The organism is Streptomyces sp. NPDC055254 (genome assembly GCF_053606025.1).
In genome coordinates this window covers 1-55,628 of sequence record NZ_JBSGQV010000041.1, presented here as the reverse complement: position 1 = coordinate 55,628, position 55,628 = coordinate 1, and the positions used below count along the sequence as shown (strand labels likewise).

54 protein-coding genes and 5 pseudogenes (1 of these 59 running past the window's edge) are annotated in these 55,628 nt (G+C 71.4%); 27 read left to right on the top strand and 32 right to left on the bottom strand.

What is annotated here, in order from left to right; all coding sequences use genetic code 11:
• From ACWFQ8_RS28250 to ACWFQ8_RS28225, 6 genes are all read right to left on the bottom strand, one after another.
• A protein-coding gene (locus tag ACWFQ8_RS28250) for a type VI secretion protein (protein ID WP_453789102.1) crosses the window boundary here: on the bottom strand, positions 1-1,147 show its 5' portion. Its footprint begins 407 nt before the window's first position; only the first 1,147 of its 1,554 coding nucleotides appear in the window; its start codon is at positions 1,145-1,147; the stop codon falls past the left edge of the window.
• 1 nt (position 1,148) lies between these two features.
• Positions 1,149-2,672 carry an SCO6880 family protein gene (locus ACWFQ8_RS28245; RefSeq protein ID WP_453789101.1) on the bottom strand — a complete coding sequence of 508 codons (1,524 nt, stop codon included), beginning with the start codon at positions 2,670-2,672 and terminating at the stop codon, positions 1,149-1,151.
• Positions 2,669-3,994 (bottom strand): hypothetical protein, encoded by a 1,326-nt coding sequence (locus ACWFQ8_RS28240; protein ID WP_453789100.1) that lies wholly within the window; start codon positions 3,992-3,994, stop codon positions 2,669-2,671. Before ACWFQ8_RS28240 ends, ACWFQ8_RS28245 begins: the two co-directional genes overlap by 4 nt.
• Before the next feature lie 490 nt (positions 3,995-4,484).
• A complete protein-coding gene (locus ACWFQ8_RS28235; protein ID WP_453789099.1) occupies positions 4,485-5,255 on the bottom strand; it encodes a hypothetical protein in 771 nt (256 codons plus the stop codon).
• Positions 5,252-5,560, bottom strand: coding sequence for a hypothetical protein (locus ACWFQ8_RS28230; RefSeq protein WP_453789098.1), 309 nt, complete (start codon positions 5,558-5,560; stop codon positions 5,252-5,254). The genes ACWFQ8_RS28235 and ACWFQ8_RS28230 overlap by 4 nt, the downstream gene beginning before the upstream one ends.
• A 12-nt stretch (positions 5,561-5,572) precedes the next feature.
• Positions 5,573-6,571, bottom strand: coding sequence for a hypothetical protein (locus tag ACWFQ8_RS28225; protein ID WP_453789097.1), 999 nt, complete (start codon positions 6,569-6,571; stop codon positions 5,573-5,575).
• A 306-nt stretch (positions 6,572-6,877) separates the two neighbouring features.
• Here ACWFQ8_RS28225 and ACWFQ8_RS28220 point away from each other — a divergent pair, with 306 nt between their 5' ends.
• The 4 genes from ACWFQ8_RS28220 to ACWFQ8_RS28205 all read left to right on the top strand — a co-directional run bounded on the left by ACWFQ8_RS28220 (position 6,878) and on the right by ACWFQ8_RS28205 (position 11,972).
• Positions 6,878-7,942, top strand: coding sequence for a C40 family peptidase (locus ACWFQ8_RS28220; RefSeq protein WP_453789096.1), 1,065 nt, complete (start codon positions 6,878-6,880; stop codon positions 7,940-7,942).
• 14 nt (positions 7,943-7,956) lie between these two features.
• Positions 7,957-8,565 carry a hypothetical protein gene (locus ACWFQ8_RS28215; protein ID WP_453789095.1) on the top strand — a complete coding sequence of 203 codons (609 nt, stop codon included), beginning with the start codon at positions 7,957-7,959 and terminating at the stop codon, positions 8,563-8,565.
• Between the two features lie 378 nt (positions 8,566-8,943).
• Positions 8,944-10,974: an ATP-binding cassette domain-containing protein gene (locus ACWFQ8_RS28210; protein ID WP_453789111.1), complete on the top strand. Its 2,031-nt coding sequence runs from the start codon at positions 8,944-8,946 to the stop codon at positions 10,972-10,974.
• A gap of 89 nt (positions 10,975-11,063) precedes the next feature.
• Positions 11,064-11,972, top strand: coding sequence for an NUDIX hydrolase (locus ACWFQ8_RS28205; RefSeq protein ID WP_453789094.1), 909 nt, complete (start codon positions 11,064-11,066; stop codon positions 11,970-11,972).
• A 219-nt stretch (positions 11,973-12,191) separates the two neighbouring features.
• Here the strand turns inward: ACWFQ8_RS28205 and ACWFQ8_RS28200 are convergent, their stop codons facing one another.
• The gene (locus tag ACWFQ8_RS28200; RefSeq protein ID WP_453789093.1) at positions 12,192-12,551 is read right to left on the bottom strand and encodes an ATP-binding protein; all 360 of its coding nucleotides are present in this window, start codon (positions 12,549-12,551) and stop codon (positions 12,192-12,194) included.
• A 406-nt stretch (positions 12,552-12,957) separates the two neighbouring features.
• Between ACWFQ8_RS28200 and ACWFQ8_RS28195 the strand changes: the two genes are divergently transcribed.
• Together ACWFQ8_RS28195 and ACWFQ8_RS28190 are read left to right on the top strand one after the other, a co-directional pair.
• A complete protein-coding gene (locus ACWFQ8_RS28195; protein WP_453789092.1) occupies positions 12,958-13,941 on the top strand; it encodes a TerC family protein in 984 nt (327 codons plus the stop codon).
• Positions 13,942-14,024: 83 nt separating this feature from the next.
• Positions 14,025-14,216, top strand: coding sequence for a hypothetical protein (locus ACWFQ8_RS28190; protein ID WP_453789091.1), 192 nt, complete (start codon positions 14,025-14,027; stop codon positions 14,214-14,216).
• 104 nt (positions 14,217-14,320) lie between these two features.
• Here ACWFQ8_RS28190 and ACWFQ8_RS28185 read toward each other — a convergent pair whose 3' ends face one another.
• From ACWFQ8_RS28185 to ACWFQ8_RS28175, 3 genes are all read right to left on the bottom strand, one after another.
• Positions 14,321-15,127 carry a phosphatase PAP2 family protein gene (locus ACWFQ8_RS28185; protein ID WP_453789110.1) on the bottom strand — a complete coding sequence of 269 codons (807 nt, stop codon included), beginning with the start codon at positions 15,125-15,127 and terminating at the stop codon, positions 14,321-14,323.
• Between the two features lie 136 nt (positions 15,128-15,263).
• Positions 15,264-16,217: a YihY/virulence factor BrkB family protein gene (locus ACWFQ8_RS28180; RefSeq protein ID WP_453789090.1), complete on the bottom strand. Its 954-nt coding sequence runs from the start codon at positions 16,215-16,217 to the stop codon at positions 15,264-15,266.
• The gene (locus ACWFQ8_RS28175; RefSeq protein ID WP_453789089.1) at positions 16,183-18,204 is read right to left on the bottom strand and encodes a diacylglycerol kinase family protein; all 2,022 of its coding nucleotides are present in this window, start codon (positions 18,202-18,204) and stop codon (positions 16,183-16,185) included. The genes ACWFQ8_RS28180 and ACWFQ8_RS28175 overlap by 35 nt, the downstream gene beginning before the upstream one ends.
• A 231-nt stretch (positions 18,205-18,435) precedes the next feature.
• Between ACWFQ8_RS28175 and ACWFQ8_RS28170 the strand changes: the two genes are divergently transcribed.
• On the top strand, positions 18,436-19,179 hold the full coding sequence (locus tag ACWFQ8_RS28170) for a restriction endonuclease (protein ID WP_453789088.1): 744 nt from the start codon (positions 18,436-18,438) through the stop codon (positions 19,177-19,179).
• A gap of 427 nt (positions 19,180-19,606) precedes the next feature.
• Here the strand turns inward: ACWFQ8_RS28170 and ACWFQ8_RS28165 are convergent, their stop codons facing one another.
• From ACWFQ8_RS28165 to ACWFQ8_RS28150, 4 genes are all read right to left on the bottom strand, one after another.
• On the bottom strand, positions 19,607-20,713 hold the full coding sequence (locus tag ACWFQ8_RS28165; RefSeq protein ID WP_453789087.1) for an AI-2E family transporter: 1,107 nt from the start codon (positions 20,711-20,713) through the stop codon (positions 19,607-19,609).
• A 115-nt stretch (positions 20,714-20,828) separates the two neighbouring features.
• On the bottom strand, positions 20,829-21,488 hold the full coding sequence (locus ACWFQ8_RS28160; protein WP_453789086.1) for a DUF2278 family protein: 660 nt from the start codon (positions 21,486-21,488) through the stop codon (positions 20,829-20,831).
• Positions 21,489-21,624: 136 nt separating this feature from the next.
• Positions 21,625-22,443, bottom strand: coding sequence for an MBL fold metallo-hydrolase (locus tag ACWFQ8_RS28155; protein ID WP_453789085.1), 819 nt, complete (start codon positions 22,441-22,443; stop codon positions 21,625-21,627).
• A gap of 158 nt (positions 22,444-22,601) precedes the next feature.
• Positions 22,602-23,564: an aldo/keto reductase gene (locus tag ACWFQ8_RS28150; RefSeq protein WP_453789084.1), complete on the bottom strand. Its 963-nt coding sequence runs from the start codon at positions 23,562-23,564 to the stop codon at positions 22,602-22,604.
• 65 nt (positions 23,565-23,629) lie between these two features.
• Between ACWFQ8_RS28150 and ACWFQ8_RS28145 the strand changes: the two genes are divergently transcribed.
• Entirely contained in the window at positions 23,630-23,812 is a 183-nt protein-coding gene (locus ACWFQ8_RS28145) for a hypothetical protein (protein ID WP_453789083.1), read from the top strand.
• 197 nt (positions 23,813-24,009) lie between these two features.
• Positions 24,010-25,566, top strand: coding sequence for a UDP-N-acetylmuramoyl-L-alanyl-D-glutamate--2,6-diaminopimelate ligase (locus tag ACWFQ8_RS28140; protein ID WP_453789082.1), 1,557 nt, complete (start codon positions 24,010-24,012; stop codon positions 25,564-25,566).
• 49 nt (positions 25,567-25,615) lie between these two features.
• Here the strand turns inward: ACWFQ8_RS28140 and ACWFQ8_RS28135 are convergent, their stop codons facing one another.
• The 4 genes from ACWFQ8_RS28135 to dhaK all read right to left on the bottom strand — a co-directional run bounded on the left by ACWFQ8_RS28135 (position 25,616) and on the right by dhaK (position 28,644).
• Positions 25,616-26,377, bottom strand: coding sequence for a carbonic anhydrase (locus ACWFQ8_RS28135; protein ID WP_453789081.1), 762 nt, complete (start codon positions 26,375-26,377; stop codon positions 25,616-25,618).
• A gap of 153 nt (positions 26,378-26,530) precedes the next feature.
• Positions 26,531-26,956 (bottom strand): PTS-dependent dihydroxyacetone kinase phosphotransferase subunit DhaM, encoded by a 426-nt coding sequence (locus tag ACWFQ8_RS28130; RefSeq protein ID WP_453789080.1) that lies wholly within the window; start codon positions 26,954-26,956, stop codon positions 26,531-26,533.
• A complete protein-coding gene (gene dhaL, locus ACWFQ8_RS28125) occupies positions 26,953-27,558 on the bottom strand; it encodes a dihydroxyacetone kinase subunit DhaL (RefSeq protein ID WP_453789079.1) in 606 nt (201 codons plus the stop codon). The genes ACWFQ8_RS28130 and dhaL overlap by 4 nt, the downstream gene beginning before the upstream one ends.
• Before the next feature lie 81 nt (positions 27,559-27,639).
• The gene (gene dhaK, locus ACWFQ8_RS28120) at positions 27,640-28,644 is read right to left on the bottom strand and encodes a dihydroxyacetone kinase subunit DhaK (protein ID WP_453789078.1); all 1,005 of its coding nucleotides are present in this window, start codon (positions 28,642-28,644) and stop codon (positions 27,640-27,642) included.
• Between the two features lie 270 nt (positions 28,645-28,914).
• Between dhaK and ACWFQ8_RS28115 the strand changes: the two genes are divergently transcribed.
• The 3 genes from ACWFQ8_RS28115 to ACWFQ8_RS28105 all read left to right on the top strand — a co-directional run bounded on the left by ACWFQ8_RS28115 (position 28,915) and on the right by ACWFQ8_RS28105 (position 33,179).
• Entirely contained in the window at positions 28,915-29,763 is an 849-nt protein-coding gene (locus ACWFQ8_RS28115) for an MIP/aquaporin family protein (protein ID WP_453789077.1), read from the top strand.
• A gap of 69 nt (positions 29,764-29,832) precedes the next feature.
• Complete coding sequence (gene glpK / locus ACWFQ8_RS28110; protein ID WP_453789076.1) at positions 29,833-31,350, top strand: glycerol kinase GlpK; 1,518 nt, start codon at positions 29,833-29,835, stop codon at positions 31,348-31,350.
• A 116-nt stretch (positions 31,351-31,466) separates the two neighbouring features.
• Entirely contained in the window at positions 31,467-33,179 is a 1,713-nt protein-coding gene (locus tag ACWFQ8_RS28105; protein WP_453789075.1) for a glycerol-3-phosphate dehydrogenase/oxidase, read from the top strand.
• Positions 33,180-33,267: 88 nt separating this feature from the next.
• On the opposite strand, the gene ACWFQ8_RS28100 is transcribed toward ACWFQ8_RS28105, so the two are convergent.
• The gene (locus ACWFQ8_RS28100; protein WP_453789074.1) at positions 33,268-34,101 is read right to left on the bottom strand and encodes a class I SAM-dependent methyltransferase; all 834 of its coding nucleotides are present in this window, start codon (positions 34,099-34,101) and stop codon (positions 33,268-33,270) included.
• A 262-nt stretch (positions 34,102-34,363) separates the two neighbouring features.
• Between ACWFQ8_RS28100 and ACWFQ8_RS28095 the strand changes: the two genes are divergently transcribed.
• Together ACWFQ8_RS28095 and thpR are read left to right on the top strand one after the other, a co-directional pair.
• Positions 34,364-34,999, top strand: a complete 636-nt coding sequence (locus ACWFQ8_RS28095) for an NAD(P)H oxidoreductase (protein WP_453789073.1) — start codon at positions 34,364-34,366, stop codon at positions 34,997-34,999.
• 328 nt (positions 35,000-35,327) lie between these two features.
• On the top strand, positions 35,328-35,951 hold the full coding sequence (gene thpR, locus ACWFQ8_RS28090) for an RNA 2',3'-cyclic phosphodiesterase (protein ID WP_453789072.1): 624 nt from the start codon (positions 35,328-35,330) through the stop codon (positions 35,949-35,951).
• 86 nt (positions 35,952-36,037) lie between these two features.
• Here the strand turns inward: thpR and ACWFQ8_RS28085 are convergent, their stop codons facing one another.
• Positions 36,038-37,036: an NADP-dependent oxidoreductase gene (locus tag ACWFQ8_RS28085; RefSeq protein WP_453789071.1), complete on the bottom strand. Its 999-nt coding sequence runs from the start codon at positions 37,034-37,036 to the stop codon at positions 36,038-36,040.
• A gap of 122 nt (positions 37,037-37,158) precedes the next feature.
• On the opposite strand from ACWFQ8_RS28085, the gene ACWFQ8_RS28080 reads away from it, so the two are divergent.
• Positions 37,159-38,034, top strand: coding sequence for a LysR family transcriptional regulator (locus tag ACWFQ8_RS28080; RefSeq protein ID WP_453789070.1), 876 nt, complete (start codon positions 37,159-37,161; stop codon positions 38,032-38,034).
• Between the two features lie 416 nt (positions 38,035-38,450).
• Here ACWFQ8_RS28080 and ACWFQ8_RS28075 read toward each other — a convergent pair whose 3' ends face one another.
• Together ACWFQ8_RS28075 and ACWFQ8_RS28070 are read right to left on the bottom strand one after the other, a co-directional pair.
• Positions 38,451-38,870, bottom strand: a complete 420-nt coding sequence (locus ACWFQ8_RS28075; RefSeq protein WP_453789069.1) for a hypothetical protein — start codon at positions 38,868-38,870, stop codon at positions 38,451-38,453.
• Between the two features lie 699 nt (positions 38,871-39,569).
• Positions 39,570-39,878 carry a hypothetical protein gene (locus ACWFQ8_RS28070; RefSeq protein ID WP_453789068.1) on the bottom strand — a complete coding sequence of 103 codons (309 nt, stop codon included), beginning with the start codon at positions 39,876-39,878 and terminating at the stop codon, positions 39,570-39,572.
• 658 nt (positions 39,879-40,536) lie between these two features.
• Between ACWFQ8_RS28070 and ACWFQ8_RS28065 the strand changes: the two genes are divergently transcribed.
• A complete protein-coding gene (locus tag ACWFQ8_RS28065; protein ID WP_453789067.1) occupies positions 40,537-40,704 on the top strand; it encodes a hypothetical protein in 168 nt (55 codons plus the stop codon).
• Positions 40,705-41,217: 513 nt separating this feature from the next.
• On the opposite strand, the gene ACWFQ8_RS28060 is transcribed toward ACWFQ8_RS28065, so the two are convergent.
• Entirely contained in the window at positions 41,218-41,556 is a 339-nt protein-coding gene (locus ACWFQ8_RS28060) for a DUF3027 domain-containing protein (RefSeq protein WP_453789066.1), read from the bottom strand.
• Positions 41,557-41,792: 236 nt separating this feature from the next.
• Here ACWFQ8_RS28060 and ACWFQ8_RS28055 point away from each other — a divergent pair, with 236 nt between their 5' ends.
• Entirely contained in the window at positions 41,793-42,314 is a 522-nt protein-coding gene (locus ACWFQ8_RS28055; protein ID WP_453789065.1) for a DUF6434 domain-containing protein, read from the top strand.
• A gap of 174 nt (positions 42,315-42,488) precedes the next feature.
• Here ACWFQ8_RS28055 and ACWFQ8_RS28050 read toward each other — a convergent pair.
• Together ACWFQ8_RS28050 and ACWFQ8_RS28045 are read right to left on the bottom strand one after the other, a co-directional pair.
• Positions 42,489-42,605, bottom strand: a pseudogene (locus ACWFQ8_RS28050) (IS5/IS1182 family transposase); the annotation flags it as partial.
• A gap of 88 nt (positions 42,606-42,693) precedes the next feature.
• Positions 42,694-43,290: a TetR/AcrR family transcriptional regulator gene (locus ACWFQ8_RS28045; protein ID WP_453789064.1), complete on the bottom strand. Its 597-nt coding sequence runs from the start codon at positions 43,288-43,290 to the stop codon at positions 42,694-42,696.
• 62 nt (positions 43,291-43,352) lie between these two features.
• On the opposite strand from ACWFQ8_RS28045, the gene ACWFQ8_RS28040 reads away from it, so the two are divergent.
• On the top strand, positions 43,353-44,210 hold the full coding sequence (locus ACWFQ8_RS28040) for an alpha/beta fold hydrolase (protein WP_453789063.1): 858 nt from the start codon (positions 43,353-43,355) through the stop codon (positions 44,208-44,210).
• A gap of 525 nt (positions 44,211-44,735) precedes the next feature.
• Here ACWFQ8_RS28040 and ACWFQ8_RS28035 read toward each other — a convergent pair.
• Complete coding sequence (locus ACWFQ8_RS28035; RefSeq protein WP_453789062.1) at positions 44,736-45,236, bottom strand: hypothetical protein; 501 nt, start codon at positions 45,234-45,236, stop codon at positions 44,736-44,738.
• Positions 45,237-45,585: 349 nt separating this feature from the next.
• Between ACWFQ8_RS28035 and ACWFQ8_RS28030 the strand changes: the two genes are divergently transcribed.
• The 4 genes from ACWFQ8_RS28030 to ACWFQ8_RS28015 all read left to right on the top strand — a co-directional run bounded on the left by ACWFQ8_RS28030 (position 45,586) and on the right by ACWFQ8_RS28015 (position 48,470).
• Positions 45,586-45,750: a hypothetical protein gene (locus tag ACWFQ8_RS28030; protein WP_453789061.1), complete on the top strand. Its 165-nt coding sequence runs from the start codon at positions 45,586-45,588 to the stop codon at positions 45,748-45,750.
• A gap of 159 nt (positions 45,751-45,909) precedes the next feature.
• Entirely contained in the window at positions 45,910-46,671 is a 762-nt protein-coding gene (locus tag ACWFQ8_RS28025; RefSeq protein ID WP_453789060.1) for an SDR family oxidoreductase, read from the top strand.
• A 188-nt stretch (positions 46,672-46,859) separates the two neighbouring features.
• Positions 46,860-47,738: a helix-turn-helix transcriptional regulator gene (locus ACWFQ8_RS28020; RefSeq protein ID WP_453789059.1), complete on the top strand. Its 879-nt coding sequence runs from the start codon at positions 46,860-46,862 to the stop codon at positions 47,736-47,738.
• A 201-nt stretch (positions 47,739-47,939) separates the two neighbouring features.
• A complete protein-coding gene (locus tag ACWFQ8_RS28015; RefSeq protein WP_453789109.1) occupies positions 47,940-48,470 on the top strand; it encodes a recombinase family protein in 531 nt (176 codons plus the stop codon).
• 585 nt (positions 48,471-49,055) lie between these two features.
• Here ACWFQ8_RS28015 and ACWFQ8_RS28010 read toward each other — a convergent pair.
• Positions 49,056-49,301: pseudogene (locus ACWFQ8_RS28010) on the bottom strand (DUF4158 domain-containing protein); the annotation flags it as partial.
• 282 nt (positions 49,302-49,583) lie between these two features.
• Here ACWFQ8_RS28010 and ACWFQ8_RS28005 point away from each other — a divergent pair.
• The 5 genes and pseudogenes from ACWFQ8_RS28005 to ACWFQ8_RS27985 form a co-directional block, all read left to right on the top strand.
• Complete coding sequence (locus tag ACWFQ8_RS28005) at positions 49,584-50,318, top strand: hypothetical protein (RefSeq protein WP_453789058.1); 735 nt, start codon at positions 49,584-49,586, stop codon at positions 50,316-50,318.
• 3 nt (positions 50,319-50,321) lie between these two features.
• The gene (locus ACWFQ8_RS28000; RefSeq protein ID WP_453789057.1) at positions 50,322-50,756 is read left to right on the top strand and encodes a phage holin family protein; all 435 of its coding nucleotides are present in this window, start codon (positions 50,322-50,324) and stop codon (positions 50,754-50,756) included.
• A complete protein-coding gene (locus ACWFQ8_RS27995) occupies positions 50,732-51,403 on the top strand; it encodes a DUF3618 domain-containing protein (protein ID WP_453789056.1) in 672 nt (223 codons plus the stop codon). Before ACWFQ8_RS28000 ends, ACWFQ8_RS27995 begins: the two co-directional genes overlap by 25 nt.
• A 264-nt stretch (positions 51,404-51,667) precedes the next feature.
• Positions 51,668-52,204, top strand: a complete 537-nt coding sequence (locus ACWFQ8_RS27990) for a nucleotidyltransferase domain-containing protein (protein ID WP_453789108.1) — start codon at positions 51,668-51,670, stop codon at positions 52,202-52,204.
• 36 nt (positions 52,205-52,240) lie between these two features.
• Positions 52,241-52,482: pseudogene (locus tag ACWFQ8_RS27985) on the top strand (helix-turn-helix domain-containing protein); the annotation flags it as partial.
• Positions 52,483-52,534: 52 nt separating this feature from the next.
• On the opposite strand, the gene ACWFQ8_RS27980 reads toward ACWFQ8_RS27985, so the two are convergent.
• The 5 genes and pseudogenes from ACWFQ8_RS27980 to ACWFQ8_RS27960 form a co-directional block, all read right to left on the bottom strand.
• Complete coding sequence (locus ACWFQ8_RS27980; RefSeq protein ID WP_453789055.1) at positions 52,535-52,759, bottom strand: helix-turn-helix domain-containing protein; 225 nt, start codon at positions 52,757-52,759, stop codon at positions 52,535-52,537.
• Complete coding sequence (locus ACWFQ8_RS27975) at positions 52,686-52,988, bottom strand: recombinase family protein (protein ID WP_453789054.1); 303 nt, start codon at positions 52,986-52,988, stop codon at positions 52,686-52,688. The genes ACWFQ8_RS27980 and ACWFQ8_RS27975 overlap by 74 nt, the downstream gene beginning before the upstream one ends.
• 243 nt (positions 52,989-53,231) lie before the next feature.
• Complete coding sequence (locus ACWFQ8_RS27970) at positions 53,232-54,671, bottom strand: protein kinase domain-containing protein (RefSeq protein WP_453789053.1); 1,440 nt, start codon at positions 54,669-54,671, stop codon at positions 53,232-53,234.
• Positions 54,672-55,040: 369 nt separating this feature from the next.
• A pseudogene (locus ACWFQ8_RS27965) lies at positions 55,041-55,202 on the bottom strand (helix-turn-helix domain-containing protein); the annotation flags it as partial.
• Between the two features lie 77 nt (positions 55,203-55,279).
• Positions 55,280-55,459: pseudogene (locus tag ACWFQ8_RS27960) on the bottom strand (recombinase family protein); the annotation flags it as partial.
• Positions 55,460-55,628 lie beyond the last annotated feature (169 nt).

The following is a 55,628-nucleotide window of genomic DNA, read 5'->3' as shown; positions in this document are numbered from 1 at the left end:
GTTCGTCCCGTACGACGATCCACGGCCGATGGCCCGGCCGGTCGATGGCCGACTGCGCCCAGGTCGACACGCAGGACAGCACCATCGCCACCGTCTCGTCCCCGTACTGCTGGAGCGCGGAAATGTCCACCGACTGGATGGGCGCGTCCCAGTCCAGGCCGATGGAGGTCGGCCCGTCGAAGAGCCCGCCCAGGTGGCCGGTGACCATCGCGCCGAGCGCGGAGCGCAAGGAGGCCATCTGCTCGCGGGCGCCCTGGACCTCGCCGTCGCGGACCCGCAGTTCCCCGGCCATGCGGACGCTCGGGTCGCGCAGCGCTTCGTAGACGAGCGGCAGGGTCGGGACGGCGAGGCGCGTCGTCCCGTACAGCTCGCCGGTCACCTCGCGCACGGAGACGTCGAGGGCCTCCTCCTCGCGCGGGTCGAGGGGGCGGCGCAGCTGGAGTTCGAGGAGGGCCTTGAGGAGGGTCAGGCGGCGGCGGTGGATCTCGGTGAGACGGGAGGTGAGCTCGGCCCCGTCGCGTACGGATTCCAGGCCGGCGCCCAGCGGTCCGGCGTCGAGCGGGTTGAGGCGGCCCGGCAGTCCCGGGCCCAGGCGGACCGGTTCGACGCCGAGGTGGCGGCACAGGGCCTGGTACTCGCCCTTCACGTCACCGGCGATCAGGGTGCGGTGGCCGAACGCCATCAGCCGGAAGCAGAGCGCCTTGACGTGCGCGGACTTCCCCGATCCCGGAATGCCGGTGACCATCACGTTGGGGTTGGTGCACAGGCCCTCTCCGACCCACACCGCCGGGTGGGCGCTGAACGCCTGCGTGGTGAGCGTGTTGCGCCCGATGTACGCCCCCACCGGCGGGAGCGAGGCCGCGTGCAGGAAGGGGTAGGCGCCGGCGGCGTTCGCCGTGTCGGCCCGTACCACCTCGCTGCGCGGCAGGGAGGCGGCGCGGCCCGCGTACGGCTGGGCCCAGCCGCGCCGCGGTGCCACCCGCATCACGGTGTCCGGGTCCTCCAGCAGCCGCGCGCGGCGCATGTCGCGGGCCGAGGGCCGGCGGGGCGCGGGGACGGCGCCGCCGGTGATCCCGGCGGCCTCGCCCAGGGAGAGGGCGGTGAGTTCGGTGTCGGCGGCGCTGCGGCGCGCGGAGAACGGGCGCACGTCAGAACCCCGCCCGGCGGTCGGGAAGTCCCTGCCCCAGCGGGAGGGCGCCGGCGGCGAAGCCGGTGTCCTGCGCGCCCCACATCCGGCGCACCTCCAGGCCGCAGGCCGCCGCGTCCGCCTGGAGTTCGGCGCAGGCGGTCTCCAGTTCCTCCGGGTCGGTGACGGTCACCGTCAGCACGGCGGTCATCCGCACCACTCCCTGGCCCGAGGCGCGGGCCGTGTCGTGGGCCCGGGCCACCGCCTCCTCGCGGCGCTCGTCCTCGCTCTCGTCCTGGCCGGTGCGGGACCGCAGATGGCGGGCGGAACTCCGCTTGGCCTTGTCCCGGGCCAGTTCCTGGCGGGCCCGGCGCGGCCCGACCGGCTCGTAGAGCAGGCTCATGCTGCGCCGGGCGTTCTCGCGGGGGCGCAGCAGCGGCTGCAGCACGGTGGCGTACACGTACGACTGGGGCCAGGTCCGCACCTGGTACGTCACGCTCCAGGCGCCGTCGTGCCGGTACGTGCCCCAGGCGCTCTCGGCGGCGGCGGGCCCGGCCAGATCGGGGTCCAGGCCGGGCGGCGTGCCCGCCCACCCGGGGGTGTGGGCCGCCGCGGCGCGGGCGGCGAGCATGTGCTGGGCGTCGGGGTCGTAGGCGGTGCGCACCGTGTGGGCGAGGGAGCGCGGCGGGAGCCACTCCACCACGTGCAGGCCGGCGGTCGACAAGGTGTGCTGCATGGCGTGCAGTTCGCGTACGAGGACGGCGGCCGCACCGATCTGCCCGCCACCGGCGCCCTTGACGGCGAGCCGGGCCCGGGCGGCGGAGAGGACCACGGTCAGGTAGGTCTCGCGGGTGGCGGTGGTGGGGCCGGCGCCGTCCATCAGCTCACCGAGCGCGGTGACGGCGGCGCCGGGCGCGTCGGGGGTGATGTGGCGGGCGGTCCAGGAGGCGAGGGCGGCCCCGTCGTCGGGCAGGCACCGCTGGTGCACGGAGATCCGGGTGAGGGCGGAGTCCTCCGTGCAGTAGGCCCGCAGGAACGCCGCCCAGGCGGAGACGCGGGCCGCCTGCTGGGCCGTGTCGACGAGGGCGAGCCCGGGGAAGGTGACGCGGGCGACGGCCGCGTACGTCGCGGCGACGGGGTCGTGGACGATGCCGAGGGCGCCGCCGAGGCCGTCGGGCGCGTCGAGGATCCGCAGGCGGGCGAGCACGCCCGGCAGGTCCATCGGCTGGCGGCCGGTGTCGGCGGCGCGGGGTGCGAAGGCGCCGGAGAGGAAGAGGTTGCGTCGGGTGGCCACGGAGATCTGGTGCCTTACTGCGAGAGCGATCCATTCGTCGGCGCTGAGCCCCGTGACCCGGCCGAAGGCGAGGGCGAGCAGGGCGACGGCCAGCGGTACGCAGACCAGCGCCGACCGCCAGCTGGCGAGGCTGACGGGTACGAGCGCGACCAGGCTGGCGGCGGCGACCATCGCGAAACCGGGCCCGGACAGGCGCCCCATGAACCCGGTCCGCTCGGACTGCCAGCCGCCGTAGGAGGCGGGCTGCGTCATGTCACTCCTCCTCGGGGTACGCCGTCCGTCGGGGCGGGGCGCGGATGCGGTACGGGCGGCCGGGGGCGCGGCCCGCGGTCGGGCCGCTCGCCGGGAGCGGCCGGGGAGCCGAGCTGCGGCGCGAGGTCGGGTGCGAGGTCGGGTGCGGCTGCCGGTACGGGCGCGGGCGCGAGGCGGCGGGCCGGGTTCGGCGTCCCCGCTGCGTGCGGGGCGTTCCCTCCGGGTGCCGCGAACGACCGGACGGGGGCCGGCCGCGCTGCGAACCGGCCGCTCGCCCGACCTCCGCCGTCGCCCTTCCCGGCCGGGTCCGGGCCCGCTGCGGCGGGCTCGGCCTCCTGCTCCAGCGCCCGGGTGTAGGCGCTGCCGCCGCCGACCGATCCGGCTCCGGCGAGCTCGGGCCGGTACCCGCCGGCCGGGGAGAACAGCCCGGTCACGCGGAAGGAACCGAAGCCGGAGCCGGAGCCGTTGGCCGCCGCGGCCGTGGTGAACGTCAGGAACCGGGTCAGCACCGGCCAGCAGAAGCAGGACAGGAGGAACGTGACCAACCCGACGAGCACGTTCTGCATGCCGACCCCGTCCTCGGACATCGCGGCGATACCGAGGAAGAAGCAGGTCACGATGGCGGGCTTCATGAGGATCAGCGCGATGAGCGCGTTGCGGGCCCTGGGCCACCAGTCGGCTGTCGCGTCGGACAGCTGCCCGGCGAGGACGATCGGCATGGCGGCGACCAGCAGCATGATGCCGGCCTGCCGGAGGAGGATCTCCACCCACAGCGCCCCGATGGCCACGATGGAAACGATCCCGACCACGATGACCACCCCGACCGCGGGGGCCGTGAACCCCTCCCCGCTGACCAGCACCCCGCCGCCGTCCCCCGCACCCCCCTCGGCGACCAGCCCGCCGAACAAGGACCCGAGCCGGGCCTCCATCGCCTCGGCGGCGGACTTGCCCCCACCGGCGCGCGCGGGGGCGCCGATGGCTTCGTTGACGATCCAGTCGGAGACCGCGTCGGACCACTTCAGCGCGGTCTGCGTGGCGATCGTGTACACGGAGGAGATGACGGCCCACTTGGCGAGCCCGACGAACGCGGTTGCGAGGGGCTCGCCGCGATGACTGACGGAGGCCTTGCCGAACTGCAGCAGCATGAGGAACACGGCGACGGTGACGGACAGCGTCACCATGACGGCGGTGACCTCCTCGACGCCGCTCTTCTCCAGGTCGACGGTGGACACCCGGTTGAACAACCGCGCGAACTCCCCGAGCAACCACACGACCCCCCGCCCGACGTACTGGGCGGCCTCTTCCAACGCATCGGCAGCCAACCGCGACAACTTGCCGCCGAGCCATCCCGGGCCGGTCGTACCCCGCAGCGGATATTCGTTCTCGCCGTGAAATCGGCAGACGAAAAATGAACGGCCATTCGCCATGCAATCAGTTACGTACTTGTTAGCCTTCCCGAAATACGTCGCATCCTCCCGGCTATGGGAAGCGCGCCAAGCTTCGAGGAGCCGTTGTTCCTCTTTACTCTGGGCGATGCAACCGTCTGCCGCAGCGCTGGACGGCTGCTGGCAGGTACCGGACTCGGGTACCTCACCGCGGCTGGGCAGGCGGCAAATAGTATCGTTGTCGATCTTACTGTAGAGACAGTAATTCTTCGTCTGAGTGTCGATACCGATCGTCTCGCCAGCCCACTTGGAAGGGACTGGCTCAGGCGGTCCGATGGCGCTGTGATATTCGGGCCTATCCGCTGCCGTTGCTGACGTACCTGCGAACAATGACCATAGGGCGGCCAGTAGCACCGCAGCGATAACCCTACTCCGCATGCCGGACCTGAACCCAGCCGTCGTCCCATGCGATGGGACTCTCGGCAACGTAGGCGACCGGGAAGGTTCTGAGGCCGTCGTACTGGTCAGTCAACTTCCACGTACCGTCCGCTTCACGGGCCAGGACAAGATCGTCAGCCTCACCCCGCAAAGGATGCTTGTCCGGCCCACCGTCCGGGCCCGTTGCATACCTGTCGTACGACATCCAGATTTGGACCACGCTGCCCGGCTCGCGCCCCGGCGCCGGAATCGACGCAGCTCGCACAGCATGGACAGCCGTCGTCAACGTGAGGCCTGGAGGCACTCCGCCGGACGGCGGCAACCCTAATCCCTCACGCAGCTTTCGAATCTCTGAAATCTGCTCGTCCACGTACCCGACTGCGCCTGGAGACGTGACGGCTTCGAGCTGCTGCCGAGCCTTGTAGTCGTCGAGCCATGCGTACTCCTCCCAGAAGTAAACCGCCCTTGGGATCGGTCCAATATCCGACGTAAAGGTGGACACCCCGTCCTTCTGGCCGGTCGGGGCCGGGAGGGTGATCTTCTTCGCCTTTTCCGGCGTCATCGGCTCGCCGTCCGGGACCGGCGCCGACGTCCCGCCGCCCGTCGGGACGACCACCGGCGGTCGGTCGTCGCTTCCCGCGCCGCCGAAGAGCGTCGCCCCGGCGAAGCCGAGGCCGACGCAGACGACCGCACCGGACAGCGCGGCAGCGACCAGTACGAGCCGGGCCCGGCGGGCGGCCGGCTCTCCCGTGCCCCTCACTTGGAGAGGTTGTAGACGCTCAGCACCAGCGAGGACGTCACACCGATTCCCCCCGCGCCGATGAGGCTCCACAGCACACCCTGCTTGCCCCGCGCGGCCAGCACCGCCCGCTCCGTGTTGTGGCCCACGGCCACCAGGGCCCAGCCGCTCAGCCCGCCCAGCACCGCGAGTGCGAGGCCGGCGCCCGCCGTCCAGCCCAGGATGGCCGTGACCGGTTCCTGCACCTCGATCGGCAGCGTCGGCTTGTACTTGGGCACCGCCGGACCGTCGGCGAAGACGTGCAGTGCGTACATCAACTGGCTCATGGCGGTACCTCGTCACTTGGCGGTCGGAATCGGAGAAGTCGAGCGGGGTCGAAGTCGCGGGGCAGGCATCGGACTCGGCGCAGACACAGGTACAGGCGCCGGCGCCGGCACCGGCGCGTCCGGGAGTTCGTCGCCCCACGCGGAGTGCGCCGCCTCCAGGACGGCCTCCGCGACGCGGGCGGCGGCCTGCCGCGTCCGGGGCCGGGGACGGCCCGGGCCGCGCAGGCCGTGGGCGCGGATATCGGCGTCGTGCGGCAGCTCCAGCACGTCGTACGCCCGGTCGGCGAGCATCGTCGCGGCGGCCCGTACGACGGCCGGCGCGCGCCCGCCGTCCAGCCCGACGAGCACCACCACGGTCCGCCGCAGCGGCATCCCCTCGGCGGTCATCGCCATCACGGCTTGCTGGAGGACCTGCACTCCGTCAGCGGTCGCGGCCGCGCACAACACCGGCACCGAGTACGGCAGTTCGCACCATCCGCGGGTGGCGCCCGGGAGCCCTGCGCACCGGGAGGCGAGTACGTCGTACCCCACCGGGTGCGCGGTGTCGCCGACCACGACCTGCCAGCCTCCGGCGGCGGCCAGCTGGTACCAGGCGGCCGGCTCCGTCGGGAGGGCGAGGGGCGGGGCGTTCCACTCCCGGCCGTCCGTGAGCACGTCGAACCCGCCCCGCCGGACGGCGGCCGAGCGGATCGCGTCCCGCGTGTGCGGCCTGTCGCAGGGCAGCGCCGCGAGACCGCCGTCCCCCGACCCGCCCCGCACCGTCCGTACCGCTCGCGCCGCCCGCATCGGCTGTACCGCCCGCGCCGCGCCACCCGCCCGCGCCGCGCCACCCGCCCGCACCCCGTCCCCCGCCCGCGCCGCGTCCGCCGACTGCGCCGACTGCGCCCATCCCGGCCACGGCGAGGTCAGCCGTGCTCCGAGGTCGAGTACGACGGTGTCCGCCACGGTGGCCAGTTCCTCGGCGATCAGGCGGGCGAGGCCGGACCGCCCGCTGCCGCCCGTGGCGGCCATGACCGGTACGACGATCCGTGCCCCCGCCGGTAAGGCCGCGGGAGCGTCATCCGTACTGCTGCGCACCCGCCCCGCCCTTCACCGGCCGTGCCCTCGCACCACAGGCCCGCACCCGGACGGCGGAACCGCATGATGAACGGCGTCCGACCGGGGTGGGTTACGCCGTTCACGCGATAGGGGACACGACCTCCGTAGCCGGTCCCGACGCCGTGACGCCCTCCCCCGCCTCGGCGTTGGCATCGCTGACCGGTACGGCGACACGGGCGGCGGGGGCAACGGGTGGGAATGCGGCGGTGGATGGCGCTGATGACGATCGGCCTACTGGCCACGCCCGTGGCGCTCGGGCTCGGAGCCGTGCTGCTCGTCGCGGCGCTCGGCGACGACAGGCGCGACGTGGTGCTTCCCGCCGCCGGCGCCATGCGCGTCGGCGGCCGGGACGGAGTGCCCGCCGCGTACGCGGAGCTGATCATCGCCGCGGCCGGTACGTGCGACCGGATCCTGCCCCCCTCGGTCCTCGCGGCCCAACTGCACCAGGAGAGCGGCTTCGTCCCGACCCGCACCTCACCGGCAGGAGCGCGCGGCATCGCCCAGTTCATGCCGGACACCTGGCGCACCTGGGGCCGTGACAGCGACGCCGACGGGATCGAGGACATCTGGAACCCGCGGGACGCGATCCCTGCCCAGGCCGCCCTGATGTGCCACCTCCTCGGCCTCGCGCACGGCCGGCCGGACTGGAGCGGTTCCCCGGTGGAGATGGCCCTGGCGGGGTACAACGCCGGTTGGGGGCGCGTCGTACAGTTCCGCGGGGTGCCGCCGGTGTCCTTCGCGCGCGGGGAGACGTACCACTACGTACGCCGGATCACGGAGCGCTCCGCCCTGTACGCGGCCGCCCCGCCGCCGGAGGGGGACGCCCTCCTGCCGGCCGGATTCTCCCCGGGCCGAGCCGCTCCGGCGCAGGTGCGCACGGCGGTGACCTGGGCGCTCGCGCAGCGCGGAGGCGACTACCGGTTGGGCGGCGACTGCACGGACGCCCTCGGGCCCGAACCGGCCCGCTGGTGCGACTGCTCCTCCCTGGTCCAACAGGCGTACGCGGCCGCCGGCATCCCGCTGGCCCGCACCACGTACGACCAGGTGAAGCTGCCGCGCCGGATCGCCCTCGACGATCCAAAACCCGGCGACCTGGTCTTCACCGCCGGTTCCGACGGGTCCGAGGCCCGGCCGGGGCACGTGGGGATGTACCTCGGCGACGGCCTCCTCATCGAGGCCCCGCGTACCGGTGTGCGCACGCGGGTGGTCCCGTACGCGACCTGGCGGCATTCCACGCGGCACGCCACCCGGGTCACCGCTGTCCGCCGGGTCGTCGCATGGTGACGGGAGAGGCCCACGTGACCGGACCCGTCCACTACCTTCCCTGGGGGACGGTGACCGACCGGTTCTGGGCCGGCGGGGGCGGGAGGGGGACACGGGCGGACGCCGATGCGGGTGCGAGTACGGGTGCCGGTGCCGGTGCAGATGCCCGTTCCGACGCTGGTGCCGGTACCGGTGCCGCTACCGGCGTCGCGGTACTGGCGGCGGTCATGGCCCTGGCGGCGGCCGGGGACCTCGACCAGGCGTCGTCCCGGGCGCGGCGCCGGGAGGAGGAGGTGCGGGGCGCTTTCGGGGACCGCCACCCCGAGCTGGTCGACATCGGCGAGGTCCGCGGCTACCTCGCGCATCTGGCGGCCGATCACGGCACGGCCGTGCGCCGCTACCTGGACGTCCTGCGGTTGCGGGCGGAGCTGCACGGGCCGGACCACCCGGACACCGCCCTCGCGGTCCGCCGTACGTACAGCCTCTGGCGTGCGGTCCCCGCCGCCGACGCGCTGGCGGTCGGCCCCGAGCTGCTGACCACGGTCATCTCCTTGCAGGGCCCCGCTTCCGTCGCGGGCCATCATGTCGCGAACCGTCTGCTGGCCCTGTCCCGGGCGGCCTCGGCCGTTCCCCCGCCGACCTGACCCCCGTACCGACCTGCCCCCCGTACCGACCTGACCCCCGTACCGACCTGACGCCCGTCGACCTGACCCCCGTACCGAACGGGTCCTCGTACCGTCCGGGGGCGACGACCCGGCGGCGCAAGCGATTTCCGCGCTGCGCGACCTCTACCGGCCACTTTCGGCCAACCTCCGTACGGAGTCGGCCTCGGACGCGCGACCGGACGCCGACACGCGCCGCCCGCGCGTCCGGGCCGCGCGGCGCTGCCAGTTCGGCCAGATCCGGCTGCTCCATCCCCCGGGTTGCGCTCTACTCGCTTCCTCCGTACCCCCTTCCGCCGTCGGCGCGCAGGGACACGTACGAGCTCTGGCCTGCTGCCCGTCACAGAGGAGCCCGGCTTGATCACCACACCCGACGCACCCGACGCACCCGACACACCCGACGCGGCGGACGCACCGGACGTGTCCGACTCCGAGCGACTCCTCTTCGGCGGGGAGCTGGCCTACGACATCGGCTGGGGGCGCCACGAGGGCGCCTGGTTGAAGCTCGGCCTGTGGACCATGGCACGGGGTATGCCGCACCTGGTCGGGACCGGGGTGCGGCTCGCACACCTCGCCGACGCCCGTTCGCTGCGCGTGGTCGTCGGCTCCGAGATCGCCCGCGGTATCGCCCAGGCCGTCGGGCTGGTCGCGGTCAATGGTGTCCTCGGGCACGTACTGGCCGGGGGCACGACGAACGAGCGCCTGGCCCGGGCGGTCCCCGCGCTGCTGGTGGTCGCCGTCGCGGCGCTGTTCGGTTCGCTGCTGCGGTCCGCCTCGACGGCGGCGACGGGCGCGCTGGAGCCGAAGGTGCAACGGGTGGCGACGGAGCGGTATCTGGCGCTGGTGCACCGGGTGGAGCTGGCGGCGATCGAGGACGACGAGTTCCACCGGCTGCTGGACGCCGCCCGCTACGGTGCCGACTCCGCGCGCCGGATGATCCGTTACTGCACGGACACCCTGAACTCGGCGATCTCCCTGGTCGCGGCGGCGGGAGTGCTGACCGTCCTCCATCCGGTGCTGCTGCCGCTCCTGGTCTTGATGACCCTGCCGAGCGCCTGGAGTTCACTGACGATCTCCAAGCAGCGCTACATCTCCTTCCACACGTTCGTGCAGCACGCGCGCGCCGGGCATCTGCTCGGTCAGCTGCTGACGCAGCAGGAGGCCGCGGCGGAGGTTCGGGTCCACGAGGTCGGTCCGTTCCTCCTCGGGCACTTCCGGCAGATGGCCGAGACCAGTGAGCGCGAGCAGACCCGACTCGCCCGCAGGGCCGCCCGGATCGGACTGGTCGCGGACGGCGCCGGCGGTGTCGCCACGCTCCTCGCCTACGGGGCGCTCGGGCTGCTGCTGTGGAGCGGGACGATGGACCTGGCCGTCGCCGGCACGGCAGTGCTCGCGATCCGTACGGGCGCGTCGAGCCTGGACTCCCTGGTCCTGCAGATCACCGAACTCCACCAGGAATCCCTGTTCGTCGCCGATTACGAACGGCTCTGCGCCGAGGCCGAGGCCCGCGCCATCCCCGCGACCGGGGAGGCGCTGCCGGAACACCTGCGCGAGGTCCGCTTCGAGAACGTCACCTTCACCTATCCGGGCAGTACGGGCGAGAGTCCGGAGCCGACGTTGCGCGATGTGTCCCTGTCCTTCCCGGTGGGGAAGATCGTCGCCCTGGTCGGAGAGAACGGCTCCGGAAAGTCGACCCTGATCAAGCTGCTGGCGGGCCTGTACCTGCCCGACGCGGGCGGTGGCACGATCCGGTGGGAGGGCGCCGACGGCGGCGTCGACGCCGTCACGGCCGATCGCGGGCAGATCTTCGCGCGGGTCGCGCTGATGTCCCAGTCCTTCTACCGATGGCCGTTCACGTTCCGCGTCAACGTCGGCATCGGCCGTCCCACCCCGCCCATCGACGACCGTGCGGTGCGGGAGGCGTCCGCGTACTCCGGCGCCGACCGCGTACTCGCGGAGTTGCCGCGCGGTCTCGGGACGCTCCTGGCGCGCGGGTACCGGGGCGGGCACCAGATCTCCGGAGGTCAGTGGCAAAAGATCGGGATCAGCCGTGCGAAGTACAAGGACGCGGAAATCCTGGTGGTCGACGAGCCCACGAGCGCCCTGGACGCGGTTGCGGAGCAGAAGGTCTTCGACCAGATCCGTGCGCTCGCCGCGACCGGGCAGACCGTCGTCCTGATCACGCACCGGCTCCACTCCGTCCGGCACGCCGATCTCATCCACGTCCTGCGGGAGGGCCGGCTGGCCGAGTCCGGCACCTTCGCCGAGCTGATGGACGAGAGCGCCGGCGCCGGGGTGTTCCGCGAGGCCTACCTGGTGCAGGCCGCCGCGTTCGCGGACAGTATCCCGGCACAGCGCGACCCGGCGCCGGACCCCAGGACCGCGACCTGAGCACCTCACCTCCGCCCACGCCTGTGCCTGCCCCTCCGCCATACGCCTACCGCCCACCCTCCGCCGCCCCTCTCCGAGGAGTACCGCTGATGTCCCCGACCTCCCCCGAACCGCAGGGTGCGTCCGCGCTCCTGGTCAACTCGCTCGGCCAGTACCTGCTGCACCTGCGCGACGCCAACAAGCCGCACATCTGGGACCCGGGTACGTGGTCCATCCCGGGCGGGGGCCTGGAGGACGGGGAGACCTCGCTCCGGGCGGTCGAACGCGAACTCCTCGAAGAGACCGGCCTGTCCGTCCCCCTGGAACCGCTCACCGTCGTGGACGCACACGGCCCGGACGGGACCAGGAGCCGGATCCGCGTGTTCCTCGGCACCTGGGACGGGGACGCCGACACGCTCCCGTGCCCCGAGGGCATCATGTTCCGCTGGTTCGACGCCGCCACCACGGCGTACCTGACCATGTGCCCGTGGGTGGCCCAGGTCATCGACGTGCACCGGAGGAGCGCTGCCACGGTCGCCGCCGGCGCGCCCGCGCCGCGCCCCCGCGGGGACGGCAGGGGCCACCCCAACATCATCGGCGTGCACCTCTACCTCCAGCGCGAGGACGGCCGGATCCTGCTCGGGCTGCGCCATCCCGACGTCGCGTTCGCGGGCCGGTCCTACCACTTCCTCGCGGGCCACTGCGAGTGGGAGGGCGCGCGGGCTTCGCTGATCCGGGAGGCGCGGGAGGAGGCCGGCCTGGTCATCCGGGCCGAGGACGTCGAGCTCGTCCACACCGTCCACGTCCTCCACGAGCGCGGCCGCGGCCTGCCCCGACTCCAGCTCGTGTTCCGCGCCCGCGCCTGGTCGGGCGTCCCTGAGGTACGGGAACCGGACAAGTGCCTGGAGTGGGCATGGTTCGCCCCGGATCGGCTCCCCGAGCCGATCGTCCCGTACGCCCGCACGGCGATCGAGGCCATCGGCCGCGGCCAGGCCTACTCGGAGCTCGGCTGGCCTTGACCTCCGCCCCACCCGGCCCACCTCATCCATGGTGCCTCCGATGCGGTGGTCGAACGCGATCCCGGCGAACAGCGAACAGCTACCGGTGGTCCCGTCATCACCCATCTCGTTGCGCTACCGGCCCCCGCAGACAAGTGCCACCGCCAGGCGTGGCCGCAGCGAACCGCCCTGCGGATGCGACGCCGTCGCGCTGAGCCCTGGGGTGGATCGGTCTGCCGGCTACCAAGGGAGTGCCGCGCAAATGGTCTTGCCGCCTTCCGGCGCCGGGTTGACGCGGATGTGGGTGGCGAGTCGCTTGATCATGAACCATCCCCACCCTCCGGTCCCGTCCGTGCCGGGGGTCCGCGGCAGGGGAGGTTCCGGGCTGTGGTCGGTGACACAGACGTCGATGGAGCCGTCGAGCAGTTCCAGGTGCAGCGCGCAGGGGCCGCCGGTGTGCCGGATCGCGTTGGCGACGAGCTCGGCCACCACCAGGAGCACGTTGTCCGTGCTCTCGTTCGTGGCGGGGGCCCGTAGGTGGGTGGCCCGGGCCAGAAAGGCACGGGTGGCGTCACGTGCTGCCGCGACTGGTCGATTCATGCGCGACAGAGGCTGATCGAGAACGACTGCGCTCACCTGTTCCTCCTTCCGTCCTGCGGGCTTGTATGTCGCGCATGCCCCGCTACGCGAGCGGAAACCGGGACAAGGCGTGCCACTTGAGGCCGGGGAGCAGCCGTGGGCCTCGTGTTCCTGATCCACGTCAGCGCTGCGGGGGAGCACGGCGGGGCCGGATCTGCCGCGGGGCCTGGCCGAACGCCGCCGCGGGCTGGTCCACGCGCCTTCCGAGGCTGCCCACCTGCTGGATGGTCGGCCGCGACTGCCCTCACCTCAGCCCGCCGGGGCGCGCGGCGGCGGGCGGGTCCGCCGTGCGGCGGGGGGACGGGTGTCGCAGACTCCTGTATGAGGGCCGGTGCATGCGGCGCGGGCCGTGGTGAGGGTGTTCGGCGTGCTTGAGGTCCCGTTTTGGCTGTGGGCGGTGTTCGCCGCGACGGTGGTGGTGTCGCTGGCGGTGGATCTGCTGGCCCACCGCACCGCTCACATCATCGGCTTCAAGGAGGCGGCCGCTTGGAGCTGCCTGTGGGTGGGCCTCGCGCTGGCCTTCGGCGGGACCGTCTTCCTCGTGCTCGGCACGACCGCGGGGACGGAGTACACGACCGCGTGGCTGCTGGAGAAGAGCCTGTCGGTCGACAACCTGTTCGTCTTCGCCGTGATCTTCGCCTACTTCAAGGTGCCGCGCGCCTATCAGCACAGGGTGCTGTTCTTCGGCGTCATCGGGGCCCTCGTCTTCCGCGGGATCTTCCTGTCCCTGGGCGTTGCGGTCGTCAGCCGCTTCACGGCCGTCCTCTTCGGCTTCGCCGCCGTTCTCTTCTACAGCACCTACAAGCTGCTCAAGGACGAGCAGGACAGCTTCGACCCCGGCAAGAGCTTCGCCGTCCGGATGCTCCGCAAGGTGATCCCGGTGCGCGACGAGTACGCGGGCGCGAAGTTCTTCGTGAGAGAGGCCGGCAAGCGCGTGGCGACCCCACTCCTGGCCGTGGTGGCCGCCATCGAGGCGGCGGACCTGATCTTCGCCGTGGACAGCGTTCCCGCCGTCCTCGCGGTCAGCGACGACGCCTTCGTCGTCTACACGAGCAACGCCTTCGCCATCCTCGGCCTTCGGGCCCTCTACTTCTTGCTCGCCGGACTGCTGGACCGCTTCCACTACCTGAACAGGGGTCTGGCGATCATCCTCGCCTTCATCGGCGTCAAGCTCATCCTCCAGGCGTCCCACAAGTTGATCAGTGCCGACATCCCCGAGATCCCCTCTCCCGTGAGTCTGGCCGTCATCGTCGTGGTGCTGGCCTGTTCCGTCGTCCTGAGCATCCGCCGCCCCGCCCCCGTCCCCGACGGGAGCGGGGACGACGACGACCCGCCCCGGTCGACGGACTGACCTCCACCGGCCTGGGGAAAATGCCGCAATTCGGACACCGGAAACCCTTCCCCTCCGTCGACCGGACGGCCTATCTTTAAAAAATGAGCAAAGTCGAGCATGAGACCAGTTCCCGCCGGCAGGCGCTCACGTGCCCGGCCTGCAAGCGTCCCGTGACGATGACCACCGCCAGGGGCCGGCACAAGACCCTCGGAGTCTTCGTGCCGGTGTGGGTCCCGGGCCCCTGCCACAACCCGGACTGCACCGCCTACCTGCAGGCCCCCCGGACGACGTAGCGCGCCGCCGGCGCGTCGCGCAGCCGCCGGGCCCGCCGGAGCAGGGGGCCCGCCGGAACAGCGTGACGAGGCGTTCCCCGCGGCTCCGGGCGAGACCGGGGCGTTCAGCTCCGCGGGTCGCCGGCGTCGCGAGACGGGGCCGGGGCCGGCTCCGGGGACCGTACGTCCACGGGAGGTTCCGGGTCGGTGTCCAAGAGCTCCGGCTCCAGGCCCTGAGTCACGCCGGTCCGGCGCCGTCCGACGTCCGCGCGCCACGCCTCGAAGACGAGCGCCGTCGCGGTGACCACGGCGAGACCGAGCAGCCAGCCCCCCACGACGTCGCTCACCCAGTGCACGCCGAGCGCGACGCGGGTGTAGCCGACGCCCACCACGGACACCAGGGCGAGCGCCCAGGCGACGGGCCGCCAGGGGCGGGGGACGAGGGGCAGCAGGACCAGCAGCAGCACGGCGCACGAGGTGGTGGCCGTCATCGCGTGGCCGGACGGGAAGGAGAAGCCGGGTGCGTCGGCGACCGGATCGGGCAGGTGCGGCCGGGCTCGCTCCACGATGATCTTGACCAATCCTCCGGTCAGCCCGCCGGCCACCGCCGTGACGGACGCCCAGGCCGCCAGCCGCCAGGCGCGGCGGACCAGGAGCCAGATCACGAGCAGGGCCACCAGCAGGCGCATCGTCACGGGGTCCCACACGACGCCGGTGAGGACGTCCAGGACGCGCACCCAGGCGGGATGGTCGAGAGCGGTCTCGTGCAGCCGCTCGGCCGTCATCCGGTCGAGGCGGTACAGCGGGGGCCACTGGGATTCCACCAGGACCAGGGCGAGGGCGAAGGGCACGGACACCGCGGCCGTCACGAGGGCGGTCAGGAGCAGTCTCGTGCCGAAGGCGGTGTCGGGTCCCGCGTGCCGTGACAACAGGCCTCGGACGGTACGGCGTCGGGGAGGGTCGGTGCGTCCCGTCACGGTCGTACGGCTCCCTTCGTTGCGGTGTGCGGTGTGTGCTGTCCGGTGTGAGGGGGTGAGGGGCTGAGGGCCGGCGAGCCCGCGGAGGGGATCAGACCCCGGGGTCGGCGGTGACCGGGTCGCTCACCCCCGCGCGGACGGCTTCCAGTTGCGCGGCGAACGCGAGGCCGAGGAAGAGGGCCATCGAGGTGAGGTACGACCAAAGCAGGAGCGACACGATCGCGCTGAGCGGTCCGTAGACGCTGGTGAAGGAGCTGCTGGCGCCCACGTACAGGCTCAGTGCCCAGGTGGCCAGGTTCCACAGGACCAGGTGCACGACGGCTCCGAAGGCCAGCCAGGTGTAGCCGGGTTGGCGCCGGCGCGGCGAGAGGCGGAAGATCGCGCTGGTGGCCAGTACGGCGAGCAGGAACCCGACGGGCCAGCGCAGGATCTCCCAGGCCTGGACGGTGGAGGGAGCGAGCTGGTAGACCTCCGCGATCGCATGGGTCAGGTGGGACCCCAGTACGGTCACGATGAAGCTGAGGCCCAGGGGGAAGCCGGCCAGGACCACCATGAGCATGCCGCGCGTGTACTTGCGGAGGAAAGGCCGGTCGCGTTCGTTGCCGTAGATGCGGTTGGCGCCCCGTTCGACCTGGCACAGCGCGGTCGTCACGTTGACCAGCGAGAACAGCAGGCCGAGCCACAGCGCGGCCTGGCCTCCGTTGCCCGCGTGCCGACGGCTCTCGCGCAGCGCCTCGTCCACGACGGCCTGGCCCGGGCCACTGGTGAGGCGGCGGAGGGTGAGCTCGGCGACGCGTCCGATGTCGTCGGCGTGCAGGACGCCGGACAGGCCGACGGCCGCGATCGCCAGCGGGACGATGGACAGAACGGTCTGCAGGGCGAGGGCGCGGGCGTTGCTGAACCCGTCGGCGTACCGGAAGCGTACGAAGGAGTCGCGGGCCAGGCTCCACCTTCCGTAGCGGCGCAGCGCCCTCCATGCCTCGTCGCCGGACAGCTCGTCGCCCAGGACGTCATGTCTTTGCGGTACCCGTCGTGCGGTGCCCACCGTTCTCTTCCTCTCCTCGTGCGGATCCCGCGGTGTGCGGCGCGGCCGGTCGCGGCTTCCCGTCCGGCCGGCCGGACGGCTGTACGGCGCTTCGCGCGCCCGTACCGGGGCCGGTGCCGGCGGGAGCGCCGGGCGCCCGGGGCAGGTACATCCGCAAGGCCCTCGGTTCCACCTCGGCCGTCAACCGGACCCCGTCGGCCAGGACGTCGCCGTCGACCTCGCGCGGCTGGGGAGAGGCGCAGCGGATGTCGACGCGGGTGGCGCTGAAGTACTCCAGCGCGCCTCCCGCCTCGCGCAGTCCGTCCGCCGCCCGGGGTGCGGTGGCGGGTTCCGGGCGCTCCGTACGAGCGTCCCGCGGCGGCGGGGTGCCGCCGCGCGGAATGCGGGAGATCAGGTGGCCGGCCGCCGTGAGCCAGCCGAAGGGGCCGCGGGGGTCGAACAGCACCACTTCCAGTCGTCCGCTGTCCGGCCGCGCCCGCGGCAGGAGGGGCAGGCCGCCCTGGAGGGCGCCGACGTTGCCGATGACGACCATGCGGGCGCGGCGCCGGTGGCGGCGCCCGCCGTCGACCCGGATCGACAGCCGCATGCCCGGGTCGTTGAGGTGCCGCACGGCCGACAGTACGTACGCGGCCCAGCCCAGCCGGGACTTGAGCCGGGGTGAGGCGTCCCGGACCATCGCGGCGTCGAATCCGATGCCGACCATGACGGCGAACCGGGTGGGGACGAGGGCGTCGCCGCGCACCCGGCCCACATCGAGCGCGAAGCAGTCCCCGGCCAGGGCCTGCGCCAGCGCGTCGGCCGGATCGAGCGGGAGGCCCAGGTTGCGCGCGAGGAGGTTGCCGGTGCCGCAGGGGCCGACCGCCATCGGGATACCGGTACCCGCCAGGACGTCCGCCACGGCGCGCAGGGTGCCGTCGCCTCCGCAGACCACCACGAGGGCGGGGCCGTGCGCCGCGATCTCCTCGGTCAGGGGGCCGCAGGGCCGGTCGGCCGTGGTGGGGATCCACCGCTGGTTCCCGTCGTCGTGTCCGTGGGCCGCCAGTACGGCGCGGATCCGGTCGGCGAGGTCGTCGGGGCAGGCGTGCGGGTGGCGGACCACGACGACCGTCCGGCCCGCGCGGGCCGGGCCGGGATTCCTGGGCGCGGGGATGCGGGGAGACGGGGAGGGGGAGGGGGAGGTTGTCACGGCGTCGGCGCCGCCACGCGGCGCGCACGCGGTCCCGGCGTCCCCGGCGTCCTGTGCACCCCCGGCACCCCCGGCACCCCCGGCACCCCCGTCGCCCACGGCAGCCCGGGTGTTCTCCGTGTCCCCGGCGTCCCGGACCTCCCGCCCGGACAGCACGACGAAGCCCATGATCAGCAGCGTGGCCGCGCCGTTGAGCAGGCCGCCCGCCACATCGGTGGGGTGGTGCATGCCCCGGTACATGCGCGACACCCCGACGGCCAGTGGGACGAGCAGCGGCACCGCTGCCAGGGCGTACCGCCACGGACCGCGCCCCCGTGTCCTCACCAGCGCGATGACGGCCAGTCCCGCGTACAGAGCCACGGACGCTCCGACGTGCCCGGAGGGGAAGCTGGACGTCGGTGGCGCGCCGTCCAGGCGGGGAACGTCGGGGCGGGGCCGCTGCACGAGCACCGTGACCAGCAGGAACACGGCCGACTGCGCGGCGACCGAGGCGGCGAGGAAGAGGGCCTCGGCCCGCCCGGCGACCCGGGGCGCCACGAGCAGCGCCACGACGCAGACCAGCGTCACACCGATGATCCCCTCCGTGCTGGCCAGCGCGGAGAACCAGTCCGTCACGGTCGTGGCGGGGGCGGCGCGCTCCTGCGCGAGGTGCCGGTTGGCACGGTCCTCTTCCGACACCGGCCAGTGGTCGGCTGCCGGGCCGGTGATCAGCAGGCCCAGGCCCGCCACGAGGGCCACTTGGACCGGCAGGAGCAGCAAGGGCCAGGTCCTGCGCGCGGCCGGGCCGATTCTTGGCTTCATTGCGGTCTTGTTGCCCCGGTGGGCCGGATGATGCGCCGTGCGCCACCGCGGCCGCTGACCTGGGGAGTTGGCGTGACATCTGTTTGGATCCGGGATTCCTGACCAGACGAGGAGAGGTGCGGGGTCCGTCCCTCCAGGGGGTGATGGACCGCGTCGGGTGAGGGGAAGGGCCGGCCGAGCGCCGGCCCTTCCCCGGCCGCGGCCCATGGACGAGTGAGGGAGGGGTCCCGTATGGCGACATCGGGAGGGCGTCGGACCGGTGCGGGCAAGGGCGCCGCGTCCGTGGGGCGTGACGTCGTGCTGGCGGTCGGGCTCATAGGGATCTGCGTCGGCGGACTGGCCGTCTTCGTCAGGACGGCCGCGGGGGCGCAGGGCGGCGTACCGGTGATGCCGGTCGTCACGATGGTCGTCCTGCTGGCCGGGGTGGTACTGGCCCGCTGGAGCGTGGCACCCGGCCGGCGCCGCTCCCCCGCGTACCCGCCGGTCCTGTCGCCGCAGGGCCTGCCGGCCGCGCCGCAGCCGGTCGACCTGCCCGAGGTGGGGCCCGACGCCCTGGACCACGGGGCGGTGGACGCCGACGGATTCGAGCACGCGGTCGCCGCGTTGTGCGCGCGGGACGGCTGCCCTCAGGTGGAAGTCGTGGGCGGGGCCGGGGACTTGGGGGCCGACGTGATCGCCACGACGGCGGACGGTCTGCGCGTCGTCGTCCAGTGCAAGCACTACGGCGAGGGCAACCGGGTCGGCTCGCAGGACCTCCAGCGCTTCGGCGGCACCTGTTTCGCCGTCCACGAGGCCGACGTCGCGGTCGTGGTGACCACCAGCGCCTTCACCGCTCCGGCCGAGGAGTACGCCGCCGCCTGCGACATCGTCTGCGTCGACGGGGAGAGCCTGGCCGCGTGGACCGAGTCGAGGACGCCGCCGCCCTGGGAGACGGCCGCCGTACGGACACAGGTGCCGGCGGAGGTCCAGGCGTAGGCCGAGCGGCCTCCACCGGGTTCATGCGCCCCGCCCACCGGATCCGCCGCTGCGCGCGGTCGTCCTCCCGGAGGGTCCCGCGCCCACGGCCGCCGACCGCGCGTGGGCCCAAAGGCGGTTCAGGTCTGCCGCGTCCAGCGCTGCGACGCGTCCCGGAGCAGGTGTTCGTCACCAGGCCCCCGGCCATGCCGAGGTCGAGGCAGCCGCCGCCGTAGTCGGCACGCAGGGTCCCGCCGGAGCCCGTACGCCACAGCCGGCCGGCGTCCTGGGCGCAGTCGCCCACGAAGACGGCCTGGCCCGGCCCGTTGGAGTACAGGCATCCGCCGGACTGCTCGTTGACGAGCTTGAAGCTGCCGTTCGCCGCGCTCCGTAACCATCAATGTGCAGGGGAGCAGGCCGACTTCACCCGTTCGGAACGCGGAGGTCGTCACATCGGGCGGCGGCCCCGCGTACCGGAGGACGCCTTGCCGTCGCCCGCGCCCTCCTGCGGGCCTGCGCCGGCCCGGGCGTCGCGCAGCGCCGTGTGCACGGACCAGACCACGGAGACGAGCGGGACCGCGACCACCGCGCCGACCACCCCCGCGGCGATGGCTCCCGCGACCACCGCGATCGCGACCACCAGGGGGTGCAGCCGTACCGCCCGGCTCATCACCAGCGGATGCAGCAGGTGGCCCTCGATCTGGCCGATGACCACGATCAGCCCGACCACCACGGCCGCCACGAGGGGGCCCTTCGCGGCCAGCGCGACCACCGCCGCGATCGCCAGCGCGACCGGCGATCCGACGAGGGGGACGAACGCCGCGAAGAACTCCAGCAGCGCGAGCGGCAGGGCGAGCGGGACGCCGAGGAAGAACAGCGCGAGGCCGACGAGGAGCGAGTTCACCGCCGCGACGACGACGATGCCGTGGGTGTACCCGGTGAACGTGCGCCAGGCCGCGCCGCCCGCGAGGGTCACCTGCTCGCGCCGGCCTTCGGGCAGCTGCGCGCAGAACCAGGACCACTGCCGGTCGCCGCCGTGCAGGAAGAGGACGGAGGAGAACACCGCCAGGGCGAGCACGGTGAGCACCTGCACCAGGTGCCCGGCCCCGCTGACGGCCTCGCTCAGCACGGTGGACCGGTGGCTCGACAGGAAGGCGCCAATGCGGGACTGGACATCGGCGAGGGCGTGCGGGTTCAACAGGAACGGCGGGCCCTCCAGCCATGTCTCGATGCTGGTGAGGCCCGCGCGGAACTCCTTCACCAGGGTGGTGCTCTCGCCCGCCACGGCCGCGCCCACCAGCGCGAGCACGCCGAGCAGCAGCAGCGCGCTGCCGACCAGGGAGACGGCGACGGCGAGGGGCCGGGGCACGATACGGGCCAGGCGCCGGGTCGGCGGTGACAGCAGCGCCGTGACGACCAGGCCGAGGAAGAGCGCCACGGCGATCTCGTGGAACCTGCCCAGCAGGGCGAAGACGGCGTAGACGGCGGCGCCGACGACCAACAGGCGCCAGGCGTAGGACGCGGCCGTACGCAGGAACGGTGACACCGGTGGCATGTCCCATGGATGCCACGGCGGGGCTCCGCTGCCACGCGTGGGGCCCCGGATTGGGCCGTCCGGGCACGGCGGACGGTCTGCGGACCGGGACGTGCCGCCACGGCCGCCGCCGAGATCACTCGGGGTGGCCGGCGTCGTCCGTCCGGTCGGCCTGACTGGAGAACTTGTTCAGGAAGACGTCGTACCAGCCGTCCGGCCGCCGGGTGAGGGTGGCGCCGTCCTGCCAGGTCCCGTTGTCGTCCCACCAGCGGCTGCCGTACGGGTCGCCCTGGTTCTGGTGGATGTTGTGCATGCCGAGGCCCTGGTCGAACGGCTCCCCGAAGATCAGCACGGGACGCCCGGGGACGAGCACGGCTTCGAGAGCCCGCGCCGCGTCGAGGTTGGATCCCGAGTTCCACGGCCGGGGCGGGCGCAGCCGGTCCCGCAGGGCCCGCATCCAGGCGGGGGGTCGACGGACGAAGAGGCAGCCCGGCCGGTCCACCAGCGCGGGGTGCCGGAGGTAGTCGAGCGCGCCCGAACCCGACGCCATGGACAGGTCGTGGTAGCCGGGGGCCAGGGCGGGGACCGGTTCGAGCACCGAGGGGGCCAGGGTGAACACCTTCCACTGGACCCCGGTTGAGGACTGCTTGCTGTCCACGTCGACGGCGCACCGGTACCGCCCGGCCGGCCCGTCGACTTCGAGGTTGACATGGAACCACTGGCCCTGGTCGTCGGGCCGGTCACGGAAGTGGCGGTGCAGGGTTCCCGAGAGCACGCCATAGGCATCGAGCGGCATGACGCCCAGTCAACCACCCGCGGACGCCCGGCCGGGCCGGGTCGTCTTCGATCGGACGGTCGGGTCGGGCCCCTCTCACCCTACGACGCACGTCTCCCTCCGGAACCGACACTCCCCGCGGCTTCGGCAACAGGCCCTATCGGCCCGGGCCGCCCCCGCCGGGCTCGAATCCGGCGAGCATCCGCTCCAGCGCCTGCTGGTCCGGCCCGACGAACGGATCGATGCCCGGGGCGCCCCCGAGGGTGTCGAGGAACCGCGCGGTCAGGCCGTCCGCCGGGGGCAAGTGCGTGGAGAGGATGGTCCGGGGATCCATGGACCGCAGCGGTTCCACCGTGGCCAGGAAGCGGTCCTTGTCCACCAGTTGTACCCACGGACTGTCCACGCTCGCCCAGAACAGCTGGGCCGCCCGCAGGTCCTCGGCGCCGAGCCCCGCCACGTCGGCGCCGGTGGCGACGTCCGCGGTGGGCATGGGACCGCCGAAGCAGTCGGAGCTGAAGCAGGTGCGGGAGCGGTCGTCGTAGAAACCCACGGTGGCCGGGTTGTCGAACAGCGGCGGCCGGAACGCGTGGAGCGTGCGGTCGCCCACGTCCAGGTTCTGGCCGGGGTTGAGGAAGTACACCCGGTCCGCGGGCAGCGGCCGCTCGGTGGACATGATCCCGGCGCCCAGGAACGTGGTCACCAGGCGGGCTCGGGGCGCGGCGTCGAGCAGCGCGAAGAGGCCTCCCGTGTGGTCCCGGTCCGGGTGGGTCAGCCAGATCCACCGGACGTCGGCGGGGTCGATGACGGAGCCGAGGGCGTCGAGGAAGTGCCGGTCCGGCAGTCCGCAGCCGGTGTCGACGACGACCGGCTGCTCCGCGTGGACGACGAAGGCGTTGACCGGGAGGAAGCCGACCCCCGGCACCTCCAGGCAGTCGGCGAGGACGGTGGTGTCGGGACCCGCCTTGTGCGTGCTCATGGTGTCCTCCACGGCGCTGCGCGGAACGCTGCCCCCTCCCCCCATCGTGACGCCGCCCGGTTGCGGCCGCGCGCGGGGCGTGCGGGGGTGCGGGCAGGGTCGGACGGGTGCGGACGCGGGAGGGGTGGTTGCCGGGGCGGCGTCGCGGGGCGGCCGGGTCAGGGCAGCGGTACGCCCCTGGCGGCGATCCAGAGCTCGTACCACTCCTCGTGGGTGAGGTCCGGCTCCCGTTCGGCCGCGTCCCGGCAGGCGCGGATGCGGTCGGGGCGCGCGGTGCCGATGACCGGCGCGATCGCGGCGGGATGCCGCATCAGCCACCACAGCAGAACCGATTCGGGCGTGGTGTCCTTGCGGTGGGCGAGGTCGGCCAGCAGGTCCGCCGTGGCCTGCTCGGCGGGCGTCCGCTGCTGCCCGGTGAAACGCCCCTGCGCCAGCGACCCCCACGCCTGGAGGCCGATTCCGTGCTCGCGGCAGTGCTCCAGCGTGCCGAGGGGGAAGCCGTTGCCGGCGGCCTCCGGGGTGTTGATCACCACGCCGGCCTCGACCCAGTCACGGCGGTGCAGGCTCATCTCCAGCTGGTTCGCGACCAGCGGTACGTCGAGCACGGCCTGGAGGGCGCCGATCTGCGCGGCGCCCATGTTGGAGACCCCGAAGCTCCGTACGAGGCCCTGCCCGTGCAAGGAGGTCAGCGCCGACGCGATCTCCTCCGGGTCGGCGAGCGGGTCGGGGCGGTGCAGCAGCAGGACGTCGATCACGTCGGTCCGCAGTCGGGTCAGGCTCTCCTCCACGCGCCGCGTGATGCTCCCGGCGCGCAAGTCGTACCGGCCCGGGCCGTCCTCGTCGGCGAGGCGGATGCCGCACTTGGTCTGGAGCGTGATGCGCTCCCGGAGTCCCGGGGTGCGGGCCAGTACCTCGCCGAACACGGCCTCGGCCTTGCCGTGCCGATAGATGTCCGCGTGGTCGAAGGCGGTGATCCCGCTGTCCAGCGCCGCTTCGATCGCACCCTCGGCCGCGTCGATGTCCCCCGGTTCGTACGGACCGGGCTCCCAGCCGCCGCCGAGCCCCATACAGCCGTAGAGCACCCGGCCGTCCTTCGTTCCCGCCTTCGCGTTCACCGTCACGAGCTCACCCTATGCGCTGTTGCGGGGTGGGGTTCGAGCGTGCCGATCGGCCGTACACTCGGCCCATGGGTCGCACACGTTCTTCGAGGCAGTGCCTGCGTCAGGCCGCCTCCGACGTGCGCCCGGCGGTGATCGCCGCGGCCTCCGTGAGCGAGGCCCCCGACACCCTTGACACCCCCACCGCGGCTGACGCGGCCGGCGCGGGCGCTCCCGAAGGGCCCCGCACCACTCTGCACGGCCACGGCTAGCGACAGCCCCGCCGCGCCCGCCGCCCGCTCGCCCGGTGCGCGCGCTCTCCCCGCCGGGCCGGACCGTTCCGCACGGTGCCCGCCGGGGCGTTCTCCGTCGCCGCTCCACGTCACCACAGCAGCTTCCCGGCGTTCCGCCGCAGCTGCCGCCCGGCTACGGCCGCACGCCCGGACCGTGCCACCTCGAAGGGATCATTGTGAAGCTGAGCGCGTTGCTGGCCGGCCAGGAGCACCACGTCCTCCAGGGTGACCCCGAGCAGACCCCGATCACCGGGGGAACCACCTTCGACGCCGACCGGGTGGTGCCGGGGTCGCTGTTCATCGCGGTGCCCGGCCATCGGGAGGGCGGGCCGGGCGCGGTGTCGCCCGCCTTGGCGCGCGGCGCCGCCGCGGTGATCGTCGACGGCTCCGAACCGGCTCTGCCGGCGTCGGTGTGGCCCCTCGGCAGCTGCGCCGTGCGGGTACCGGACGCACGGGTGGCCGCCGCGATCGCCGCCTCGCGCTACTACGGCGAGCCGGGCCGGCAGATGGACGTGGTGGCGATCACCGGCACCAACGGCAAGACGTCGGTGTCGTACATGGTCGAGTCCGCCCTGCGGATCTCGGAGGGAGCGAGCGTGGGGGTCATCGGGACCGCCGGCAGCCGGATCGGGGACGAGCCGATCCCGATGCCGCCGTCGGTGCTCACCACGCCGGAGTCGCCGGACCTGCAATACCTGCTGGGGTACATGCGGGACCGCGCGGCCGGCAGCGTGGTCCTGGAGGCGACCTCGATGGGACTGCTGAACCACCGGCTGGACCGGACGTTCGTCGACGTCGGGGTGTTCACGAACCTGACCCAGGACCACCTGGACGACCACGGGACGATGGAGCACTACCGGGACGCCAAACTCCGCCTCTTCCAAGGCCTGTGCCGACACGCCGTCGTCAACGCCGACGATCCGGTGGGGGCCGGCATCCGGTCGATGATGCCGGGTGCGGTGACCACGTACGCCCTGGACTCGCCGGCGGACTACCGGGCCACCGACCTCGTCGTAACGGCCGAGGGCACGCGCTTCACCCTCCACCACGGCGGGTACGCGTACCCGGCTTCGATCCCCCTCCCCGGCCGGTTCTCGGTGGCCAACGCGCTGGCCACCGTGGCCGCCTGCCACGTCCTGGGCCACGACCTGGTCGGACTGATCGCCGCGCTCGACCGGATGCCTCCCGTACCGGGCCGGTTCGAGCGGTTCCGGACCCCGCTCGGGACGTCGGTGATCGTGGACTACGCCCACTCCCCGGACTCGCTGGACAAGGTCCTCGCCACCGTCCGCGGTTTCTCGCGCGGCCGGATCGTCACGGTCTTCGGCTGCGGCGGGGACCGGGACACCACCAAGCGGGCCGAGATGGGACGCATCGCCGGCATCCACTCCGACCTGTGCGTCCTCACCTCCGACAACCCGCGCACCGAGGACCCGGAGGGCATCCTCGACGAGATCGCCCCCGGGCTCGCGGCGACGGGGACCCCGTACGAGCGCGTGGCGGACCGCCGGCGGGCGATCGCGCTGGCGCTGGCCTCCGCGGGACCCGAGGACGTGGTCCTGATCGCCGGCAAGGGGAGCGAGCCGCACCAGATCGTCGGCGCGGAGCTGCGCCCGTTCAGCGACATGGCCACGGTCCGCGAACTGGCGGGGGCGACCGCGCACATGACGGTGCCGGCGATCACGGGCCCGGAGATCGCGGTGCCCGCGGCCGCGGCCACGAGCCACCCGTAGGCCGTGGGCCGTGCCGCGGCCGGACACCCTCGGCCGCGGCCGCGCGTGATCAGCTCCTTGCCGTGCCGGGTGAGACGGCGTCGATCTGATGGACGCGTTGGCTGGTCAGCTCGTACCGGGCGGCGACGACCGCCAGTTCCCCGGCCTGGATACGGCCGGTCAGGACGGGCTCCGCGGCGAGACGGCTGCGTACCAGGCCCACGTTCGCGGAGATCGCCGCGTCCACGCGGGCGGCCCCGGTCAGACTGTGGTCGATCGCCGGGCGGATCTGATCGGCCAGGTACTGCAAGTGCCCTGCCAGCCGTCCTCCGGTCTCGTCCGCGCGGACGGCGGCCGCCACGGCTCCGCAGGACTGGTGTCCTAGGATCACGACCAGCGGAATGTGCAGCTCCTCCACGCCGTAGATGATGCTGGCGAGGACCGCCTCGTCCAGGACCTCACCTGCCGAGCGCACGGTCAGCAGATCACCGAGGCCCTGGTCGAAGACCAGCTCCGGCGGCACGCGGGAATCGACGCAGCCCAGGATCACGGCGAAGGGATGCTGTCCGGCGATCAAGGTCTGCCGTACCGCCCTCGTCTCGTCGGGGTGCCGCTCGTGGAGGGTGCGCCAGCGCCGGTTCCCCGAGGCGAGGGTACGCAGCGCGGACGCGGGCGTGGTCGGTCGCGGGCCGTTCAGCCCGATGGAGGCGTCGGTCGCGGGGACCGGGGAACCGAAGACCAGCCCCGCGGTCACGGCGACCGCTCCCGTCAGCCCGGCCCGCACGAACCGGCGCCGCCCCGTGTTCCCATGGCGTTCAGCATCGACGGTCATGTGTCGACAAGTTAGGCGCACCGCGGGCACCGGGGGGCCGTCCGGCGCCCGCCTTGATCGAGCCTTGGGCAAACCATGGGCAGAAGCCGCACCATCGGCGAAGGCCGCGCCCCGCCCGGCCCTCGCGAGCTCCTTGCCGGGACGGGACCCCTTTCAGGACTTGCGGTACGTGTACGCCTCACCGGCGGCCGACACGACCGCCTCCAGCGCGGCCCCGGCGGAAGCGGCGACGACCGCCGCCGTCGCACCCTCCACGAACGGTGCGTCCACCAGCCGCGACCCCGGGGGAAGTTCGTCGTCCTCCAGCAGCGCCTTCACGGTCAGCACGGCGCTCCCCAGGTCCACCAGCAGGGCGATCCCGGCGCCGCCGTCCACCTGCCGCGCGGCGGCGATGATCAGCTCCGCACTCGTGCCCAGACCGCCGTCGGCCGTGCCGCCCGCCGCGGCCACCGGCGCCACGGGGCCGCCCGCGGCCAGGCCCCGGGCCAGGTCCGCCACCGACTCCGCGACCGCCGCGCTGTGCGAGACCAGCACGATGCCGACGGGACCGGGACGCGGGCCCGGCTGCGGCCCGCTCACAGCACACCGTCCGCGACGTCCGCCAGTGCCCCCAGCAGCAGGGCCGACGAGGTCGCGCCCGGGTCCTGGTGCCCGATGCTCCGCTCGCCCAGGTAGCTGGCGCGGCCCTTGCGCGCCTGCATCGGTACCGTCGCCAGCGCCCCGCCCTCCGCCGCGTCCGCGGCCGCCCGGTAGGAATCGCCCAGGGCGGCGATCCCCGGCAGCAGGGCGTCCAGCATCGTCTTGTCGCCGGGCGCGGCGCCGCCGAGTTGCGCCACCGCGCCCACCGCCGCGTCCAGGGCGCCGCGCAGGTCCTCGTCGGAGACCTCGGCGGCGTCGCCGAGTTCCTTGCCCGTACGCCGCAGCAGCGTCCCGTACAGCGGGCCGGAGGCACCCCCGACGGTCGAGATCAGGGTCCGCCCGGCAAGCTGCATCACCGCTCCCGGAACGGCGGGGGCGTCCTTGTCCAGGGCCGCCCGGACCGCGGTGAAGCCGCGCAGCAGGTTGCTGCCGTGGTCGGCGTCCCCGATCGGGGAGTCGAGCTCGGTCAGCCGGGGCGCCTCGCGCTCCACGGCGGCCGCGGCGGCCGCCATCCAGCGCCGGAAGAAGTCTGCGTCTCGCACCGGGTCTCCTCGCCTCGCGTCGGACCCCACCCGTCCGACGGCCGCCATCGTCCTTGCGCCACCTTACGGTCAGCCCCGCGGTCAGCGGCCCCAGCGCAGCGCCGGCGTCTGCACGGGCGCGTCCCACAGCCGCAGCAGCTCCTCGTCGGCCCGGCACAGGGTCACGGAGCAGCCCGCCATGTCCAGCGAGGTGACGTAGTTGCCCACGAGGGTGCGTGCCACCGGTACGCCCCGGGCCGCCAGCACCGCCGCGACCTCGGCGTGGAACCCGTACAGCTCCAGCAGCGGTGTCGCCCCCATCCCGTTGACCAGCGCCAGCACCGGCCCGTCGGGCGGAGCCACCTCCGCCAGGTCCTCCAGTACGGCGCCGACCGCGAACTCCGCGATCTCCCGTGCCGACATCATCGCGCGCCGTTCGCGGCCCGGTTCGCCGTGGATGCCGACCCCCAGTTCCAGCTCGCCGTCCGGCAGGTCGAAGGTCGGGCTGCCCTTCGCCGGGGTGGTGCAGGCGCTCAGTGCCACGCCGAAGCTGCGCGAGGCGCCGTTGACCCGCCGGGCCACCGCGGCGACCTGTTCCAGCGCAGCGCCTTCCTCGGCCGCCGCCCCGGCGATCTTCTCCACGAAGAGCGTGGCGCCGGTGCCGCGCCGCCCGGCCGTGTACAGGCTGTCGGTCACCGCGACGTCGTCGTCGACCAGGACCCGCTCGATCCGGACGCCGTCCTCCTCGGCCAGCTCGGCGGCCATGTCGAAGTTCAACACGTCCCCGGTGTAGTTCTTGACGACGAAGAGGACGCCCTGCCCCGCGTCCACGGCCTTGGCCGCCTGCACCATCTGGTCGGGCACCGGGGAGGTGAAGACCTCTCCGGGACACGCGGCCGACAGCATCCCGTACCCCACGAAGCCCCCGTGCAGGGGCTCGTGCCCGGAACCGCCGCCGGACACGAGCCCGACCCGGCCGCCCTCCCGGGCGTCCCGCCGTACGACGACGCGCCGCTCCACGTCCACCGCGAGCTCCGGATGGGCGGCCGCCATCCCGCGCAGGGCGTCCGCGACCACGGTCTCCGCACTGTTGATCAGCATCTTCATCGGGTACCTCCCGGGTGGAACCGACGGGTGAGCATCAGGCCGGTGCGCCCGCCGCGCCGGCGGAAGCAACAGGTCGCGGGCGGGTGCCACTGGCCTCACCCGCCCTTCCACAAGTGTGCAGCCGAGGCACGGACATCCGCGACGGATACGCGTTCCCCCATGGCCCGTCCCTCATCCGTTCGCACGGTTGACAGGGCCGGTACTAAACTGCTTCCGGAGGACTCGGGGCTTTCGACAGCCGGTCTCAGGGCCGGCGGGAAGCGGGCACCTATGACGGAACGGCTCAAGAGGTCGGGGCTGGTCGGCGAACTGTCAGCCGAATTCGCCGGCACCATGATCCTCATCCTCTTCGGTTGCGGAGTGGTGGCCCAGGTGGTCGCCGGCGGGGCCCTCACGGACCCGGCGGGCGGCCTGGGAAACCACGACAGCATCGCCTGGGCCTGGGGCCTCGGCGTCACCCTGGGCGTATACGTCGCGGCGCGGCTGAGCGGCGCCCATCTCAATCCCGCGGTGACCGTGGCGCTGGCGGCATTCAAGGGCTTCCCGTGGAGCAAGGTGGCTCCCTACGCGCTGGCCCAGACGGCCGGCGCGTTCGTGGCGGCCCTGATCGTTCGGTGGAACTACTCCGAGGCGCTGGCGAAGGCCGACCCCGGACACACCATCAAGACGCAGGGCGTCTTCTCCACGCTGCCGGCCAACGGGAACACGAACCTGCCGGTCACCGAATGGGGCGCACTGCGCGACCAGATCATCGGCACCGCGATCCTGCTCCTGCTGATCCTCGCGGTCACGGACCTGCTGAACACACCCCCCGGCGCCAATCTGGCGCCGTTCATCGTCGGCCTGATCGTGGTGGCGATCGGCATGGCCTGGGGCACCAACGCCGGTTACGCGATCAACCCGGCGCGCGACTTCGGTCCCCGGCTGGCCAGTTTCTTCACCGGGTACGGCGGGGCGTGGCGGGATCAGTACGGGCACTTCTACTTCTGGGTGCCCATCATCGGCCCGCTGATCGGCGGTCTGCTGGGCGCGGGCCTGTACAAGTTCTTCATCGGCCGGTTCCTGCCGACCGCCGAGCCGGAACCCCCCGGGCGGGTCCCGAGCCCGGACGAGAGCTGACCGGATCCCGGGGCGGGCTCGGCCCGGCCTGGCCCGCCCCGGGCGGAGCCCCAAGAGAGGCGGCATCCCATGGCTGACTTCGTCGGCGCAGTGGACCAGGGGACCACCAGCACACGTTTCATGATCTTCGACCACGCAGGCAACGAGGTGGCCAGGCACCAGCTGGAGCACACGCAGATCCTCCCGCGCTCGGGATGGGTGGAACACGACCCGGTCGAGATTTGGGAGCGCACCAACTCGGTGATGCAGAACGCCCTCCGGCACGGAAACCTCTCCGCCTCCGACCTCACGGCCATCGGCATCACGAACCAGCGCGAGACGACCGTCGTCTGGGACCCCCGCACGGGCCGTCCCTACTACAACGCCATCGTCTGGCAGGACACCCGCACGGACTCCATCGCGGCCGCGCTGGAGCGCTCGGGCCGGGGCGACGTCATCCGCCGCAAGGCGGGGCTGCCGCCGGCCACCTACTTCTCCGGCGGCAAGATCCAGTGGATCCTGGAGAACGTCGACGGAGTCCGCGAAGCGGCCGAGCAGGGCCACGCCCTCTTCGGCAACACCGACTGCTGGGTGCTGTGGAACCTCACGGGTGGACCGGAGGGCGGCATCCACGCCACCGACGTGACCAATGCCAGCCGCACCATGCTGATGGACCTGGAGACCCTCGACTGGGACGACGAGCTGCTGGGCTTCTTCGGCGTGCCCCGGTCGATGCTGCCGACCATCAATCCGTCGTCCCACCCGGAGGCGTTCGGCCGGACCCGGACCTCCCGTCCGCTGCGGGAGGCCATCCCCATCACCGGTGTGCTCGGCGACCAGCAGGCGGCCACCGTCGGGCAGGTCTGCTACGCCCCCGGCGAGGCCAAGAACACCTACGGCACGGGCAACTTCCTGGTGCTCAACACCGGAACCGAGCTGGTCCGGTCGCAGCACGGCCTCCTCACCACCGTGGCCTACCAGTTCGCGGGCAGTCCGGCGATCTACGCGCTGGAGGGCTCCATCGCCGTCACCGGCTCCGCGATCCAGTGGCTGCGCGACCAGCTGAAGATCATCAGCGACGCCGCCGAGAGCGAACGGCTGGCCCGTACCGTCGAGGACAGCGGCGGGATCTACTTCGTCCCCGCCTTCTCCGGCCTGTTCGCCCCGTACTGGCGCTCCGACGCCCGCGGCGCGATCGTCGGTCTCGCCCGCTACCACGACAACGGCCACCTGGCGCGGGCCGCGCTGGAAGCCATCTGCTACCAGAGCCGCGACGTCGTGGAGGCCATGGAGCAGGACTCCGGCGTTCACCTCGACGTGCTCAAGGTCGACGGCGGCGTGACCGCCAACGACCTCTGCATGCAGGTCCAGGCGGACGTCCTCGGCGTGCCGGTCAGCCGCCCCGTCGTGGCGGAGACGACCGCGCTCGGCGCCGCGTACGCCGCCGGGCTGGCCACCGGATTCTGGCGGGACACGGACGAACTGCGCACGCACTGGCAGGAGTCCAAGCGCTGGGAGCCCCAGTGGTCCGAGGAGCAGCGGGCGGAGGGGTACGCGGGCTGGAAGAAGGCGGTGGAGCGCACGCTCAACTGGGCCGAGGTCGAATAGGCCCCACCGCGGTACGAGGGCACCCGCGCTACGGGTCACCCGAAGTGCGGCGTACCCCGCACCCGCACCCGCACCCGCATCCCGCACCCCGCACCCCGCAATACGAGGAGGAGACCATGGTGAACCCGGTGGCCCTCTCGCCCGGAGCACGCGCGGAGGCCCTCGCCCGACTGCGGGAGGGTGAGCTCGACGTCCTGGTCGTCGGCGGTGGCGTCGTGGGTGCGGGAGCGGCCCTGGACGCCGTCACCCGGGGCCTGAGGGTCGGCCTCGTGGAGGCCAGGGACTGGGCGTCGGGCACGTCCAGCCGCTCCAGCAAGCTGATCCACGGCGGCCTGCGCTACCTGGAGATGCTGGACTTCCGGCTCGTCGCCGAAGCCCTCAAGGAACGCGGCCTCCTGCTGCAGTTCCTGGCCCCCCACCTGGTACGCCCGGTGCCCTTCCTCTACCCCCTGCAGCACCGGGTCTGGGAACGCCCGTACGTGGGCGCCGGCGTGCTGCTGTACGACGCCATGGCCACGGCCTCCGGCACCTCCAGGGGCCTGCCCCACCACCGCCATCTGCTCAAGGGCCAGGCCCTGCACGAGGCGCCCGCGCTGCGCTCCGACGCCCTGGTCGGCGCGATCCAGTACTGGGACGCCCAGGTCGACGACGCCCGGCACACCATGTTCCTCACGCGTACGGCCGCCGCCTACGGGGCGCTGGCCGCCAACCGCACCCGCGTGAGCCGCTTCCTGCGGCAGGGCGAGCGGGTGGTGGGCGCCGTCGTCACCGATCTGGAGACCGGCGAGGAGAGCGAGGTGCGGGCCAAGCAGGTCATCAACGCCACCGGCGTGTGGACCGACGACACCCAGGCGATGGCCGGCACCCGCGGGCAGTTCCACGTCCGCGCCTCCAAGGGCGTGCACCTGCTGGTCCCCCGCGACCGGATCAACTCCCGCACCGGGCTGATCCTGCGCACCGAGAAGAGCGTGCTGTTCGTCATCCCCTGGGGCCGACACTGGATCATCGGGACCACCGACACCGACTGGACGCTCGACAAGGCCCATCCGGCCCTCAGCTCCCGGGACGTCACCTACCTGCTGGAGCACGTCAACGCGGTCCTGACCACGCCCCTCGTCCCCGAGGACGTCGAAGGCGTCTACGCGGGCCTGCGCCCGTTGCTGTCCGGCGAGGCCGCGGAGACCAGCAAACTGTCGCGGGAGCACCTGGTCGCCCACCCGGTGCCCGGGCTCGTCGTGGTGGCGGGCGGCAAGTACACGACGTACCGGGTCATGGCCAAGGACGCCGTGGACGAGGCGGCCCGCGGTCTGGACGAGAAGGTGCCCGACTGCACCACCCAGCGCGTCCCGCTGCTCGGCGCCGACGGCTATCCGGCCCTGTGGAACTCCCGGCAGAGCCTCGCCGCCCGCTCGGGGCTGCACGTCGCCCGCATCGAGCACCTCCTGAACCGCTACGGCTCCCTGGTGCACGAACTGCTCGCCCTGGTCGCGGACGACCCCTCGCTCGGGGAGCCGCTGCCGAGCTCCGACGACTACCTGCGGGTCGAAGCCGTCTACGCGGTGACCCACGAGGGGGCCCGCCACGTGGAGGACGTCCTGGCCCGGCGCACCCGGATCTCCATCGAGTCGTGGGACCGCGGCGTGGACGCCGCCCGGACCGTCGCCGAACTGATGGCTCCGCACCTCGGATGGGACCGGGCGCACCAGGACCGCGAGGTCGACCACTACCTCAAGCGGGTGGCGGCCGAACGCGAAGCCCAGCAGCAGCCGGACGACCGCACCGCCGACGCGGTGCGCCTCGGCGCCCCGGACATCATCCCGTCGCGCTGAGACCGGGCCGGGGTCGGGGCGGCGGCGGCCGCACGGCCTTCGCCTCGGCCCGCCTCCGGCTCGGGGTCCGGTCTCGTAGCGGCGCGGGTCACGGGCGGGTGGCGGTGATCAGGTAGTAGTCCAGGATCTCCTGTTCCCAGGCGGTCAGGAAGTTGCGGGGCCACGTACCCGGCTCCCAGAGGCGGGCGAGCCACCGGTCCCAACCGGGCCAGACCTGCGGGCCGATGGAGCGGGTCCGGACATCCGTGAGACCGGCGTCGGCGAGGGTTTCGGCGAACCGGGAGACGGGACGGGCGATGTCCAGGCCGCTGGCGAAGGAGTCGAGCAGCCCCGCGAGCCGGTCGGCGTGCGCGGGGGCGCCGTCCACCGTGAAGAAGCTGGCGACGGCCACCCGCCCGCCGGGCCGCAGGACGCGTGCCGCCTCGCGGGCGAAGGCGGGCAGGTCGGGGAAGTGCTGGGCCGCCTCGACGCTGTAGAGGCAGTCGAACTCCCCGTCGCCGAACGGCAGTTTCTCAGCGGCCCCCAGAGCGAAGCGCAGCCGCTGCGGCCGGGCCCGCAGGAGCGGGGCGTTGGTCTCCCGGGCCCGTCGGAGCTGGTGGGGATGGATGTCCACGCCGGTGATCGCCGCGGGCCGGTACTCGTCGAGGGCGAGCGCGCACCCGAGGCCGAGGCCGCAGCCGATCTCGACGGCGCGGGCGCCCCCGGGGGCGGCGGCGTCGAGGACGTGCCGGTAGAGGTCCTGCTCGCTGCGGACCCGGTCGCTCTCCGAGAGCGGGCGATCCAGGTCGATGGACCGCCAGTAACCGAAGTTGATGAACCCTCCGGCGAAGACGGGGACCGCGCTGAGGTCTGCCGGTCCGTACGTCTCCCACACCTCGGGCCGCACGGCCGGAACGGGCTGCTGCCCGGGCTCGCTCGTCAACGCCGCACCGCCTCCGTGGACACCGGGGCCGTCCGGCGCCGGAACCACCAGTGTGGCCCGCGGAGCGCGGGGACGACAGACCGCCTTGCCGGCCGCCGTGCGTGTCGGGGGCGCAGATCGGCGGGACTCGGGCGGTCCCGGCGCGGTGGTTCCGTACAGGTCGGGGACCGGCCACGGCCGCGGCCGTCGAGCGCCTGCCGCGCCGTCAGGGCCGTTTACCCTGCGGTGTGCATGCTCTGTCAGCCCTTGTTGGAGGTCAACCGTGTCCCGGACCCTGCTCGTACTGGCCCATCCCCGGTCGGATTCCCTCTCCGCCGCGGTAGCCGACCGAACCCGTCGCCTGCTGGAGGCCGACGGCGGTTCCGTGGACCTGCTCGACCTGTACGCGGAGGACTTCGACCCGCGGATGACCCCGGTCGACGAGCCCGACTGGCAGAACCGCGAGAAGGAGTACTCCCCCGAGGTCCGCGCACACATGGAGCGCCTACAGGCCGCCGACGACGTGATCGTGGTCTTCCCGGTCTGGTGGTTCGCGCCGCCGGCCATCTTGAAGGGCTGGATCGACCGGGTCTGGAACTACGGCTTCGCCTACGGCCGCAGCAAGCCGCGTCTGGCCGGCAAGGGCATCCTGTGGCTCCCCCTGAACGGCGAGGCCGGCAACTCGGCCCTGACCGACGCCCTCGTGGTCCAGCTGCGGAGCGGGATCTCGGAGTTCTGCGGGTTCAGCCATGCCGAGGTACGGGTCCTGTACGGCACCGAGTTCTCGGGCATCGCCGAGGAGCAGCGGGAGGCCCGCGCCAAGGAGGTGTTCGCCGAGGCGGAGAGCGCGGTGACCGCGTTCGCCGCCCGCACCCGCGAGCCGGCTCCTGCCTCGGTGCCCGCGTCCGCCTCCGCCTGACCTGCGCGCACCCGCACGCGGCCCCCTGCCCCGCCTCCATGAGGCCGGGGCTGCGGGGCCGTCGACGTCCTTGACCGGCGCCCGCCGGAACGCGGTCCCCGTCGCCTTCCCGCTACCCCCTTCGCCTCTGTGGGGGTGCGTTCCCCGTCGGATTCTGATGGATGAGGCCGACGACTTCCGGCCAATGTTCGGCGCCCCCGAAGACCTGTCCGGCGGCGACGCGTCCTCCGAGGCAGGCCGCCGGGTGCCGGGTGCGCGGGGCGGCTCGCTCCGGCGTCCGGGGCACCACGTACGCTCGGCCGGGAACGGCGCGCGTACGGAAGAGAAGATGACTGAAGCACCCCGGCACGGTACGGAATCCTCTGTGGACGGACAGGGTCGGGTCGCGACCGTGCGCATATTCATCGCTCTCGCCCCGCCCGACGACGCGAAGGCCGAACTGCAGCGGGCACTGGGCCCCGCCTACGCGGCCTACCCGCGCATGCGGTGGAACCGCATAGAAGACTGGCACATCACTCTGGCGTTCCTCGGGGAGCTTCCGGTCGAAACCGTTCCGCTCCTGCGGCCGCCGCTCGCGGACCTCGCGGCGGCGCGGAAGCCCGTGGGGCTGTCGTTGCGCGGCGGCGGGCACTTCGGCGAACGCGTGCTGTGGAGCGGGATCGGCGGGGACCTCGAAGGACTGCACCGGCTGGCCACTGAGGTGCGTTCGGTCGTCAAGGAGTGCGGTATCCCCTTCGAGGACCGGCCGCTGCGCCCCCACCTGACGCTGGCCCGCGCGCGCCGGGACGATCCGACCTGCGCGGAGGAGGCCGCCGCCGTACTCACCGGATTCGCCGGCCGCCCTTGGGAAGCCGCTCGCCTGCACCTGGTGGGCAGCAACATCGGGCGCGGTCCGGGGCCGATCCACTACCGCGACATCGAAGCGTGGACCTTCGGTGAGGGCGAGGGGTAGCGCTGCCAGCTCGGGTCCCAGCTCGGGCGCATGCAGCTCGTCCAGGGCGTGGGCGCAGTTCGCTCCCGCCTGCCGGCGTTCGGCGATCACGAGACCACCGTCAGCACGATCTTGCCTTGGAGGTGGCCCTGCGCGGCTCGCGTGTGTGCGCTGCCCGCCTCGGGCAGCGGGTAGGTGCTGTCCACCCCGACCTGGAGCTTGCCCTCGTCGAACAGGCGCCCGATCTCGGCGAGCTGGGGGCCGTTGGAACGCACCTGAATGTTCGAGACGGTGATGCCCAGATTCGCCGTCTCTTCCGGGTCGTACTGGGCGAAGAACACCGGAAGCATGGTGCCGCCGCGCTTGAGCACGGTCAGGAAGCGTGAACTGTCCCGGCCACCGACGGTGTCGATGACCAGGTCGACACCGCTGACCACGTCCGCGGCCTGCGTCCTGGTGTAGTCGATGAACTCATCGGCGCCGAGCTCGCGCAGGAACTGCTCGTGCCGGCCCGAGGCCACCGCGATCACGTGTGCCCCCTTCCATTTCGCCAGCTGCACCGCGAAGTGGCCCACTCCACCGGCGGCCCCGTTGACCAGCACGGTCATCCCCGGCGTGATCGGCACCGGCTGGTGCACCCGGCCGGTGAAAGGAGACGGCACGTCGTGGCCGAGATCGACCAGGTACTGCCAGGCCGTAAGCACGGCCATCGGCGCCCCAGCCGCCTGCACGTGGTCCATACCGGTCGGCTTGTGAGCCAGGTCCGAAGCCCGCGCGGCCACGTACTCGGCGTACGTCCGGCCGTCGAATCCCGGGAACCGCAGCATGCCGAAGACCTCGTCTCCGACGGCGAACCCCAGCACGTCCGGAGCGACCGCCTGGACCACGCCCGACATGTCCGTTCCGGGGATCAGGGGGAACTCCAGCGCCGGCCGCATCTCGGGCGGCATGACCTTCATCCCCTCACGCAGGTACCAGTCCGGCGGGTTGATGCCCGCCGCGTGCACTCGGACGAGCACCTCGCCCGGGCCGATCTCGGGAACCGGCACCTCGTCACACTTCAAAACTTCCGGCCCGCCCGCTTCGTGGAACTGGATCGCCTTCATCGCGCCTGTCGCTTTCTCGGGGAAACGTTGCTCCTTCAGTCAAGTCCCAAGACGCCATGGCCGTCCAAGACCGGTTCGGCAACCCGATCATTCCGAAACGGCATGACGCGTACGCTGGAAGGGTGAACGATCTCGGACAGGACCTGGAACTGCGGCTGGTGCGCTACTTCACCGTGGTGGCGGCGCACCAGCACTTCGGCCGGGCCGCCGCCGACTTGCACGTGGCCCAGCCGGCGCTGAGCCGCCAGATCCAACGGCTCGAGAAGTATCTCGGCGCACGACTGCTGGACCGCGTGCCCCAGGGCACCCGGCTCACTCCGGCCGGCCAGAGGTTCCTCCCCCGGGCCCAGGCCCTGCTGCGGACCGCCCGCCAGGCCGAGCTGGCCGTGCGTGAACAAGCCGAGGCCGAACGAATCGCCATCGGCTACGTCGAAGACCTGGTGATCACTGCCGCCGTACAGGAACTGCGCCGGCGTTACCCGGACGCCGAGATCGCCACCCGGTACCTGAGCTGCCGCGATGTCGGGGCGCTGTCCGACAAGCGCGTCGACGCCCTCATCGCGCGGGCCCCGCTGCCGCTCGCCGCCGACGACGTGGTCACCACCCCGCTGTACGAGGAGCCCCGGATGCTCGCGGTCCCGCGCGGCCACCCCTTGGCCGACCGCGCGTCGGTGGCCGCGGAAGAACTGGCCGGCGAGGAGGCGGCGCCGTGCGCGTTCGAGACCGCGGACTGGACTTCCTACCGGATCCTCGGGGCCGGCGTGCCGTCGATCGAGGGCTACGAGGACAAGCTCGAACTCGTCGCGAGTGGCAGGGCGATCGCCGTGCTACCGGTCGGCGATCGGCGTAGCTCGCTGCGTCCCAACCTCGTCACCGTCCCGATCGAGGGCGCTCCCCCCAGCCAGGTCGTCCTGGTCAGCCGCAAGGGCGACCCGAATCCGATGATCAGGAATCTCCGGCTGGCGGCCAAGGCCGTCCTGACCGCCCCGGCAGCCTGACCGGGACCAGCCGACCCGCTTGGCGCTGACGCACCAAGCGGGTCGGCTGGTGGGAAGCGGCGAACGGCCCTGCCCGGCAGCGTGAGCGGCTCCGCGAGGGCCGGGAGAGGGCGGAGCGCTACCGGGAGGCGCAGCGCGAGGCGGAGGAGCGCCGCAGAAACCCACCGCGCGACTCGTCGACCCGGGGGCGCGTGAGCGACTCCGGCAACCGGCACAACGGGGGCGGCTGCGGCTCCGGTTGCGGGTCGAGCTGCGGGGGCGACTGGACCTCGGCAGCCGTCAACAGGCCCCGGTCAAGATTCAGTTGTCAGCGATCAGGCGTGGACAGCGGGTTCCACACGGCCAGTGCACCCAGTCGAAGAGGCCCTATTCCAGGTCGATCTGCGCGTTGCCGCCGGACTCGGCACACGCACCATCTACGGCGCGGCCACCCTCTTGAGCACCAAGGTCGGCGGCCCGTCCGGATCGTGACGGAAGTACACCGTCTCCTGGCCCTCCGCATAGAGCTGGATCCCGGCAATTCTGCCGAGTCCACCGCCCTCGACCGACAGGTAGACGAAGTCGCTGGACCCTTCGTTGTCGAGGAACTCCCATCGGCCACGGAAGTCGGCGGGGCCGGAGAACCCGTCTGTCGACACGTCGGTGGCCGAGAACATCCCGCCGGAATCGAGCGTGATCTCGCCGCCCGTCCTGTCGTTGCGATACACACCGGGCAACTCAGCGGGGTCGACCGGCGCCGCACACCCTGAAATGAGTACCGCAGGAGCCGCCAGGGCGGCGACGAGCCACCGTCGACCCGCCCCCCTGACCACCACATCCCCACCACGCACGTTCACAGACCTCTCCCCCAAGGTTGGACATCCAGCCCCGCGGCCGCACTCCCATTTGAACATGCTCAAAAATCACGGCTTCCCTCGGGTCCCACAACCGTCCGCCTGGTCAGGCCCCGGGCCCGGTATCCCCGCCCAGCCGCTGACCTTGCCGCGCGGCGAGGAGCCTGGCGAAGGACCGGACACGTCCGGTGAGTGCATCCAGTTCGGGGCAGTGGACCAGAACGGCCTTGAGGGAGCTGTTCCGCCTCGGTGTGGGTGTCGGGGTGGCGGAGGATCCAGCCGGCGACCGTGCGAGGTGAAGACGGCGGGGCAGCGACCGGATCTGTCGAGAGACGCTTGGCGCGGACGTAGGCGCGAACTCGCTGGTAACTGCACTCGTAGCCGAGCGGCACGATCTCCTCCCATGCCTTCAAGGCGTTGGCGCAGCCGCGGTTCCAACGATCGTCCAGGTAGGGCTCGTACTCATCGAGTACGGAAGGGCGCCCCTACCATGGGCCGCAGAAGAGATCCTCGGGCGCGGTGGCGTCGGCGAGGAGCTTGACGGTGCGGCAGGTCATGCCGAGTTGGCGTTGGATCGCACGCCGGCTGTGGCTGGCGGCGCGCAGCGCGTGGACGGCCGCATGGTTGGCCCGAGTCCGGTCGGCGAACCGGTGGCCCGTGGGCCACGGTGAGCCAGAGCTGTCCGCGGGGGCATCGGGCTCCTCAACGGGCGGGGTGGCTCGGACGCCGTTCCCCGTAGGCAAGCTCGGTGATCGGCGGCACAGCGTTCAGCGGCCTCGCCGAAGTTGTGCCGAAGATGCCACCGGGGGTGGACGCCTCCCGGTCGGGCAGCAGATCCACCGGCCGTCGGGTCTCGACATCGACCAGAACCGTCCCGTAGACGCGGCCCTTGCGCATGGCGTACTCATCGACGCCGACCACCCGCAGGGTTTGCGTCTCCGGGTCAGGCAACGCGTCGAGCAACCGCAACACCGCCCTGCGGCTGACGGACACCCCGAAGACCCGTGCCATCTGGTCGCGATCCGCCGGTCCGAAGAGGCCGGCGAATCTTCCGCAACGTGTCGTCGGGACCGAATATGGGCATCGCCCCCCTCCAACGCGACCAATCACTGGCGCTTGCCTGGCGTATGCACCAGCGGTTGGCTTACAACTGCCCCTGGCCGAAGGTCCTGCCGAACCTCATGACGAGTACGACATCGTCGAGTACGGTGGCCCAGATCGATGCCGAGGTCACGGCCGAAGCGCGGCGTCTGGCGTATGACCGGCCCGGGCGCATCCGACTTCCTAGCGGTCGAGCCCTGCACAAGTGGCCAGCAGCAGAAGCAGGGGACTGAACCGTCCGATGCATACGCGCTGCGGCTCGGTGCCCTCTACGAAACGATGCATGCTGATTCCCGAGCTGCTGTAACGGATCACCGCGCGGCGCGCGGAACTGGATGAACTCGAAGAACTGCTGGCCAAGCAGCTGGCAAAGGTGCGGCCGAGTGGGACGAACTCGCCGTCGCCGAGAGGGTCCGTGAGCGAGTGAGCGAGCAACTCGCCGACGAACGCGCCTCGGCCGCGCCGCCGCACGGGCAGGTGGGCGGACAAGCGGTGATGCTGACCCCGCACCGCGAGCCGGGCCTGGAGGAGATCATGCTCCTGCGGGAACCAATGGATCCTTACTGGCGTGCGGCAGACCGCCGGACCGGTCAAGGACCGGCAGGTCGGCAACGGGCTGGGCATCGACGTCAGCGTGCAGGCCACGCTGGAACCGCTGCGCGGGAGGCTGGTCCAGCTCGTCGATCGCGGCTGGCTGCGGAAACCGCCTGACGGCCGGTTCGCTACCCGCCTGTGACCAGGAACGTCGATGCGCCAGGCCCAGCTCGTGCGCGCCCTGCTCGTCCTGACAAACCTCGGAGTCCGCTGACAGACGATCTTCTCCGCAGACTCCCGCCCACGATCAGCACGAGTACTCCGAGCATCCGCTAACCAGCCCTTTGACCAGCGGCTTCAGGTTGGTGGAGGCTCAGTGCACCGCTTCGCCGGTGCGCACGACGCATGCAACGATGGCGCGCGGCGCGGTCCCGTGGCCGGCACCGGGGTGCTGGTGGCTCATCCTTAAACCTGGAAGGTCGCGCCGGTCGAGTATTCGCAGCCGCGTCAGGACCTCGACTGCCGGCGCTTCAATTGACCCACTCTGCTCTCGTTTCCCGCTCCGAAAGGTCGGCAGCCGTGCGCCTCAGCTCAGCTCGCGGCCCCACACCGACGCTTGCGACATCCGCGCCCCAGCAACGGGAAGGGCGTGCGGCCCCGAAAGCAGGTTCCGGGGCCGCACGCCCATGAATAGCCTTACTCTTCACTTATCGGTCTAGAAATCATCTGGAACGGCCCACTGTCCGGATTTCTCAAAGACTTCGCATCCATCATGCTCAAATCGCACGATTCCATCAAACCGTGAGACTCCGTTTGCACAGGCGCCGTAATCGTTGCCCATCCGCCCCGCCAAAGGGATCCAGAATCGACAAGCACCGCACTGCTCAGAATACCACTCCTCCTGATAGTCCGCCTCGTTCAGGCCCCGATTTCTCCTCTGGATCCAGCGAGCATGAATTTCAGCCACGCCCCCCGGCTCCTTAATCACATGCGAACGATGCATGGCTAGTTCCCTCTCAGGATTCTCCGTGAGCCGAAGCGCGGTAGTTGTCACCAAGGCAGGCTTATTGTCACCGACCAGTGTGATGTTGGCTGACCGACATATGAATCATGTCCTGTCGCAGTGCAGCTGGCGGATTCTCACTCGGTCTCATCCGAACCGCCAGATTCTCACCGTGTCGCGGTTGGCCGCCGGTTCGTCTCGCCGAACGCCGGGCGTACCGCCCCTCCTGTCATGTGGACATGAGTTCGAGTACGGGTGCTGAGACGCGACCAGAGCTGAGTGCGGCGTTGAGCGGGGACGAGTTGTTCCGCTGGTACTGGACGCTGGCCGAGCTGACTGTGCTTGCCCGTGAGCTCGGGGTGCCGCGGGGCGGTGGGAAGGCGGCACTGACGGAGCGGCTACGAGCCGCATTGGACGGCGTCGCCCCGCCGGCCGCGCCGCCCCGAACGCGCAGCGCCAGCCGCCAGCTCGCCGCGCCGGTGTACGCGTTCACCGTGATTCCTGAGGGCCAGCGGTGCAGTCAGGTGCTGCGCGAGTACTTCCGCCGTGAGATCGGCGAGGGCTTCCACTTCGACGCCTACATGCGGACGTTCGTGGCCGAAGGTGCAGGGCGCACCCTGGCCGATGCCGTCGCCCACTGGCACGCCACGCGCCAGGCCGCTGCCCAGCTTCACGAGATCGGCTCGCAGTTCGAGCTCAACCGCTTTCTGCGTGACTGGTATGCCAAGCATCCGGCTGGCAGCCGTGCCGAAGCGCTCGCCGCCTGGCGCGCTCAGCGCGACCGGCCTCGTCGCCCGGCCGCGGGGTGACTGGTCCACAGCTATGTCTGGGCGCCGAGTGCCCGGGAATCGGATCCCCGCCGCGCGATTCCTTCCGAGAAGGCCAACTCGTCTAAGAATGACACCGGACCGCGATACCAGACCATCTGGCAGCCCTGCAGGTCAGAACCGCACCACCTGGCAACTGGAATGCGACAGGACAGATCACTTGAGGCGTCGGGTGGTGGAGCGGCCATCCCAGCGGCTGCGGCTCGTTGTGCCGTAGTCGTTCATCCAGGTGTGTGTGCGCTCCGCCACCCAGCGCTTGCCGGCCTGGACGGGCGGCGACGTCCTCGCGGCGGGGCAGCGGTCCTCCAGCGCGTGGAGCCGACCATGTACCTGTGCGCCGCTCACGTACGGGCTGTCTTTCTCACTGTTCGAGATCAGTCCTCGCCGGCCTGGCTGTCCGCAACAACTCGGCCATCGACCGGCCGGCCACCCTCAGTGGTTCCGGATCGCGGGTAGCCCGGCTGAGCATGAAAGCACCCTCCAGCATCATGACCATCGAGTACGCGAGGGACTGCGCCGTCTTCGGTTCGGCCACCCAACGGCCGAACCACCGCGTCGCCGTGCCGACCCACTCCTCGAAAACCTCCGCCGTCGCGACCCGCAACACCTCATTGCTACTCGCGACCTCCAGGGCCATTGTCCCAATCGGGCACGCGTCGGCATAGCCGGCCGTTGCAAGGTCGTCCGCGGCCGCTTCGAATGCGTGCACGAGGGATTCCTCCGGGTTCGGCACGCTGTCCAGCAGAGCCAGGACCATGCGGCCGTACTCGGTTCCAGAGGTGCGGATCATGTCCTCGGCCAGTTGCTGTTTGCCGCCGGGGAAGAAGTGGTAGATCGAGCCGAACGGTGCGTCCGCCTCTGCCGCGATCCGCTTCAGGCCGGTGGCCGAGTATCCGTGTCGGCGGAACAGCACCGTGGCGGCATCCTGGATCCTGGCTCGCGTGTCCGACTGTCCCATTGCCTTCCACCCCTTTCCCCTCCAAGATTACAGTAGAACGATCTATCAAGTGGGAGGTTGGGATGCCGAGGATCGAGTTGTCGTCCGGACCGATCGACTACCAGGACACCGGCGGTGAGGGGCCTGTGCTGGTGTTCGGCCACGGTCTACCGATGAACGAGACCCAGTGGCGCAGGGTGGTCCCGCTGCTGGACGGATACCGCTGCGTCCTGCCCACGCTGCCCCTGGGTGGTCACCGTCAGCCGATGAACCCGGATGCCGACCTGTCCCAGCGCGGTGTTGCCCGGCTCCTGGGCGAGTTCATCGAGGGGCTCGGTCTGGGCCCGGTGACCCTCGTACTCAATGACTGGGGCGGGGGCCAGTTCCTGGTGTCGGAAGGGCAGGACCAGCACGTCGCGCGCCTGGTGCTGGTGGCCTGCGAGGCCTTCGACAACTTTCCCCCAGGGCCGGCCAAGGTCATGGCGCAGGTGTGCAGGGTTCCCGGCGGCGTCTGGTTCCTGACGCGGCTCATGCGCGTTCCCGCCTTCCGTCACAGCCGGGGCGGATACGGCGGGATGAGCCTGCGTGGGGTCCCCGACGAGATCATGGACGACTGGTTCGCTCCCGCCACCCGCAGCAGGGCCATCCGCAGGGACTTCGCCAAATTCGCCACCGGGGCACCCGAACGCAAGACCCTGCTCGCCTGGAGCGAGCGACTGCGTGACTTCGACCGCCCGGTACTGGTCGTCTGGGCGACCGAGGACCGGTTGATGCCGCGTGAGCACGGCCGCCGGCTGGCCGAGCTGTACCCGCAGGGCCGGCTGATCGAGATCGCCGACTCGTCCACCCTCATCCCCGAGGACCAGCCCGAACGACTCGCCCAAGTACTCACCGACTTCCTGATCCAAACCGGAGCAGAACCGGTCCGACACGCTTCCTGAGCGCGGGGGCGGCAGGCGGATCCGACAGCCGCTACCGCCCTCCCGCCAAGGTCCAAACTGCAAGCCGGGCCGGTGCCGCTTGGCATCAGGTGAAGTGACGCAGCGGATACCCGACAGCGCCGGGTACGAGGTCCTGTACCGAGCCGGACGCCTCGTCCCCATTCAGCCCCCACCAGACCGTCCATCGCCCCAGTCGTACCGCGGCTTGCCACGCGTTCATTTCCCTGACGGAGGAGAAGGCGCGTCCAGACAGAACGCGGTCGCGGACGATCAGCATCTGCCGCGCGACCCGGCCTCTTCCCGTGGGCCGGTAGGCGGCCAGCACGTCGGGATCGAAGTCGTAATGCCCGACGAACGCGACGGCCCCGGGGTGCAGCGGGACCGCGTGGGCTAGGTTCGCCGGAGCCTGAATCGGATTCTCGCGACAAAAAACTCAGAAGCGACTTGAATGGCGGCTTGGAGCGCCGAAAACGGCACTCCGTATAGGAGGAGACCTCGGAGTGGCCGAAAGGCCGCCAGCGGGGCTCACTCAGCCTTTTGGTCTCGAGGCCGAGGCGAAAGGCTGTGTGAGCCGCCCTGAGGAGGCCGCTCGTGGCTCGGCTGTGTCGAGCGGTCCGACATCCCGCGGCCGTCGATGAAGAGGTGTCTACTTCGCAGGTCGCAGCGAGTTCGGCATGCCGATGATCCGCTCACGGCCGAGAGGCGGGTTGCCTGATCTCTGGTATGAGTAATCGGGCCGAAGCTGCCGTCGTGGCCCTGCGGGTCGAATTCCGGCGCCTGGAAGTACCAGGACCAGAACTCGAGCAGGCACTGGACCTCCGCCACGCGCGGGCCGGTCTGCCCGCGCGTGGTGTTGGTGGTCATGGTGGTGCTGTTGCCCATGTAGAGATAGCCGTTGGACACGTACTCGTTGCAGCTGTACGCGGCGGCCGGTGCGGCGTGACCGGCCGCGGCGGGCACGAGGGCGAGGCTGCCCCCGAGCACGATGCTCGCCAGGAGCAGGGTGCCCTTCCTCGCAGAGATCATGATCAGTCCTCCTGCTGAATGAACGGGGAGGCGAACGGCCTTCCCGTGCACAGAGATTGGGCGCGGCCCGGGGCGACCCGCAAGCATCCCGGAGGCAGTGGGACACAGGGATGTCGGTCACCACTCTGGCCTGGTAATTTCCGGGCCCGCTGGGACGGGAATGGGATGCCGGTCCGCCGGCGCGAGGGGGATGCCGCGATGGCGGACGACGATGCGGGGGCGGCGAGATTCGCCGCATCCCTGAGGGCGTTGAAGGCGACATCCGGTCTCAGCTACGAGGCCCTCGCCCGGCGCACAGGGATCAGCGGCTCCAGCGACGCTGGGGAAGATCAAGGAACCACCGGGCAATGTGAGACTGGAGACGATACTCGCCGAGATTGACAAGCTTGTGTCGGTCCGCGATGTGCAACCGGTCCGCCGCGTCGTACCCGGCTGCCATGGCGAGCTGGTCGATACGGGTGCCGAGCGGCTGCCCGCCATCTCCAAGCCCGCGTTCTCCATGCCCGCAGCGTAGACCGAGCTCGCCCGGCCCTGGGTGGTACTGGCTTTCCCAGGGAACGGCAGGCTCTGGTTAGCCATCCCGGCCGGGCGCAGAGTGGTCCGCATCCGCCCGCCGCACCGGCCCGGGCCGGTCCACCGGGATTGGCCCGCGCAGCAGAACCAGGAGCACCCCATGAGCTACCCCGCCCTCGTCGCCCGTACTGCCGTCGTCACTGGAGCGGCCAGCGGCATGGGCGCGGCCACCGCCCGCCTGCTCGCAGCGAGTGGCACCCGCGTCGCCCTGCTCGCCCGGCGCACCGACCGACTGGACGTGCTGGCCGCCGAGCTCAGTGCCGCCGGAGGCCAAGCCCTCGCCGTCACCGCCGACATCACCGACCAGACCTCCGTGGACGCCGCAGTCAAGGCCGTCCACGATGCCTACGGCCGGGTCGACCTGGTGGTCAACAATGCCGGCGTCATGCTGCCCAACCCTCTCGCCGAGGGCCGGCTGGACGAGTGGACCCGCATGATCGACACCAACCTCACCGGCGCCCTGCGCGTCATCCGCGCGTTCGCTCCCGACCTCACCGCGGCCGCCGCCGACGGCCGCACCGCCGACCTGGTCAACGTTTCCTCCATCGCCTCCCACGTCCCCTTCCCCAACTACGCCGTGTACGGGGCCACCAAGGCCGCCCTCACCCAGCTGTCCGCCGCACTGCGCACCGAGCTGAGCCCGCGCGACGTGCGGGTCAGCACCATCGAGCCGGGCCTGACCGACACAGAGCTCGGTGGGCACATTGACAACCCGGAACTGCGCGAGCAGCTCGGCGGGATGTTCACCGCGATCCCAGCCCTCGCCGCCGAGGACGTCGCCGACCTCATCGCGTACACCGTCAGCCGTCGCCGGCACGTCAACCTGCGCCAGTCGATCGTCCTGCCGACCCGCCAGGCCTGACACTTCCCAGACCCCCGCCGGGGCCGCCAGGGGGCAAGCCATGCGTGGCCATCGTCACCGCGCCACAGGACAGCGGCGCCGTCGACGGCGGCCTGGCGACCGGCATCCCTGCCTCCTGACCAGTGGGTGTGCTGCCTGGTACCAGCAGGGCCAGGCAGCACACCGCCGCGATCAGCCACAATCGTCGTGTGAGCACCGCAACCAGCCTGAGCGACTTCCTCCGAACCCGCCGTGCCCGCCTGCTTCCGCAGGATGTGGCCCTACCGGATTTCGGCGGCACGCGCCGGGTCGCCGGCCTGCGCCGCGAGGAGGTCGCCCAGCTCGCAGGGGTCAGCGTCGACTACTACACCCGGATGGAACAGGGCCGCGTGGCCAACCCCTCGGACACCGTGCTCGACGCCCTCGCCCGCGCACTGCGGCTGAACGACGACGAGAGCCGGCACCTGCACCAGCTGGCCCGACCGCGGCACACCGCCCGTCCGGTGCGCAGGCACCAGGTCAGCCGACAGCGCGTGCGGCCGATGCTCCAGCGGCTGCTGGACGAGCTGAAGGACGTGCCGGCAATGGTGATGGGCCGACGCCTGGACATCCTGGCCTGGAACCCGGCAGCGGTCGCCCTCTTCGGCGACTACGCCGCCGTGGATCCGGCCGAGCGCAACATCGCCCGGATCACCTTCCTCGACCCGGCGTCCCGAGAGCTGTACGCAGACTGGTCTTCCTGCGCCCGCGAGAACGTGGCCTACCTCCACCTGGAGGCTGGACGGAACCACCCCAGCGACCCGCGATTGGGACACCTGATCGGGGAGCTGTCGTTGAAGAGCGAGGACTTCCGCCGCTGGTGGGCAGAACACCCGGTCCAGGACAAGACTTCGGGCATCAAGAGGTTCCACCACCCGTTGGTCGGCGACCTGGAACTGACCTACGAGACCCTGCGCGCTGCCGACGACCCCGACCAGGCACTGATCACGTATGCAGCCGAGCCGGGCACCTCATCCCACGACGCCCTCCACATGCTGCTTGCGTGGACCGCCCCCACAGCCACCGGTGCTCATCAATCGACCGATTGATGAGCAAAATCGGTAAGTGGCTGTACGCGGCTGGATCGGCGCAGGATCATGCTCATGAAACAGTGTCAGAAAGTCGATTTGCTCAAGAACTTGAGGAGCACCGTTTTCTGTACGATCTGACGGGTGCAGCGACCCCAGGACGACGACACCGCCGATCTCTCGCCCCCGTTCCGGCTGCACGGACCGGCGACCTGGTGGGATATGCACGCGTGTCCACCAAGGGACAGTTGCTCGACCGGCAGATCCACGCACTCACGGAAGCGGGGTGCATCCGGATCTTCGCCGACAAAGAAGTCCGGCAAGAACGCCGAACGCGAGGAACTGTGGGCGGCCTTTGACTTCCTGCGCGAGGGCGACACGCTCGTCGTTCCGTCGCTGGACCGGCTCGGCCGCTCCCTCCAGGACCTCATCGCGATCGTGGCCGGCCTGCGTAAGCGTGGCGTCGGCTTCACCTCGCTGCACGAGGCGCTCGACACGACCACACCCGGCGGGCGCCCTGGTCTCCACGTGTTCGCGGCCCTCGCCGAGTTCATCCGCGAACTCATCGTGCAGGGCACCAACGAGGGCTTGGACGCCGCCCGCGCCCGCGGCGCCCGGCTCGGCTGCCCGCCGGTGATGACCGAAGAACAGGTACGTCACGCCCGCGATCTGCTGGCCCGTCCGCGGGGCTCCACCAGGTGCTGGTGTCCCCGCGTGGGCAGGTGGCCTGCCGCTTGTCCCAGTCGATGGTGAACGCGGTGCGGTCGAACCCGGCGCCGGCACGTGCCTGAGTGAGCTGTTCAGCAGGACCGGGGTGACCAGGGTGACCCCGAAGTTCTTCTTCATGCCCACGATCAACTCGGCGGACGCGTATCCGGAGTCGAGGAAGTGCTCGGCGGGCAGGAGGTCGCGGGCTGCGAGCATGTGATGGACCGGTTCGGTCATTTCTGCATCGGTCACCGTGGCATCGGTGGTCGCGATGCCCGTGATCAAGCGCGGCGGCGGTCGATCGGCTCCGGGGATCACCGCCTGTCCGGTGGCCGTGTCCTGCACGTCGATTTCATCGCAGGACTCACTGATGTGGATCTTGTATCCGGTCCACCAGGAGCCCTGTTTGAGGCCGTAGCGCGCGCCAGTGTCGTACGGAGAAGCCAGCCGCAGCCTGCCGGGCGGGAGGTCTTCGCTCTCCCACCGCTTCACCTCCGGCCCGACCTCGCTCACAGTGCGGTGGGAGTTCTGCACCCACATCGTGCGCGGGACCTGTACCGCCGGGAGTTCGCGCAGCCAGGACGGGGCGTCGGGGGAATGCACCGCCTCCAGCAGCGTCGGCAACCCCAGCTGACGGGCCACCCGCCCCACAGCCGCCAACGGGGCCGCAGGCACCTCGTCCGGCACAAACCCCAGCCACGGCAGCGTGCACAACTGCACCGCAGAGCCCAGAACCGTCTGCGGACGCAGGAACTTCCGTAAGAACGCCACATCGGCCGGGGCCAGAGTGAAGTAGCGGATCAGCTCGTCCTTGCAGATCGCCGGGAACGACCGCAAGCCCTCCAACTCCTCGTCGGAGAACACCCGCGTTGCCATCCGCCCCTCCCATCGCCGGACTCACTCGTTCAGCCCAACGAGCCGACGTCTCAACGGCAACGATCCAGGTCAGGGGCTACTCCGTTGTTTTCTCGGCGAGTACTACTGGGACCCCAAAGAGGTGCCCAACCGAAAGGGAGTCCGGTCCCTCCAGACCCGTCGCTTGAGGCGGACCGGACTATGTTCCGCTGCCGTCATCGTCGTGCGGGGTGGAAGGCCGAAACCTGGGCAGGCGCCGACCGGGCGGGGAAAACTCGATCCTTCGATTGACCAGGAGGAGCCTTGAGTGACTTCCAGGAATCGAGCCGCCGGCAAGAAGGCAGCACGGCGGCGGTAGCGCACACGGCTCAGGACAAGGCGGGCGAGGGTGCCGCACTGGTCGGCGGCAGGGCTGCCGAGGTGGGCGGGACTGTGAAGGAGCAGGCGGCCAACGTCGTCGGCGAGGCCACCGCCCATGCCCGCAGTCTCGTCGGCGAGCTGCGGGGACAGCTCCAGGGGCAGGCGCAGACCCAGACTGAGCATCTGGCGCAGAACGTGCGTCGGATCGCACAGGAGCTGCGGGAGATGAGCGAGAGCGGCAAGCCCGACTCCACCATGGCGGGCGTGGCCCGTCAGCTGGCCGACCGCGGCAACCAGGTCGCCGCAAGCATGGAGCAGCGCGGGCCCGACGGGTTGGTCAGCGACCTGCAGAACTTCGCCCGCCGCCGCCCGGGCGCCTTCCTGGCAGGCGCGGCCGTGGCCGGCTTCCTGGTGGGCCGGGCCGGCAAGGGCGTGACCGCGGCCGCCTCCACCGCCAGCGGTACGGGCGAGGGCAGCAACGGTTCCACTGCCGGGGACCGGACTGCTGGAGGCGTTGCTCCTGTGGGACGCTCCGATGTTCCTGCCGGTGATGAGGACCTGACCGGCACCTACGGCCAGTCACAGCCCCCGCCGGTGGGGCCGACACCGCCGTCCTCCTCGCCGCCGGGCGCGGTGCCGCCGTACGGCACCTCCCCGCGGCCTGTGGAAGGGATGTGACCCGTGTCCACCGAATACCGGGAACGGCCTGTCCGCCACGTCCCGCCCCATCCGGATGGCGCCGAGCCGTCGATCGGTGATCTGGTCGACGCGATCGGACAGGACTTGTCCGGGCTGGTCCGCACCGAGATCGAACTGGCGAAGTCCGAGCTGAAACAGGAGTCGGCGAAAGCCGGCAAGGCGGCCGGGATGCTGGGCGGCGCGGGCTACGCCGGTCACATGGTGCTGCTGTTCGCCAGCCTCACCGTCGTATTCGCCATGGCCAACGTGATCGACATCGCCTGGGCGGCGCTGATCGTCACCGCCTTGTGGGCCGCCGTCGGCGCGGCGCTTTTCGTCAGCGGACGGGCAGGCTGGCGCAATGTCCATCTCAAGCCCGAACAGGCTGTGGAGTCGCTGAAGGAGGATGCGCGATGGGCCCGATACCCGACGAGCTGAGGACCGACGCGGAGCACCGGCGCGCGCACCTGGCGCGCAACGTCGACGCTCTGACGGACAGGATGACCCCCCGCAGGGTGGTACAGCGCAAGGCCGCTTCGGTGCGCCACCGCGCCGGCGGAGTGAAGGAGCGCGTGATGGGCACGGCACAGGGCACGGCGCACGGCGCGTCCGAGAGTCTGAGCCAGGCCACGGAGAGCATCGCGGGAACCGCCAAAGAGGTCGGCGCAACCGTGAGCGAGACCGTCCAGCAGGCGCCCTCGCAGGTGAAGCGGCAAACGCAGGGCAGCCCGCTGGCCGCGGGACTGATCGCGTTCGGCGCGGGCATGCTCGCTGCCGCTCTCCTGCCGACCACCGAGGCCGAGGAACGCGCGGGACACAAGCTTCGGGAGCACTCCGAAGAGCTGCTGGAACCCGTCAAGCAGACGGCCGTCGAAGCGGTCCAGGAGGTCCGCGAGGAGATGCAGGAGCCCGCGGCCCAGGCCGTGGAAGCGGTGAAGAGCACCGCCCAGGAAGCCGCGCAGACGACCAAGGACCAGGCTCAAAGCGCCGGTCAGGAGACAGCGGAGGGACTGCGCCAGGTGGGCCAGGACGCCGCCGAGGAAGTGCGCCGCACCCCCGGCGCCGCCGGGCCGGCTGCTCAGTGACAAGAAACGTCGGAATCGCATGGGCGGGCCCGCGGCGGGCCCGCCCGGCCCACGTCTGCGGCGCCGTCGTGGGTTGCAGTCGGGTATCTGGGCGCGGCAGCGCCCGCTCGGCCGGGGCGAGGAGTCTTGCGGCCAAGCGGGCGCACAGAATCGAGGGCCGGCGTCAGCGCTCACGCTTGTCGTCGTCCGGTGTGTCGGCTTCGATCTTCTCCTTGCGGATGTGCTGGGTAGAGCGGTTCCCGCATAGCCTGCCTGGCTGTGGATATGGGACGTGCGGATCAACAGCTCCGCCTGATCGCTGAGGCTGTGCAGGTTGCCGGAGCTCTTGGGGTCTCGTTGTGGCTTCGGGGTGGATGGGCCATGGACTTCTTCCTCGGCGAGATCACGCGAGACCATGAGGACGTCGACTGGTTCGCCTGGACAGACGATGCCGGGGCCCTGGCGGAAGGCTTGCTGCTGCACGGCTATAAACCGGTCCCAGGACCGCCACCTGAGCTGCAGCTCGATTTCTCCAAGGACGGGCTGGACAACAGCTTTACGCTCCTGGACCGGGATACGGCCGGCCGTGTGGTGGTCGCCGGGGGCCCCTGGGTCGGTGCGCCCTGGCCCGGGGGAATGCTCGATGCTGGGCCGGGCCGTATCGGCGCTCTGGAATGTGCGATCGTCAGTCCACAGGCTCAGATCGAGATCAAGCGGATGATGCCCACCTGGGATCCCTCCCGGCCTCGACGGACCAAGGACGCCGAGGACATCGCCCGACTGGAGGCAGCCCTCAGAGCACGGGGCAAGCGGTCTGAGTGAGGTTCTTGGGCGTCGGTCGTCCCCTACCGTCGGTCAGTGGCAGAACGAGTACGCGTCCGTGAGATCGATGACGACGAGGGCCGGCGACTGCTTCGGATCATCCGCAGGGGCACCGGATCGGTGGTGACCTGGCGGCGAGCCAGATGGTGCTGCTGTCCGCGCAGGGCATGTCGGTGGCGAAGATCGCCGAGGTGTCCTTCACGAGCGATGACCGGGTCCGCGATGTGATCCACAACTTCAACACCGACGGCTTCGACTCGCTGTATCCAAAGTACAAGGACCTGTAGTCCCAGCTCGGACACCAGGGAGCAAGTAACCCACCGGTAGCTTTCAAGACTGTGCCGCGACGGTCCTCTTCGGCTGGCGGGGGACCGTCTTGGTCTTGTCGAGGTGTCCGTACACCGTGGAACGGGGCACGTTGAACATGTCGGCAATCTGCTGGACAGTCTTCTCCCGGGCGTCGTAGAGCCGCTGGGCGAGCTCAGCCTGGTCGGCTGTGAGCTTCGGCCGGCGCCCGCCGACCCGGCCGCGGGGCCCGCGCGGAGGCGCGCCCATCGTTCGTGTTCGCCACGATCAGCTCTCTCTGGAGCTCCGCAAGCACGCTGAGCATCTCGAACATGGCCCGGCCCTCCATGGTGGCGGTGTCGATGCCCTGCTCGATGACGTGCAGCCCGATCCCGCGCTTGCGCAGCTCGGCGCCGAGGGTCACCAGGCGCAGGACGGAACGGGAGAGCCGGTCAAGCCGGGTCACCTTCAACGTGTCGCCCTCGCGCATGAGCTGCATGACGAGATCGATGTCAGGTTCCGAAGCCGACTGCACGGATGCCCGAAGCCCTCTGCACTCCGGCGTGAGTGATCCTGTCGCTCCAGTCGGCGCGAGTTGATGTGGCGTCGTAGGCTCCGCTGGCCAGGACCGTAGTAAGCCCCGGCCAGCTTCGCCTGATCCTTGGCCCCCGGGCTCCTGGCTGGTGGTACCAGCGGTGAGCCACAAGCCTGTCGTCGACGAGCGGGAGACCCTGGTAGATCCCTAGCGTGGCCGTTGACGTCGCACGGCCAGGGTGGCGGAGAGCGCCGCTGTGACGGCGGCCAAGGGTAGGGCGCCCCGCAGGTAGTAGCCGATCCCGTCGGAGAAGCGAATGGCTTCCGCAGCTTGCAGAGCCAAGCCGATGCCGCCTGCCGCGATCAACCAACGTCCCGCTGTGTTCCGCGCGAACAGCAGCAGCACGCCGATGGCGAGCATGGCTGTCTCGACGCCGAACAACGTCATCCGCACCATCCGTCCGTCGCTCGACATCGCACCGATGTCGACGGCCTGGGCGGTCGCGAAGGGGATGACCTGAACCGTGAGAAGGCATACCAACGCCGTCACAGCAGTCGCGGTTCTGGCGGGGGGCTTCTGGGTATTGGTCGGTGCCGTATCGAGTTGAGGGAGGCCCTGACCCGCCACGGGTGTGTACCCCGCGATGGTTCTCCGCGCACGCGTCTGAACAGATCGGGCACCCTGCGGCGGGGATTTCTCGGCATCGACCGCCAGGGGCGGTGACGTTGGCGAAGCGACCTTGGGGAGATGATTCAGCAGCGTCGCCTGGTGGGTGACGGTTTCCGCGGTGCGTTTGGCGAGCAGAGCGCGCATTGCGAGCGCGATGCGTCTCGGGGCGTTGCCGTAGACATCCCGGAGCGGAGTCGTGGCTGGCATGGTGGGGGATGGGGTGGGCTCGCCTGTTGATGGCGTGGCCTGGGGTGCGTGGTCGAGTTGTCGCAGGGCCTGGGCGGCGTCGACAGCGTTCGGGTACCGCTGGTCGGGGTCCTTGTGCAGCAGGCTGAGCACGAGGTCATCCCAGGTAGATGGGATGCCCGCGGACACGGAGCTGGGGGCGGGCGGTTCCTGGGTGAGGTGGGCCGTGAGGTAGCCCAGGGTGTCGAGGGCCTGGAACGGCAGCTGGCCCGTGACCAGTTCGAAGAGAAGGCAGCCGAGCGCGTGCAGGTCGCTGCGCGGTTCCGGGAAACCGCGTGCTTGTTCGGGCGCCATGTACGGGGGTGTGCCCACGATGAAGCCGGTCTGGGTGAGGCGGTCCGAGGTCAAGTAGGGGTCGGCCGCCCGCGCGATGCCGAAGTCGAGGACCTTCACTGTGCCGGAAGGCGTGATGAGGATGTTGGACGGCTTGATGTCCCGGTGCATGATTCCGGCGCTGTGCGCGTCGGCAAGCGCGTCGCATATCTGCGCGCCCCATCGGGCAGCGTCCGGCAAGGTGACGACGTCCCGGCGTAGCTTCGCGTCCAGACCCTCGCCTCGCACTCGCTCCATCACCAGGAACGGGGCCTTGGCGCCCCCTGTGTCGGTCTCGCCGAGGTCGTGGACGGTCACGATGTTGGGGTGCTGCAGCTGGGCGGTGATCTGTGCCTCGCGCAGGAACCTGGCGCGTGCCTCGTCACCGCGGCTTCCGCCACCGGAGAGCAGGGAGATCACCTTGACTGCGACGGGCCGCCCCAGCGTCTCGTCCTGCGCCTCCCATACTTGCCATTCCGCCCTCGCCGAGCTGTTTTACCAACCGGTAACGGCCCCCAAGGAGCTGGTCTCGCACTGCTACGCCTCCCCCGTTTCGAACATTCCTGTCCCTCCCGTCGGCGAACCGGCGCGATGGGGATCATGACGTGACCGCGAAGGCGACACGCCCGATACCCAGAAACCCGCCAAATGCCAGGGATTTCGCCAAGACGACCACCCTGATCCGGATCAGCTTTCCATCCCAGACGCGTCCCCGGCTGCGGAGTGGCGCTGTCGACTGCCGCTCGCGCAGGGCTTCCGCTCCGTCCGATGACCTCGACTTGCTGCGAGTCAGGAGCCAGGGTCTCCGGACGGCGCGATGGCAGAGACTGCGTCCGCGAGGTAGCGGTGAAGCGAGGTCTTGGGGATTCCGGTCTTCGCCGCGATTTGCCCGAGGCTGGTGCCTTGCTGCTTGAGGAGTCTGGCGTACTCGATCTTGTCGGCGGGGTGGCGACGGGGCGGCCGATGCGTCGGCCGGCGGCTTCGGCGACGGCGCGGGCGTGGGCGGCGCGTTCGGCGGTGAAGGTGCGTTCCATCTCGGCGAAGAGGGCCAGCAGCAGGAAGGCGATGCGGCCCATGCCCTCGTCGGCGGTGTTGATCGGCAGGGGGTCGGCCAGTGAACGGACCCCGATCTGCTTGTCGCTGAGGTCGTGGACGAGGTTGAGGACTTCGCGCAGGTTCCTTCCGAGTCTGTCGATGGTGTAGACCACGATCGTGTCGCCGGGCCGGGCGTAGGCGAGTAGATCGGTCAGGCCGGGCCGCGGGTGTGAGTGTCGGCAAACGGTGGCGAGCTCAAGGGATCAACGCACCACCCCACGGATGATCATGTGGTTGTGGAGGTCCAGGTGCGTGATTACGGGTTTTCGGTGGCTCAGCAGG

Coding starts and splice junctions, on each gene's coding strand:
- ACWFQ8_RS28155 (WP_453789085.1), bottom strand. CDS start 22,443: ATGAGCACGCACAAGGCGGGTCCCGACACCACCGTCCTCGCCGACTGC.
- glpK (WP_453789076.1), top strand. CDS start 29,833: ATGGCTGACTTCGTCGGCGCAGTGGACCAGGGGACCACCAGCACACGT.
- ACWFQ8_RS28105 (WP_453789075.1), top strand. CDS start 31,467: ATGGTGAACCCGGTGGCCCTCTCGCCCGGAGCACGCGCGGAGGCCCTC.
- ACWFQ8_RS28015 (WP_453789109.1), top strand. CDS start 47,940: ATGCACGCGTGTCCACCAAGGGACAGTTGCTCGACCGGCAGATCCACG.
- ACWFQ8_RS28035 (WP_453789062.1), bottom strand. CDS start 45,236: ATGATCTCTGCGAGGAAGGGCACCCTGCTCCTGGCGAGCATCGTGCTC.
- ACWFQ8_RS28115 (WP_453789077.1), top strand. CDS start 28,915: ATGACGGAACGGCTCAAGAGGTCGGGGCTGGTCGGCGAACTGTCAGCC.
- ACWFQ8_RS28045 (WP_453789064.1), bottom strand. CDS start 43,290: ATGGGACAGTCGGACACGCGAGCCAGGATCCAGGATGCCGCCACGGTG.
- ACWFQ8_RS27980 (WP_453789055.1), bottom strand. CDS start 52,759: ATGGGCGCGCCTCCGCGCGGGCCCCGCGGCCGGGTCGGCGGGCGCCGG.
- ACWFQ8_RS28225 (WP_453789097.1), bottom strand. CDS start 6,571: ATGGCCGCCACGGGCGGCAGCGGGCGGTCCGGCCTCGCCCGCCTGATC.
- ACWFQ8_RS28145 (WP_453789083.1), top strand. CDS start 23,630: ATGGGTCGCACACGTTCTTCGAGGCAGTGCCTGCGTCAGGCCGCCTCC.
- thpR (WP_453789072.1), top strand. CDS start 35,328: ATGACTGAAGCACCCCGGCACGGTACGGAATCCTCTGTGGACGGACAG.
- ACWFQ8_RS28175 (WP_453789089.1), bottom strand. CDS start 18,204: ATGAAGCCAAGAATCGGCCCGGCCGCGCGCAGGACCTGGCCCTTGCTG.
- ACWFQ8_RS28230 (WP_453789098.1), bottom strand. CDS start 5,560: ATGAGCCAGTTGATGTACGCACTGCACGTCTTCGCCGACGGTCCGGCG.
- ACWFQ8_RS27975 (WP_453789054.1), bottom strand. CDS start 52,988: ATGCAGCTCATGCGCGAGGGCGACACGTTGAAGGTGACCCGGCTTGAC.
- ACWFQ8_RS28025 (WP_453789060.1), top strand. CDS start 45,910: ATGAGCTACCCCGCCCTCGTCGCCCGTACTGCCGTCGTCACTGGAGCG.
- ACWFQ8_RS28200 (WP_453789093.1), bottom strand. CDS start 12,551: ATGAATCGACCAGTCGCGGCAGCACGTGACGCCACCCGTGCCTTTCTG.
- ACWFQ8_RS28190 (WP_453789091.1), top strand. CDS start 14,025: ATGAGCAAAGTCGAGCATGAGACCAGTTCCCGCCGGCAGGCGCTCACG.
- ACWFQ8_RS28085 (WP_453789071.1), bottom strand. CDS start 37,036: ATGAAGGCGATCCAGTTCCACGAAGCGGGCGGGCCGGAAGTTTTGAAG.
- ACWFQ8_RS27990 (WP_453789108.1), top strand. CDS start 51,668: ATGGGACGTGCGGATCAACAGCTCCGCCTGATCGCTGAGGCTGTGCAG.
- ACWFQ8_RS28170 (WP_453789088.1), top strand. CDS start 18,436: ATGGCGACATCGGGAGGGCGTCGGACCGGTGCGGGCAAGGGCGCCGCG.
- ACWFQ8_RS28245 (WP_453789101.1), bottom strand. CDS start 2,672: ATGACGCAGCCCGCCTCCTACGGCGGCTGGCAGTCCGAGCGGACCGGG.
- ACWFQ8_RS28160 (WP_453789086.1), bottom strand. CDS start 21,488: ATGCCGCTCGATGCCTATGGCGTGCTCTCGGGAACCCTGCACCGCCAC.
- ACWFQ8_RS28220 (WP_453789096.1), top strand. CDS start 6,878: ATGACGATCGGCCTACTGGCCACGCCCGTGGCGCTCGGGCTCGGAGCC.
- ACWFQ8_RS28040 (WP_453789063.1), top strand. CDS start 43,353: ATGCCGAGGATCGAGTTGTCGTCCGGACCGATCGACTACCAGGACACC.
- ACWFQ8_RS28135 (WP_453789081.1), bottom strand. CDS start 26,377: ATGACCGTCGATGCTGAACGCCATGGGAACACGGGGCGGCGCCGGTTC.
- ACWFQ8_RS28070 (WP_453789068.1), bottom strand. CDS start 39,878: ATGGCACGGGTCTTCGGGGTGTCCGTCAGCCGCAGGGCGGTGTTGCGG.
- ACWFQ8_RS28165 (WP_453789087.1), bottom strand. CDS start 20,713: ATGCCACCGGTGTCACCGTTCCTGCGTACGGCCGCGTCCTACGCCTGG.
- dhaK (WP_453789078.1), bottom strand. CDS start 28,644: ATGAAGATGCTGATCAACAGTGCGGAGACCGTGGTCGCGGACGCCCTG.
- ACWFQ8_RS27995 (WP_453789056.1), top strand. CDS start 50,732: ATGGGCCCGATACCCGACGAGCTGAGGACCGACGCGGAGCACCGGCGC.
- ACWFQ8_RS28205 (WP_453789094.1), top strand. CDS start 11,064: ATGTCCCCGACCTCCCCCGAACCGCAGGGTGCGTCCGCGCTCCTGGTC.